The 57,114-nt window shown below is 65.2% G+C and carries 50 protein-coding genes and 1 pseudogene (2 of these 51 cut by a window edge); 25 read left to right on the top strand and 26 right to left on the bottom strand.

Features of this window, described 5'->3' with window-relative positions; translation table 11 throughout:
- The 10 genes from ABD050_RS16410 to ABD050_RS16365 form a co-directional block, all read right to left on the bottom strand.
- Nucleotides 1-401: the beginning of a LysR family transcriptional regulator gene (locus ABD050_RS16410; protein WP_343890565.1), read on the bottom strand. Its footprint begins 508 nt before the window's first position; the window shows 401 of its 909 coding nt (coding positions 1-401); it begins with the start codon at nt 399-401; its stop codon lies off the left edge, out of view.
- Nucleotides 402-455: 54 nt separating this feature from the next.
- Nucleotides 456-1,412 carry a ketopantoate reductase family protein gene (locus ABD050_RS16405; RefSeq protein ID WP_343890564.1) on the bottom strand — a complete coding sequence of 319 codons (957 nt, stop codon included), beginning with the start codon at nt 1,410-1,412 and terminating at the stop codon, nt 456-458.
- Complete coding sequence (locus tag ABD050_RS16400; protein WP_343890563.1) at nt 1,409-1,906, bottom strand: aromatic-ring-hydroxylating dioxygenase subunit beta; 498 nt, start codon at nt 1,904-1,906, stop codon at nt 1,409-1,411. Before ABD050_RS16400 ends, ABD050_RS16405 begins: the two co-directional genes overlap by 4 nt.
- Entirely contained in the window at nt 1,903-3,246 is a 1,344-nt protein-coding gene (locus ABD050_RS16395; RefSeq protein ID WP_343890562.1) for an aromatic ring-hydroxylating oxygenase subunit alpha, read from the bottom strand. Before ABD050_RS16395 ends, ABD050_RS16400 begins: the two co-directional genes overlap by 4 nt.
- Nucleotides 3,247-3,269: 23 nt before the next feature.
- The gene (mdlC, locus tag ABD050_RS16390) at nt 3,270-4,826 is read right to left on the bottom strand and encodes a benzoylformate decarboxylase (protein WP_343890560.1); all 1,557 of its coding nucleotides are present in this window, start codon (nt 4,824-4,826) and stop codon (nt 3,270-3,272) included.
- A gap of 568 nt (nt 4,827-5,394) precedes the next feature.
- The gene (locus ABD050_RS16385; protein WP_343890558.1) at nt 5,395-6,474 is read right to left on the bottom strand and encodes a CaiB/BaiF CoA transferase family protein; all 1,080 of its coding nucleotides are present in this window, start codon (nt 6,472-6,474) and stop codon (nt 5,395-5,397) included.
- Nucleotides 6,471-7,466, bottom strand: coding sequence for an NAD(P)H-dependent flavin oxidoreductase (locus tag ABD050_RS16380; RefSeq protein WP_343890556.1), 996 nt, complete (start codon nt 7,464-7,466; stop codon nt 6,471-6,473). The genes ABD050_RS16385 and ABD050_RS16380 overlap by 4 nt, the downstream gene beginning before the upstream one ends.
- A 39-nt stretch (nt 7,467-7,505) precedes the next feature.
- Nucleotides 7,506-8,666: an acetyl-CoA C-acetyltransferase gene (locus ABD050_RS16375; protein ID WP_343890554.1), complete on the bottom strand. Its 1,161-nt coding sequence runs from the start codon at nt 8,664-8,666 to the stop codon at nt 7,506-7,508.
- A 21-nt stretch (nt 8,667-8,687) separates the two neighbouring features.
- Nucleotides 8,688-9,449, bottom strand: coding sequence for an SDR family NAD(P)-dependent oxidoreductase (locus ABD050_RS16370; protein ID WP_343890552.1), 762 nt, complete (start codon nt 9,447-9,449; stop codon nt 8,688-8,690).
- Nucleotides 9,450-9,461: 12 nt separating this feature from the next.
- The gene (locus ABD050_RS16365) at nt 9,462-10,646 is read right to left on the bottom strand and encodes an acetyl-CoA C-acyltransferase (protein WP_343890550.1); all 1,185 of its coding nucleotides are present in this window, start codon (nt 10,644-10,646) and stop codon (nt 9,462-9,464) included.
- A 118-nt stretch (nt 10,647-10,764) separates the two neighbouring features.
- Here ABD050_RS16365 and ABD050_RS16360 point away from each other — a divergent pair, with 118 nt between their 5' ends.
- Both ABD050_RS16360 and ABD050_RS16355 read left to right on the top strand, forming a co-directional pair.
- A complete protein-coding gene (locus tag ABD050_RS16360) occupies nt 10,765-11,412 on the top strand; it encodes a TetR/AcrR family transcriptional regulator (RefSeq protein ID WP_343890548.1) in 648 nt (215 codons plus the stop codon).
- Between the two features lie 106 nt (nt 11,413-11,518).
- Nucleotides 11,519-13,123, top strand: coding sequence for an AMP-binding protein (locus ABD050_RS16355; protein ID WP_343890546.1), 1,605 nt, complete (start codon nt 11,519-11,521; stop codon nt 13,121-13,123).
- 12 nt (nt 13,124-13,135) lie between these two features.
- On the opposite strand, the gene ABD050_RS16350 is transcribed toward ABD050_RS16355, so the two are convergent.
- Nucleotides 13,136-14,050, bottom strand: a complete 915-nt coding sequence (locus ABD050_RS16350; protein WP_343890544.1) for an SDR family NAD(P)-dependent oxidoreductase — start codon at nt 14,048-14,050, stop codon at nt 13,136-13,138.
- A gap of 170 nt (nt 14,051-14,220) precedes the next feature.
- Between ABD050_RS16350 and ABD050_RS16345 the strand changes: the two genes are divergently transcribed.
- A complete protein-coding gene (locus ABD050_RS16345) occupies nt 14,221-15,003 on the top strand; it encodes an SDR family NAD(P)-dependent oxidoreductase (RefSeq protein ID WP_343890543.1) in 783 nt (260 codons plus the stop codon).
- 7 nt (nt 15,004-15,010) lie between these two features.
- Here the strand turns inward: ABD050_RS16345 and ABD050_RS16340 are convergent, their stop codons facing one another.
- On the bottom strand, nt 15,011-15,484 hold the full coding sequence (locus ABD050_RS16340) for a MarR family winged helix-turn-helix transcriptional regulator (protein ID WP_343890541.1): 474 nt from the start codon (nt 15,482-15,484) through the stop codon (nt 15,011-15,013).
- 80 nt (nt 15,485-15,564) lie between these two features.
- Here ABD050_RS16340 and ABD050_RS16335 point away from each other — a divergent pair, with 80 nt between their 5' ends.
- Nucleotides 15,565-16,641 (top strand): alpha/beta hydrolase fold domain-containing protein, encoded by a 1,077-nt coding sequence (locus tag ABD050_RS16335; RefSeq protein WP_343890540.1) that lies wholly within the window; start codon nt 15,565-15,567, stop codon nt 16,639-16,641.
- A 395-nt stretch (nt 16,642-17,036) separates the two neighbouring features.
- Here ABD050_RS16335 and ABD050_RS16330 read toward each other — a convergent pair whose 3' ends face one another.
- Nucleotides 17,037-18,497: a carboxylesterase/lipase family protein gene (locus ABD050_RS16330; RefSeq protein ID WP_343890539.1), complete on the bottom strand. Its 1,461-nt coding sequence runs from the start codon at nt 18,495-18,497 to the stop codon at nt 17,037-17,039.
- A 61-nt stretch (nt 18,498-18,558) separates the two neighbouring features.
- Nucleotides 18,559-19,083, bottom strand: a complete 525-nt coding sequence (locus ABD050_RS16325; protein WP_343890537.1) for a TetR/AcrR family transcriptional regulator — start codon at nt 19,081-19,083, stop codon at nt 18,559-18,561.
- A gap of 82 nt (nt 19,084-19,165) precedes the next feature.
- Here ABD050_RS16325 and ABD050_RS16320 point away from each other — a divergent pair, with 82 nt between their 5' ends.
- The 5 genes from ABD050_RS16320 to ABD050_RS16300 all read left to right on the top strand — a co-directional run bounded on the left by ABD050_RS16320 (nt 19,166) and on the right by ABD050_RS16300 (nt 23,922).
- The gene (locus tag ABD050_RS16320; protein ID WP_343890536.1) at nt 19,166-20,365 is read left to right on the top strand and encodes a cytochrome P450; all 1,200 of its coding nucleotides are present in this window, start codon (nt 19,166-19,168) and stop codon (nt 20,363-20,365) included.
- A 302-nt stretch (nt 20,366-20,667) separates the two neighbouring features.
- Nucleotides 20,668-21,414: an SDR family NAD(P)-dependent oxidoreductase gene (locus ABD050_RS16315; RefSeq protein ID WP_425542469.1), complete on the top strand. Its 747-nt coding sequence runs from the start codon at nt 20,668-20,670 to the stop codon at nt 21,412-21,414.
- Nucleotides 21,415-21,466: 52 nt separating this feature from the next.
- Nucleotides 21,467-22,063, top strand: a complete 597-nt coding sequence (locus ABD050_RS16310) for a TetR/AcrR family transcriptional regulator (RefSeq protein WP_343890534.1) — start codon at nt 21,467-21,469, stop codon at nt 22,061-22,063.
- Nucleotides 22,064-22,126: 63 nt separating this feature from the next.
- The gene (locus tag ABD050_RS16305) at nt 22,127-22,984 is read left to right on the top strand and encodes a TauD/TfdA dioxygenase family protein (RefSeq protein ID WP_343890533.1); all 858 of its coding nucleotides are present in this window, start codon (nt 22,127-22,129) and stop codon (nt 22,982-22,984) included.
- Between the two features lie 134 nt (nt 22,985-23,118).
- Nucleotides 23,119-23,922 (top strand): IclR family transcriptional regulator, encoded by an 804-nt coding sequence (locus tag ABD050_RS16300; protein ID WP_343890532.1) that lies wholly within the window; start codon nt 23,119-23,121, stop codon nt 23,920-23,922.
- A 3-nt stretch (nt 23,923-23,925) separates the two neighbouring features.
- On the opposite strand, the gene ABD050_RS16295 is transcribed toward ABD050_RS16300, so the two are convergent.
- The 5 genes from ABD050_RS16295 to ABD050_RS16275 are packed head-to-tail and all read right to left on the bottom strand — an operon-like array spanning nt 23,926 to nt 29,448.
- Nucleotides 23,926-25,293, bottom strand: coding sequence for an aromatic ring-hydroxylating oxygenase subunit alpha (locus tag ABD050_RS16295; RefSeq protein WP_343890531.1), 1,368 nt, complete (start codon nt 25,291-25,293; stop codon nt 23,926-23,928).
- A gap of 25 nt (nt 25,294-25,318) precedes the next feature.
- A complete protein-coding gene (locus tag ABD050_RS16290) occupies nt 25,319-26,086 on the bottom strand; it encodes an enoyl-CoA hydratase/isomerase family protein (protein WP_343890529.1) in 768 nt (255 codons plus the stop codon).
- Nucleotides 26,087-27,361 (bottom strand): acetyl-CoA hydrolase/transferase family protein, encoded by a 1,275-nt coding sequence (locus ABD050_RS16285; RefSeq protein WP_343890527.1) that lies wholly within the window; start codon nt 27,359-27,361, stop codon nt 26,087-26,089.
- Entirely contained in the window at nt 27,361-28,242 is an 882-nt protein-coding gene (locus tag ABD050_RS16280) for an HpcH/HpaI aldolase/citrate lyase family protein (protein WP_343890526.1), read from the bottom strand. Before ABD050_RS16280 ends, ABD050_RS16285 begins: the two co-directional genes overlap by 1 nt.
- A gap of 39 nt (nt 28,243-28,281) precedes the next feature.
- The gene (locus ABD050_RS16275; RefSeq protein ID WP_343890525.1) at nt 28,282-29,448 is read right to left on the bottom strand and encodes an acyl-CoA dehydrogenase family protein; all 1,167 of its coding nucleotides are present in this window, start codon (nt 29,446-29,448) and stop codon (nt 28,282-28,284) included.
- A 159-nt stretch (nt 29,449-29,607) separates the two neighbouring features.
- On the opposite strand from ABD050_RS16275, the gene ABD050_RS16270 reads away from it, so the two are divergent.
- From ABD050_RS16270 to ABD050_RS16260, 3 genes are all read left to right on the top strand, one after another.
- Complete coding sequence (locus ABD050_RS16270; RefSeq protein ID WP_343890524.1) at nt 29,608-30,777, top strand: CaiB/BaiF CoA transferase family protein; 1,170 nt, start codon at nt 29,608-29,610, stop codon at nt 30,775-30,777.
- A gap of 251 nt (nt 30,778-31,028) precedes the next feature.
- On the top strand, nt 31,029-32,441 hold the full coding sequence (locus ABD050_RS16265) for an aromatic ring-hydroxylating oxygenase subunit alpha (protein WP_425542477.1): 1,413 nt from the start codon (nt 31,029-31,031) through the stop codon (nt 32,439-32,441).
- A 63-nt stretch (nt 32,442-32,504) separates the two neighbouring features.
- Nucleotides 32,505-33,863: a methyl-accepting chemotaxis protein gene (locus tag ABD050_RS16260; protein ID WP_343890522.1), complete on the top strand. Its 1,359-nt coding sequence runs from the start codon at nt 32,505-32,507 to the stop codon at nt 33,861-33,863.
- A 21-nt stretch (nt 33,864-33,884) separates the two neighbouring features.
- Here the strand turns inward: ABD050_RS16260 and ABD050_RS16255 are convergent, their stop codons facing one another.
- Nucleotides 33,885-34,805, bottom strand: coding sequence for an acyl-CoA dehydrogenase family protein (locus tag ABD050_RS16255; protein WP_343890521.1), 921 nt, complete (start codon nt 34,803-34,805; stop codon nt 33,885-33,887).
- A complete protein-coding gene (locus tag ABD050_RS16250; protein WP_343890520.1) occupies nt 34,805-35,950 on the bottom strand; it encodes an acyl-CoA dehydrogenase family protein in 1,146 nt (381 codons plus the stop codon). The genes ABD050_RS16255 and ABD050_RS16250 overlap by 1 nt, the downstream gene beginning before the upstream one ends.
- Before the next feature lie 163 nt (nt 35,951-36,113).
- Between ABD050_RS16250 and ABD050_RS16245 the strand changes: the two genes are divergently transcribed.
- The 3 genes from ABD050_RS16245 (at nt 36,114) to ABD050_RS16235 (ending at nt 38,691) form a co-directional block, all read left to right on the top strand.
- Entirely contained in the window at nt 36,114-36,428 is a 315-nt protein-coding gene (locus ABD050_RS16245) for a Rieske (2Fe-2S) protein (RefSeq protein ID WP_343890519.1), read from the top strand.
- A gap of 98 nt (nt 36,429-36,526) precedes the next feature.
- The gene (locus tag ABD050_RS16240; RefSeq protein WP_343890518.1) at nt 36,527-37,720 is read left to right on the top strand and encodes an acyl-CoA dehydrogenase family protein; all 1,194 of its coding nucleotides are present in this window, start codon (nt 36,527-36,529) and stop codon (nt 37,718-37,720) included.
- Nucleotides 37,717-38,691 carry an acyl-CoA dehydrogenase family protein gene (locus ABD050_RS16235; RefSeq protein ID WP_343890517.1) on the top strand — a complete coding sequence of 325 codons (975 nt, stop codon included), beginning with the start codon at nt 37,717-37,719 and terminating at the stop codon, nt 38,689-38,691. The genes ABD050_RS16240 and ABD050_RS16235 overlap by 4 nt, the downstream gene beginning before the upstream one ends.
- A gap of 25 nt (nt 38,692-38,716) precedes the next feature.
- Here the strand turns inward: ABD050_RS16235 and ABD050_RS16230 are convergent, their stop codons facing one another.
- Entirely contained in the window at nt 38,717-39,688 is a 972-nt protein-coding gene (locus ABD050_RS16230; protein WP_425542476.1) for an alpha-ketoacid dehydrogenase subunit beta, read from the bottom strand.
- Nucleotides 39,689-39,702: 14 nt separating this feature from the next.
- Nucleotides 39,703-40,698: a thiamine pyrophosphate-dependent dehydrogenase E1 component subunit alpha gene (locus ABD050_RS16225; protein ID WP_343890515.1), complete on the bottom strand. Its 996-nt coding sequence runs from the start codon at nt 40,696-40,698 to the stop codon at nt 39,703-39,705.
- A gap of 198 nt (nt 40,699-40,896) precedes the next feature.
- Here ABD050_RS16225 and ABD050_RS16220 point away from each other — a divergent pair, with 198 nt between their 5' ends.
- Nucleotides 40,897-41,178: a hypothetical protein gene (locus ABD050_RS16220; RefSeq protein ID WP_343890514.1), complete on the top strand. Its 282-nt coding sequence runs from the start codon at nt 40,897-40,899 to the stop codon at nt 41,176-41,178.
- Nucleotides 41,179-41,229: 51 nt separating this feature from the next.
- Here the strand turns inward: ABD050_RS16220 and ABD050_RS16215 are convergent, their stop codons facing one another.
- Nucleotides 41,230-42,915, bottom strand: a complete 1,686-nt coding sequence (locus tag ABD050_RS16215; RefSeq protein WP_343890513.1) for an FAD-dependent oxidoreductase — start codon at nt 42,913-42,915, stop codon at nt 41,230-41,232.
- Between the two features lie 127 nt (nt 42,916-43,042).
- Here ABD050_RS16215 and ABD050_RS16210 point away from each other — a divergent pair, with 127 nt between their 5' ends.
- The 6 genes and pseudogenes from ABD050_RS16210 (at nt 43,043) to ABD050_RS16185 (ending at nt 54,519) form a co-directional block, all read left to right on the top strand.
- A complete protein-coding gene (locus ABD050_RS16210) occupies nt 43,043-43,843 on the top strand; it encodes an enoyl-CoA hydratase/isomerase family protein (protein WP_343890512.1) in 801 nt (266 codons plus the stop codon).
- A 342-nt stretch (nt 43,844-44,185) separates the two neighbouring features.
- Nucleotides 44,186-44,797: pseudogene (locus ABD050_RS16205) on the top strand (aldo/keto reductase); the annotation flags it as partial.
- Nucleotides 44,798-45,023: 226 nt separating this feature from the next.
- Nucleotides 45,024-47,234: a response regulator gene (locus ABD050_RS16200; protein WP_343890511.1), complete on the top strand. Its 2,211-nt coding sequence runs from the start codon at nt 45,024-45,026 to the stop codon at nt 47,232-47,234.
- Nucleotides 47,231-49,444, top strand: a complete 2,214-nt coding sequence (locus ABD050_RS16195) for a putative bifunctional diguanylate cyclase/phosphodiesterase (RefSeq protein WP_343890510.1) — start codon at nt 47,231-47,233, stop codon at nt 49,442-49,444. Before ABD050_RS16200 ends, ABD050_RS16195 begins: the two co-directional genes overlap by 4 nt.
- A 309-nt stretch (nt 49,445-49,753) precedes the next feature.
- Nucleotides 49,754-52,609 (top strand): alkaline phosphatase family protein, encoded by a 2,856-nt coding sequence (locus ABD050_RS16190; RefSeq protein WP_343890509.1) that lies wholly within the window; start codon nt 49,754-49,756, stop codon nt 52,607-52,609.
- A complete protein-coding gene (locus tag ABD050_RS16185) occupies nt 52,606-54,519 on the top strand; it encodes a tectonin domain-containing protein (RefSeq protein ID WP_343890508.1) in 1,914 nt (637 codons plus the stop codon). Before ABD050_RS16190 ends, ABD050_RS16185 begins: the two co-directional genes overlap by 4 nt.
- 97 nt (nt 54,520-54,616) lie before the next feature.
- On the opposite strand, the gene ABD050_RS16180 is transcribed toward ABD050_RS16185, so the two are convergent.
- Entirely contained in the window at nt 54,617-55,105 is a 489-nt protein-coding gene (locus ABD050_RS16180; protein WP_343890507.1) for an SRPBCC family protein, read from the bottom strand.
- Nucleotides 55,098-55,469: an ArsR/SmtB family transcription factor gene (locus ABD050_RS16175; protein ID WP_343890506.1), complete on the bottom strand. Its 372-nt coding sequence runs from the start codon at nt 55,467-55,469 to the stop codon at nt 55,098-55,100. Before ABD050_RS16175 ends, ABD050_RS16180 begins: the two co-directional genes overlap by 8 nt.
- Nucleotides 55,470-55,627: 158 nt before the next feature.
- Here ABD050_RS16175 and ABD050_RS16170 point away from each other — a divergent pair, with 158 nt between their 5' ends.
- The 3 genes in view from ABD050_RS16170 to ABD050_RS16160 are tightly spaced (at most 2 nt apart) and all read left to right on the top strand, a layout consistent with a single transcriptional unit that may run on beyond the window.
- On the top strand, nt 55,628-55,957 hold the full coding sequence (locus ABD050_RS16170; RefSeq protein WP_343890505.1) for an ArsR/SmtB family transcription factor: 330 nt from the start codon (nt 55,628-55,630) through the stop codon (nt 55,955-55,957).
- A complete protein-coding gene (locus ABD050_RS16165; protein WP_343890504.1) occupies nt 55,954-56,424 on the top strand; it encodes an SRPBCC family protein in 471 nt (156 codons plus the stop codon). Before ABD050_RS16170 ends, ABD050_RS16165 begins: the two co-directional genes overlap by 4 nt.
- A 2-nt stretch (nt 56,425-56,426) precedes the next feature.
- Nucleotides 56,427-57,114, top strand: the 5' portion of a protein-coding gene (locus ABD050_RS16160; RefSeq protein ID WP_343890503.1) for a DUF899 domain-containing protein. It continues 77 nt past the right edge of the window; 688 of the gene's 765 nt are visible here — the first part of the coding sequence; the start codon lies at nt 56,427-56,429; its stop codon lies beyond the right edge, outside the window.

Here is a 57,114-nt window from a genome sequence, read left to right as displayed (position 1 = left end):
AGCTCGCTGTCGGGCGCTTCGAAAAGATCGACAATGATCTCGGGCGCGTCGCGCAGCATCGCCGCGATCGCGCGCGGCACTACGCCCCTGCAGAGCGCGGCAACCGCGCCGAGCCGCAGCCTCCCGCGCTGCATCCCGTTGAGCGCGGCGACCGCCTGCTCGGCCTGTTCCATTTCGAAGACGAGCAGACGGGCGTGATCGATCAGCGCCTCGCCCGCCGCCGTGAGCGCCATGCCCTTGCTGTGTCGTTCGAACAGCGGGCTGCCGAGGCGAAGTTCCATTTCCTGGATGCGACGGCTCAGGGAAGGCTGAGTCATGTTCACCACATGCGCCGCACGGCCGAGGCTGCCGCAATCTACCACGGCAAGGAAAGCGCGCAGGTCGCGTCCGTCAAAGCTCATGCGCCCGCCTATGAGTTCTTCCCTGGCGCACCGCAAGCCGGCGTGCCGGGGCCGTCACGACGTCGGCCGTGCCTCGACGATGCGAACGAGATCGCTCAACGTGTCGCAGACCGGGGTGGGCACGCCGAGGCGCGCACCCTCGCGCGAGATGGCGCCGTTGATCGTCTCGATCTCGGTCGCCCGGCCCGCTTCGCGATCCTGCAGCATCGAGGCCTTGTGTCCGCGATGCTCGCGCAGCGCGGTATCGATGCTCGCCATGATCCCCGCGCGAACGATAGTGATTCCCTTCGCGGCGGCGACCGCGGCCGTCTCGCGCGCGACTGCCTCCGCAATGCGACGCCCGGGCGGATTGTCCATGCCCGAATTCGACACCTCGCACAGCATGGCGATGGCATTGAGCGCCGCGTTGAACGCGACCTTTTCCCACACCGCTGCGGCGATGTCGTCGGGGCGCGAAACCGAGAAACCAGCCCGCTCCAGCAGCGCGGCAACGCGTTCGGCGGGGGCTTGAGCACCAGGCGCCATCGGCCCGACGCAAAGGGAAGCAGCGCCATGCGTCGTCACCGCAGCTGGGCCCGCAAGATCGGCCGGGATCAGCGCAGTGCCTATCACCACCCGATCCGCGCCGAAAGCATCGGCGAGAAGCTCGGCATTCCCGATACCGTTTTGCAGCGTCAGCGCGACGGGGCGTCCGCCCTGCAGATGCGCGACTGACGCGATGGCCGAGGCGCTGTGCATGCCCTTGGTGAACAGGATGACGAGGTCGATCGGGGCGCTGACATCGGCCGCGAGCGACGCCGCCACCGGAACGGTTCGCGTCCCGCTGTCGTCGGTGAGCGTGATGCCCCGCTCGCCGATTGCGGCAAGCCGCGCGGGATCGACATCGATCACCACGACCTGCGCGCCGGTTTCGGCGATCCGTGCGGCGAACAGACTGCCCATTGCGCCCGCGCCTAGGATCGCGACCCTGCCGAAGCCGCGCGCGCCGCTGGATGCGAGGGACGCGGTCATATCGAATAGATGTCGAGCAAGGTCGGCACCACGTCGTTGAGCAGCCGGATCACCTTGCGCGAAATCCGCCAGCCCGACTCCCCGTGCACCAGCTCATGCTCGTATCGACCGAAAAAACCATGCGTACGCCCCGCACGGACATCAACCAGATTGACGATGAAGCAGCTCGAGATGCTGGCGGTTCCCGGCGCCCGCGCGGTCACCATCACGTTGCTGATAGCGTGCATCACCCTGAGCCGCACTTTCGAAGCGACCGACATGCCCGATCGGATTCGCCTGATCCGGTCCTCCAGGTTGCTGCGCCCATGATAATAGATCAGCGACAATTCGCTGTCGGGGTCGCTGGTCTGCTCGCTCTCGCTTTTCCACGCCGGCATCCAGAACACGGTATCGGGCGTGAACAGCTCGATCCACGCGTCATAGCTCCCCTCGTCGAGCAGCAGCGCCTCGCGGTACAGGAAGAGCTCGGCCTCGCGGTCAGTCAGCAGCGTCATGCCAGTCCATCCTGCATGCGGGTCGCCCAGGCGCGATAGTAACTGTGGAAGAGGCTTTCGTCGCAGGTCTGCGCCTGGCCGAGCACGCTGCGCTGGGGGTTGAGGCCGATCATCTCCGAATAGGCATTGCCGCCCTCGACCGAGGCGGTGAGGCCGCGGGCGTGGCCCTGCAGCCATGGCCGTTCCTGCCGTGCCATGCCCATCTGGCATTCCTCATAGACGACCGTGTCGTCGGGGGTCGCCATGCCCGTCGGATTGAAGAAATCCTCATATTGCCTGATCCGCGTTCGCCGCGCCTCGGCGCTCTCGCCACGCGGCGCGATGCACCAGGTCTGCATCTCGGTGAGGTTGTGCGCAATCGGCCGGATCACCCGCAACTGGCTCGAGGCATTCTCCGCGATCTGGAGGTTGGGGAAAATCGTCAGGTTGCGCATGTTGAACATCCAATTGCGCCGCGCCGTGCCGATCCGCTCGGCGATCTCGTCAGCCCGCTCATAGAGCGGCAGTGCCGGGGTCACCGCCATCAGGCCCCAGTTGAGGACGTGACCGTGCTCGAAGCTGAACGTGCCGCCGGTCGGCCCTTCGGCGTCTTCCTTCCAGAAATCGCTGCCGCCAAGCGTCGACTGGACGACATCGTTCTTCTGCTCGCGCGCCCGCGCTTCCAGGATTCGGATGTAGCTCGGGTGAGTCGAGGTGAAGTGATATTGATCCGAGCAATTCTCGAGCTGCATCTTCCAGTTCGCCGCGAAGGTGAAGCGGACCGCGCCCGGCACCAGCTCGACGCCTTCGGTGCTCTGGTCAGCCACCAGATCGAGCAGCTTGCGCGCCTCTCCCAGATAGTCTTCGAGGCTCGGAACATCGGGGTTGAGACTCGCGAACAGAAAGCCCCGATACTCGCCGAAGCGCGGGATGCGCGCGAGATCGTGATTCTCGCGATCGAAGCCCGCACCATAGCAGCCGCCGCTCCGCCACTTGATATTGCGGTTCGCACCCGAACTGTCGAAGCTCCAGCTATGGTACGGGCAGACGTGAAGCCGCGTATTGCCCGACAGCTGCTGCGCGACGCGCGCGCCCTTGTGAGGGCAGGCGTTGATCAGGCCGTTGAGCGCGCCATCCTCCGAACGGCTGACGATGATGGGCACGCGGCCGATGAAACCGGTAAAATAGTCATGCGGCTGAAGCGCCTGGCTTGCCATGCCGACGAACACCCAGCCGCCCTCGAAAATATATTGCTGCTCCAGCGCGAACACGTCCGGGTCGCTGAACAGCGCACGGTTGATGCGAAAGACGCCGTCAGCGGGACGATCGTCGATCAGCTCCGACAGGCGATATGCCGACATAGGCGTTTCCTCTCCCGCGTCGCTCAGGCGACGACGATTTCCACCAGCGTGGGCTTTTCGGCCGCAAAGGACCAGGTCAGCGCTGCGTCCAGTTCCTCCGGCGTTTCCGCGCGGCGCGCCGCCATCCCGTGCCCTGCGGCGAGCGCACAGAAATCGAGCCCGCCGAGATCGGTGCCCTCGACCTTGCCGAGCCCGAAATGGCGCCCGAACGATTCAAGGGCTTCATAGCGGCGATTGTTGATCACCAGCACGCTGAGCGGCAAGCTGAGCCGGCTGGCGGTAAACAGCGCCTGGATCGAGTACATCGCCGAGCCGTCGCCGATCAGGGCGATCACCCGTTCGTCCGGCCGGGCCATCGCGATCCCCACCGCCGCGGGCAGCGCATAGCCAAGCCCACCGCTCGCCGTGGTGTAGAAGCCGTCGGCGCGCACGATCGGCAGGAAATCATGCATCGCGTCGCGGCTCGACGGGGCCTCCTCGACGATGACCGATTCCGTCGGCCGAAGCGCCGCCACGCGATGCATCGCCAGGCGATCGGTGATCGCGTCCCCTTCCGGCCGCGCGAAAAGCGCTCGCGCCGGCGGTGCGGCGCGCGACGATGCGTGTACCCGTTCAGCGAGATAGTCGAGCGCGATCCGGCTGTTGGCCAGAATCGCGCTGCCCGAGGGCGCCCAGGACAGCACGGTAGGATTGTCGTCGACCAGCCACAGGTCCAGCGCGTCGGGGATGTGCGGCCCGGACGCTTCGGTGTGGTAGAGGTTGAGCGGGCCGCCGACGACCAGTGCCACATCATGCCCGGCCAGCGTTTCGACAATGTCCTTCCGGCTCGCACGCAGGAACCCGGCGAACAGCGGGTGGTCCTCGGGAAATGCGTTGCGGCAGGCAAAGGGCGCGACATGGACCGGCGCGCGAAGCGCCTCCGCGAGCCGTATCGCTGCGTCCCATGCGCCGTCGCGACCGACGCCCGCGCCCAGGATGATCACGGGCCGTTCGGCGCGGCCGAGCGCCTCGACGAGCTGTGCCAGGGCCCTCGGATCGCCGGGATTGGCCGTCGCGATCTGGCGCGGTTCAACCGCCTCGCCTTCACGGTCCCAATCGTCGACCGGCACGGAGACGAAGGTCGGCCCGAAAGGCGGAGTCATGGCGACATGATAGGCGCGCGCGATCGCCCTCGGCACATCGGCGGCACGCGCCGGCTCGCACGCCCATTTGACGAACGGGCGCGGAAATTCGGTAGGCCGATCGGCATGGAGAAAGGGCTCGAACGGCAGGATCGATCGCGCTTGCTGCCCGGCCGTCACCACCAGCGGCGTCTGGTTCTTGAAGGCAGTGAACAGATTGCCCATCGCGTGCCCGACCCCGGCCGAGCTGTGGAGGTTGACCAACGCCGCGTTGCGGCTGGCCTGGGCAAAGCCATCCGCCATGCCGACCACGGTCGCTTCCTGAAGGCCGAGTATATAGCTGAAATCCTCAGGAAAATCCCGGAACATCGGCAGCTCGGTCGATCCGGGATTGCCAAAGATATGCGTCATGCCCAGCCGGCGCAGCAAATCCAGTGTTACATCCCTGACTGTCGGCATCGAATTGCGTTCCTCTCCGGAAGAATCGCGCTTGGACCCGAGAGGCCTATGCAGTCTATTGCAAAATTCTGGTGAAGTCATTCGTATTAGCTATGACATCGCGTGGATAAGCCCTCGCGGAGCCCGCTGCCAAGCAGATCACGCTCCGTTCTCCCTTCGCCAGGGAAGCGAGAAAAGGAATAGCGGCGAGCGTCTCCACAGGGCTCCACGTCCCTCGATTCAATCGTTGCGACAATCATGGAAAGGTGCGGGTGGAAGAGCGCTGCATAGGCTCTCGCCTGCTCTTTGACATGACCGAAATCTGCCAATGACCGCTGTTATGGCGGCCCCTCCCGCTGTTCCCCGCTGTTCCGCCGCTGTTACCCGCGCCGCGCCGCTGTTCCTTCCCGTTGTTCCGTCGCTGTTTTCCCGCTGTTATTCGATAACAGCGGGATCACCGACAAAACATTGATAAAAAACGAGAAATTTGTCCGGAAAATCCAACATAACAGCGGCGAAAAAAGGTTTACCGGATATCAGCGGATAACAGCGGGAATTCTCAGCCGCTCCTGGACCCGGCGACCATCCGTCAGTCCCGATCGGACCGCCACCGCGCAAGCAGCGCGGCCGGTTCTTCGGTCGCCCGGATCCCGCCCGGAGTCCTCGAGAAGCGCGGCACCGGCGCGACCTGTTCCAGGCCCTCATGCTCGACATAGACGCCGCGCGCGCGCAGATGCGGATGCGCCGCCGCCTCGGTCAGCGGCACCACAGCCGCGACACAGCAATCAGTGCCCTCCAGCAGCGCCGTCCATTCGAGCGACGTGCGGCCTGCGAACACTTGTTCGAGGAGCCGGCAATCCTCCGGCCAGCTGGCCCGATGATGCTGGCGGGCGAGCAGGTCGCGCGGCGCACCGATCCGTTCGACGAGCTGCGCGTAGAAATGCGGCTCGATCGCGCCGACCGAAATTTCGAGGCCGTCGGCACAGATGTAGCAGCGATAAAAGGGCGCCGCGCCGCCCAGCATATTGGCGTCGCGCTCCATCGAGATGTGCCCGGCGGGCAGCAGGCCGGCGAACATGGTCATCAGCGATGATGTCCCGTCGACGATCGCGGCATCGATCACCTGGCCGCGGCCCGAGCTTGCCCGTTCGACCAGGGCAGCGGCGATGCCGAAGGCGAGCAACATCGATCCGCCGCCGAAATCCCCAACCAGGTTGAGCGGCGGCGTGGCCGGTTCGCCGGGCCGTCCGATCGCCGCCAGCGCGCCGGTCAGCGCGATATAGTTGATGTCGTGCCCCGCGGCCTTGGCGAGCGGTCCGGTCTGGCCCCAGCCAGTCATCCGGCCGTAGACAAGCCTGGGATTACGCTCAAGTGTGACCTCCGGGCCGAGGCCGAGCCGTTCCATGACGCCGGGGCGGTTCCCCTCGATCAGCACATCGGCCATGTCGATCGCTTCGAGCGCCTGCTCCCGCCCCTCGGGCGTGCGAATATCGAGGATCAGCGTCGCTCGGCCGCGGTCGACGATCGGGTTGGGCCAGCCATTGCCGCCAGGCCGATCGATGCGGAGCACCTCGGCGCCCAGATCGGCGAGCAGCATTGCGCAGTGCGGGCCGGGGCCGATGCCCGCGAACTCGACGACTCGGATGCCCGAGAGCGGCCCGCCGCTCATGCCGGCTGCAGGTCGCGCGCGACCATCCCCGCGAGCCGATCGCTGATCAGGCTTTCAGCCTCGGTCATGATCCGGTCGATCAGGTCGGCGCAGGTCGGCACGTCGTGGATCAGCCCCTGCACCTGCCCTGCCCAGATCAGCCCGGCATCGAGATCGCCGGTTTCGAGCGCAGTCCGGCCCAGCGCCCCGCCGACGAACGGGCGGACATCCTCGAAGGTCGCGCCGGGCTGCAGCGCGATCTCGACCACCTTGTCGGACACGCCGTTCCGCGCGACGCGCCCGGTGTTGCGGAACTGGCGGAAGATCAGGTTGGTGGCACGCTCGTCATTGTCGACCAGGAACTGCTTGATGCGGTCATGGATCGGCGCCTCGACAGTGGCGCAGAAGCGCGTGCCCATGTTGATCCCCTCGGCGCCGAGCGCCAGCGCGGCGACCAGGCCGCGGGCATCACCGATGCCGCCCGAGGCAAGCATCGGGATCTTCACCTTGTCGGCCGCCGCCGGGATGAGCACCAGACCCGGGATGTCGTCCTCGCCGGGATGGCCGGCGCATTCGAAGCCGTCGATCGAGATGACGTCGACCCCCATCCGCTCGGCCGACAGCGCGTGGCGAACCGCCGTGCATTTGTGGATGACGATGATGCCATGCGCCTTGAAATCCTCGACATGCTCGCCGGGATTATAACCCGCCGTCTCGACGATGCGGATGCCCGAATCGATGATCGCACGGCGATACTCGGCATAAGGCGGCGGCGACACCGAAGGCAGGATGGTGAGGTTCACCCCGAACGGCTTGTCGGTCATCGCTCGGCAGCGGTCGATCTCGCGGCGCAGGTCATCGGGGCTCGGCTGGGTCAGCGCGGTCAGAATGCCGAGCCCGCCGGCATTGGAGACAGCCGCCGCCAGCTCGGCGCGCCCGACCCACATCATCCCGCCCTGGACGATGGGGTGCTCGACCCCGGTCAATTCAGTGAATCGCGTGCGGATCGCCATATTCCCTCTCCCCTATGTATCCTGTCGCGATTGGGCCGGTCAGAGCCGTTCGACGATCGTCACATTGGCGATGCCGCCGCCTTCGCACATGGTCTGCAATCCGTAGCGCCCGCCCCGCGCCTTCAGCGCATGAAGCAGGGTCGACATCAGCTTGGTCCCCGAAGCGCCGAGCGGATGGCCGAGCGCGATCGCGCCGCCATTGACGTTGAGCTTCGCCGGATCCGCGCCCAGCGTCTTCAGCCACGCCATCGGCACCGAGGCGAACGCTTCGTTCACCTCGAACAGGTCGATATCCTCGAGCTTGATCCCCGCCCGCGCCAGCGCCTTGCGCGTCGCCGGGATCGGCTCCTCGAGCATGATGACGGGGTCGCCCGCCGTCACCGTCAGGCCCACGATCCGCGCGATCGGCGTGAGGTTGAACCGCTTCAGCGCAGCCTCGCTCACCACCATCGCACCCGAAGCACCGTCGCTGATCTGGCTGGCATTGGCGGCGGTGATCGTGCCGCCCTCGGCGATCGTCTTCACCTGGGCCATCGCCTCGAGGCTGCTGTCGGGGCGCACGCCCTCGTCCTGGGCGAAGACGCCCTCGAGCGTCTCGATCGGCACGATCTCCTCGGTGAAAGCACCGGCCTTGATCGCAGCCGCCGCCTTGCGATGGCTGCCGAGCGCATATTCGTCCATCATCTCGCGCGTGAAGCCATATTTGTCGGCGATCGCCTGCGCGCCGTAGAACTGGCTGAACTCAGCCACGCCATAACGGTTCTTGATCGAGCGTGGCCAAGGCCCCTCACCGATCCCGGCCTGGGCGTGAAGCGCGATGTTCGACCCCATCGGCACGCGCGTCATGCTCTCGGCGCCTGCCGCGATGACGATATCCTGAGTCCCCGACATCACTGCCTGCGCCGCGAAGTGAAGCGCCTGTTGCGACGATCCGCACTGGCGATCGATCGTCACCGCCGGCACGCTGTCCGGCAGCCGCGAGGCGAGGACGATGTTGCGGCCAAAGGCAAAGGCCTGCTCGCCCACCTGGCTGACACAACCGACGATCACATCCTCGATCGCGGCCGGGTCGACCCCGGTCCGGTCGACCAGCGCATTGAGCACTGCAGCCCCCAGATCGGCGGGATGGACCCCGGCCAGCGCGCCTTTGCGACGGCCACCGGCGGTGCGCAGCGATTCAACGATATAGGCTTCTGCCATAATGGAGCTCTTCCTTGAGGTTCAGCGCGGCGCCATGCGGATAGCACCATCAATGCGGATTACGTCGCCGTTGAGCATCGGATTGGCGATGATCGAGTCGACCAGTTGCGCATATTCCTCGGGCTTTCCGAGTCGGCTGGGATGCGGCACCTGATGGCCGAGCGACTCCTGCGCCGCCTCGGGCAGGCCCTTGAGCATCGGCGTCAGGAAGATGCCCGGCGCGATCGCCATCACCCGGATACGGTGCTGGGCAAGGTCGCGCGCGGCCGGCAAGGTCAGCCCGACGACACCGCCCTTGGACGAGGCATAAGCCGCCTGGCCGACCTGCCCGTCATAGGCGGCAACCGAGGCGGTGTTGACGATCACGCCGGCTTCCTCGCCCTCGATCTTGGCGGCGATCAGGCGCGCGGCGAACTTCGAGATCATGTTGAAGGTGCCGATCAGGTTCACCTCGACTGCCTTGCGGAACAGGCCGAGCGGATGCGGATCGCCATTCTTGTCGACGATGCGCATTGCCGTCGCGATACCCGCGCAATTGACGAGAATGCGCGCCACGCCATGCGCCGCCTCGGCCTTGGCGATCGCATCGGTCACGCTTGCATCGTCGGAGACATCGACCGGCAGAAACAGGCCCCCGATCTCCCGCGCGGTAGCCTCGCCGACTTCCGCATTGAGATCGAAGATCGCGACCTTCGCGCCCTTGCTCGCGAGCAAGCGTGCGGTCGCGCCGCCCAGCCCCGATGCGCCGCCGGTGACGATGGCGGCAACCCCGTTCATGTCCATTTATCCTGCCCCTTAAACCAGTTCGACCGCGATCGCAGTCGCTTCACCACCACCAATGCACAGGGCAGCCACGCCCCGCTTGCCGCCGCGCGCCTTCAGCGCGGCGATCAGGGTCGCAATGATCCGCGCGCCCGAAGCGCCGATCGGATGGCCGAGCGCGGTCGCGCCGCCATTCACATTGAGCTTGTCGCGCGGAATGCCGATCTCGCGCTGCGCGATCATCGCGACCGCGGCGAACGCCTCGTTCACCTCGAACAGGTCGACATCGTCAGCACTCCAGCCGGCCTTCTCGAGCACCTTGCGGATCGCCGGCACCGGCGCGGTCGTGAACTCGGCCGGCGCGTGCGCATGGGCGGCAGTCGCGACGATCACCGCAACCTGAGCCAGGCCCTGCGCCTCGGCGACCGAGCGGCGCGTGATCACCAGCGCGGCGGCGCCATCGGAGATCGAGGCGGACGTCGCGGCGGTGATGGTGCCGTCCTTGGCAAAGGCCGGCTTCAGCGTCGGGATCTTCTCCGGCTTCGCCTTGCCCGGCTGCTCGTCCTCCACGACGGTCACCTCGCCGCCGCGCGTCGCCATCGTCACCGGCACCACTTCCTCGAGAAACGCGCCGCCGCTGATCGCCGCATTGGCGCGCGACAGGCTCTCGATCGCGAAACTCTCCTGGTCGGCCCGGGTGAACTGGTAGACCCGGGCGCTGTCCTCGGCAAAGGCGCCCATCGGCTTGCCCTGGTCATAGGCATCCTCGAGTCCGTCGCGCATCATCGAATCGATCACGACGTCATGGCCGATCCGCGCGCCCGAGCGATGCTTGGGCAGCAGATAGGGCGCGTTGGTCATGCTCTCCATGCCGCCGGCGATCACGACATCGACCGTCCCGGCGGCAAGCGCCTCGGCGGCCATGATCGTCGCCTGCATGCCGGAGCCGCACATCTTGTTGACCGTGGTCGCCTCGACCGACATCGGCAGCCCCGCCTTCAGCGCCGCCTGGCGCGCCGGCGCCTGGCCGAGCCCGGCCGGCAGCACGCAGCCCATATAGATGCGGTCGATCGCCTCAGGCGAGACCTTCGCGCGTTCGACCGCGGCCTTCACCGCCACGGCGCCGAGATCGGTCGCGCTCGCGGCGCTGAGCGCGCCCTGGAAGCCGCCCATCGGGGTGCGGGCAAAGCTGGCGATGATGATCGGGTCGTCGGTCATGTCTAATCTCCTCGGCGTTCAGCGCCGTCGCGCGAGTCGCTCGACACCCATTTACCTACTGTCGGGAATAATGCTACTCACGAGTAGCTATAAATTATTCACTCGTGCCAAGGACAGCATGTCCGTCAATCCCGCCCCCCTCGAACCGGCCGCCTCGCCGTTCAGATCGACCCGCACGACGATCGCGGAGCGCGGGCAGAAGCGTGCCGCCCTGCTGCTCGCTGCGGTCCGCATGTTCAACGAGCGCGGCTTCCATGCGACCTCGCTCGAAGACGTGGCGACGAGCCTCGGCGTCACCAAACCGGTCATCTACCACCATCTCGGCAACAAGGATCAGGTGCTGCTCGAGTGCGTGACGATGGGCCTCGGCGAGCTCCAGGCGGCGGTCGAGGAAGCCCGCGCGGGGCCCGGCAACGGCCTCGACCGGCTGCGGGCCTTTCTGTGCCGCTACGCGGAAGTCATCATGGGCGAATTCGGCCGCTGCGTGATCCGCACCGGCGACGAGGTACTGTCGCCCGCGGCGCGCACCCGGTTCCGGGCATTGAAGCGCGAGATCGACGACGCCTTGCGCGGCATGATCGAGGAGGCGGTCAAGGATGGATCGGCGCGCGCCATCGATGTGCGGGTGACGGCCAATGCCTTTGCCGGCGCCCTCAACTGGCCGGCACGCTGGTACCGCCCCGACGGCGTTCTGGCGCCGGCCGACATGGCCGCCGCGCTGGTCGATATCCTCATCGCAGGCGTTGAGAACAGGGCCGGCCAGTGACGGCGCCTTCGCCCCGGCGATGCTTCGGTCGGAGCGGTGCCAATGGCAGCATGATCGGATAGCTGCTCAAGACTGCCAGAATACAGAACAGGAGGGCCGGGGGAGGATGACTGAAGACCAGGCGACCCGGGTCACCACCGCCGGATGGCGTATCCGCTGGGACGCCGACCGTGCGCGCGTTGCCTATGACTCGGGCTGGTGGCGACGGGAAACCTGCGCCGACGCGCTTCACCGCGCCGCCAAGCAAGACCCTGCGCGCATCCTCCTCATCGATGGTGCCGTGCGCCTTTCGGCAGGCGCGCTCAACGCCCGCGCCGAGCGGCTGGCAAGCGCGCTGCTGCGCCGCTTCGCGCCGGGCAGCGTCGTCTCCTTCATGCTGCCCAACTGGCACGAGGCAGCCGAGATCTATCTCGCGACGATGCTTGCCGGGATGGTCGCGCATCCCGTGCTGCCCTCGCTCCGGGAGCATGACCTGCGCTTCATGCTGGCCGATATCGGCAGCAGGATCATCTTCGTCCCCGCTGAGTTTCGAGGATACGACTATGGGGCGATGATGTCCCGCGTCGCGGCCGAGCTCGAGCGCTGCCCGGACATCGTCGTGGTCCGCGGCGATGCCGGCCCGCACATCGCTTATGCGACGCTGGCGGCCGAAGGCGGCACGACGCCCCTGCCCGCGCTCGACCCCGACGACGTCCGCATGGTGATGTACACCAGCGGCACGACCGGCCGGCCCAAGGGCGTGCTCCACACCCACAATTCCCTCAACGCCCTGATCCGCCAGATCGGCTGCCACTGGCTGGTCGAACCCGGCGACCGCTTCCTGGTGCCCTCACCGATCAGCCATATCGGTGGCTCGATCTACGCGTTCGAGATGCCGCTGCTGCTCGGCTCGACCGCCGTGCTGATGGAGAAATGGGATCCCGACGCCGCGATCGGTATCATGCTCGCCGAGCGCTGCACGCATATGGCCGGCGCGACCCCTTTCCTTCAGCATCTGCTCGCGGCCGCGCGCGCGGCGGACACGCGCCTGCCCGATCTCAAGCTGTTCATCTGCGGCGGCGCGTCGGTGCCGCCCACGCTCGTCCGCGAGGCATCGGCCTATCTCGACAAGGCGGTCGTCTCCCGCGTCTATGGCTCGACCGAGGTGCCGGTGACCACGATCGGGGTAATCGACCGCGACGATATCGACCATGCGGCCGAGACCGACGGCCGGCCCGGCATCGCGACCGTGAAGATCGCCGCCGACGGCGAAATCCGCGCGCGGGGGCCGCAGATGCTGGTCGGCTATGTCCACCCCGAAGACGAAGCCAGCGCGTTCGACGAGGAGGGTTTCTACCGCACCGGCGACCAGGGGAAATGGGTCGATGACGGCTATCTCGTCGTCACCGGGCGCATCAAGGACCTCATCATCCGCAACGGCGAGAACATCTCGCCCAAGGAGATCGAGGATCTGCTCGTCGCGCATCCCGGCATCGCCGAGATCGCGATCGTCGGCATCCCCGACGCCCGGACCGGCGAGCGCGCGGTCGCCGTGGTGGTGCCGCGCGGCGATGCCGCGCCCGACGTCGCGGGCCTGGGTGCCTTTCTCGCAACGCACGGCGTGGCGCGCTTCAAATATCCGGAACAGGTCGCGCTTTGGGAAAAGCTGCCGAAGAACGATGCCGGCAAGGTGCTGAAACAGGCGATCCGCGCGTCCCTGACCGCCGTGTAGCGCGTGGCCTGTTCAGCCGCCCCGCCGCGCCATCTCAAAGCTCTTGATGAGATGCTCGCGGTGACCCGCAGGCACCGGCGCGAAGGTCCATTGCTTCGAGGTATCGCGGATCGCGTCCATCTCCGCACCGACTGACTCGATCGTCCAGGAGGGGTGGTAGACCCCTTCAGTCTCAGTGACGAACGCCTTCGCCACGCGCCCGGCGACGGAGATGAGCATCTCGCCACTGATCGAGCACTCTTCATGCGCCAGCCAGCCCACCACGGGCGAGACGAGCCCAGGATCCATCGGCGGATATTGCGAAGTATCGAGCCCCTCAGCCATGCGCGTGACAGCGGCAGGGATGATGATGTTGGACTTGATACCCTTTTCCGCCCCTTCGATCGCCGCGACGTTGGAAAGGCCGATCATCCCGGCCTTCGACACGCCATAGTTCACGCAGCGCGCATTCCCATAGATGCCGCCGATCGACGAGGTCAGCACGATCCGTCCATAGCCGCCCGCGATCATCGCCGGGAAGGCGGCGCGAACGACATGGAAGGCGCCCATCAGATGGACGTCGAGCACTGCCTCGAAATCCTCCTGCGGTATTTCGTCGAGCGCGCCGTAGCGGACATTGCCGGCATTATGGATCAGGATGTCGATCCGGCCGTAACGATCGAGCGCGGTCCGGATGATCGCCTGGCCGCCCTCGGGCGTCGCGACTGAATCCGTGCAGGCAACTGCCTCGCCGCCCGCAGCCTCGATTTCGCGTACCACGTCATGGGCAGGCCCCGCATCGCTGGCGTCGCCGACGATGCTGCTGCCATTGTCGTTGACGACGACCTTCGCGCCCCGCGATGCGAGGAGCAGCGCATATTCCCGCCCAAGCCCCCGGCCGGCGCCGGTAATGACGGCAACGCGTCCGTCGAAATTCAAATCAGTCATGGATCATCCTCAGCCTATGCCGGCGACCCTATACGCGGCGGGATGGCACCAGAAGCGCGATCCGCCCGGCGAGGCCAGACATCGCCAGGGCGACATTGACCCGCGCGGGTTAGCCGCCCGCCGGGATCGGAGATATGAGCGGCACCGAGCAGAAGTGAAGGAAAGAGCCGATGCAGGTTGCGATCATCACCGGAGCGGGAAGCGGCATCGGCCTGGCCACCGCGAAGATGCTGCATGGTGCGGGCATGGCGATCGTCGGGGTCGGCCGCGACCAGGCGAAGCTCGACACGCTGGCAGCGGCGCTAGACGATCCCGAACGGTTCGCCGCCCTGTCAGTCGACGTGACCGAAGACGACGCGCCGCGGCGAATCGTCGCGCTCGCCCTGGAGCGGTTCGGGCGGATCGATTTCCTGATCAACAATGCCGGCGCCGGCAGCCCCAGGCCACTTCACGAAACCGACGATGCGACGCTCGACGGCTTTCTCGACCTGATGCTGCGCGCGCCTTTCCGCCTCTGCCGGGAAGCGATCGTCCATATGGGTGACGGGTGCGGCATCGTGAACGTCACCTCCACCTACGCGATGATCGGCGGTCGCCGCGGCGGCGCCTATTCGGCCGCGAAAGGCGGCCTCACTGCGCTGACCCAGCACATCGCCTGCGACTATGGACCCCAGGGAATTCGCGCCAATTGCGTGGCGCCCGGCGTGACCATGACCGACATGGTCCGCCACCGCTTCGAGGACGAGACCTTCAAGCGAGTCAATGTCGAGACGACCCCATTCCCGCGTCTCGGCGAGGTCGAGGACATCGCCAGCACCATCGCCTTCCTGTGCTCGCCCGGGGCGGGATTCATCAACGGCCAGACGATCGTCGTCGATGGCGGCTGGACGACGACCAAATATATGTCTCCGCGGGCGCTGACCTCGAAATGGATTGATCCCGATCCGGCGTGAGGCGGACCTACTCGGTCTCGCGCCCGCCGGGACGGCACGCGTCCATGCAGATCAGGCGAAGCAACTCGATCATCTCAGCCCTTCTCTCCGCCGGCACGCGGCGGGTGATGCGAGCTTCATTCCGCGCAAACGCCCGCGACACTTTCTCGCACAGCACACGGCCCTCATCGGACAGCGAAAGCGCAATCGCACGCCCCTTGCCGGCCACCCGATCGAGCGCCCCCGCCTGCCACAATTTATGAACCAGCGGCTGGAGATTGGCCGGCTGAGCCCGCATCGCCCGCCCGATATCGCTTTGCGTCACGCCCTCATTCGCGCCGATGAACAGCAGCAACGACGCCTCGCCCGGATTGAGCCCCAGCGTGGCAAGTTCCTCGGCCAGCGCCATCATCACCGCGACCGAAGCGCGGCGGAGCTGGAAGCCAAGCATCGCCCCAAGCGGATCCGATATCGAAAGGTCAGGCGGCTCGGGCGGGGTCATCATCGCGGCCTAGTCCCCTTGCGCCAGGTCCTCAAGTCGGTATGTTATGGTTCATAATATACGGATCCAGGAGAGAGCAGATGCGCAACCAGATCATGCGGTTCCTATGCCTCGCCGCGGCAGCGTCGGCGGCCCCGGCCCTTGCCCAGCAGGTGCCGGCCGCCGATGGTTCGATCGAAGCCGATGGCACTGTCGTCGTTCCCTCCTTCCGCCTGCCCCCCTCGATCTATCTCAGCGACGAAGCCCGAAAGGCGCTGCCCCGGACCCCAACCGATCAGGAGGCACCCATGCGGGCCCTGAAGCCGGAACAGATCGGTCCGATCCGCACCCAGATGGGCAAGATCCTGGCGTCGCGGCTCAACCCGCTGAAGGAGAAATTCGGGGTCACCACGCGCGAAGCCGAAATCGCCGGCGTGCCCGCGGTCTATGCCACACCGGCCGGCGGCGTGCCCAAGGCCAATAGCGGCAAGATCCTGCTCAACCTGCCGGGCGGCGGCTTCGTGATGGGTGTCGCCAGCGGCACTGGCATGCTCGAATCGATCCCGCTGGCGGGTCTCGCCAAGGTGGAGATCGTCAGCATCACCTATCGGCAGGGCCCGGAAACCATCTATCCGGCCGCGACAGAGGATGTCGTCAAGGTTTACCGTGAGCTCCTCAAGACCCACAAGCCGGCCGATATCGGCATCTTCGGATGTTCGGCCGGCGGCCTGCTGACTGCAGAAGCAATGGCTGCATTCGTCAAGGAAAAGCTCCCGCTTCCCGCCGCGATCGGCATCTTCTGTGCGTCGGCTGACGGCCGCTGGGGAGGCGACAGCCGTTCCTTCTCCAGGCCCTTCCAGGCCTTGCCGGCGCGCGAAGGCGGCCCGGCCTATTTCAAGGGCATCGACCTGTCCGACCCGATGGTCTCGCCGATCCTTTCGCCGCAGACACTCAGGCGCTTCCCACCGACGCTGATCATCACGGCGACCCGGGCCATGGAAATGAGCGCGGCGGTCAGCACGCATGCCGCGCTCGTCAAGGCTGGGGTGACGGCTGACCTGCACGTCTGGGACGGCCTCGGCCACGCTTTCTTCTACGATACCTCGCTCCCTGAATCGCGCGAGGCGTTCGACGTGATGACGAATTTCTTCGGCAAATATCTGAAACTCGGGAAATAGGAGGTCAGCCCGTCTTGTGCGGCGCGCCGTCCCGCGTTTGATCGGAACCCTGATTCAACAGCATCATGTCCCGGGATATCAGGACCGCAGACGGGATATGTGTAGAAGCCCGACGCCGCTTTTTCTCATCGTCGGACCGTCGAAGGATTTCGGTTCACTGCCGATGGCGTCACGCGCCCGCCATTCCCTGTTATTTCCCTGTTATTTCCCTGTTCGGTGCCGATCCGGGTGACCAAGCCTCAGTCAAGCTATTGCTATTGCGTCATAATGTTCATGACAGCCCGAACCGAAAAAATTCAGTTCCCTGTTATTCACCGCATAACAGGGAAGCCATCCGGGGCTCCAGTCGGCGATATCAGCGTCGCCTTGAAAGCCTTTGCGCCGCGACTCGCCCGTCAGCCCGATGCCGGCGTAACGTCCCGCCCGTCCCAGGCGGCGAAGCGATCGGCATCGGGATCGGCCTCGACCCGGTCGTCGAGCCCGAAGATCATCACCTGCCGTTCCTCCGGCAGGTACGCGGGCCAGCCTGCCCCCACTCTCCCGTGCCGCACGAAATGCGCATAATGTTTGACCATACGCCCGCCGAGCGCGGCGCGCTTGCCGCGCATCGCGCCGCCCCGCGCCAGCGCAGCGCGGAAGCTCGGCATCGGCCAGGTCACCGTCAGGTCGAGGCCGTGGGTGGCGCCGGCAATCGGGTGGCCATAGTCGAACCGGTAAAACCAGGTCGGGCTGTGCCGCGCGTGCCGCTCGGCGAAGTTGCGGGTCGGCATGGCGAAGGCAAGGTCGCTCGCCAGCGCACGGCGACCCAGCTTGGTTCGGGGATAGGCGGCGAGGACGCGCGCGGCATGTTCAGCGCCGAGCTGGTCGTTCAACAAGCGCTCGAGGTCGGGCCATTTCGTCGGCAGAATGTCGCCCGGCATAAGCTCGAACAGCCTGATCTCCTCCCGCGTCGATCCGGCGAGCAGCGGCACCGGTGGCGTCTGCTGCGCTCCCGCCCCGGCCATCGAGTCCGGCAGCAGATCATCATCGAACCAGGGCGCAGCGGCGATGCCATTGGGGTTCTCGGCGTCGACCTTGCCTTGCGCGGTGAACAGCGCGATCAAGTCCATCGTCCGCAGCGTCTCGAGATCGCCCTGATTGATCCCAAGCAACTCGGCATAGCGCCGCCCGATCGCCCTGCTCTTTTCGCGGCTATGGATGAGGCTGACCGCACCGCTCTGCATGATCGCGCCGTGGAAGAGCGGCCAGGCGCGTTTGCACAGCATCAGCAGCGAGACCGACATCGATCCCGCGGATTGACCGCCGACCGTCACCCGCGCCGGATCGCCACCGAACGAAGCGATATTGTCGCGCACCCATTCGAGCGCAGCGATCTGATCGCGCAGCCCGAGGTTCGACGGGATGTCGGGAAGCCCAAGCGCTTCGCCGAAATTCACGAAGCCGAGCACGCCGACCCGGTAATTGATCGTGACGACGATCACATCGCCGGCGCGCGCCATCCAGGAGCCGTCATAGGGATTGCCGCTGCCCGCGACGAAGGCGCCGCCATGGATCCAGACATAGACCGGCTTGCGCCCGACATCCGCGCCACCTTCGGGCACGTAGATATTGAGGGACAGACAATCCTCGCCGAAATCGGGCGCCGCGACCCGCGCCCGTTTCGGGTTGCTGCCGTACATTTGCGGGCATTGCGGGCCATGCACCGTCGCATCGCGCACGCCAGGCCACGGCGCGGCCGCGACGGGGGCTGAGAAGCGCCCGGCCTGAGCATAGGGAATACCGAGCCAGCGCGACACGCCTTCCCGGTTGGCACCACTGACCGTGCCCGCCGCGATGCTGATTGTCAGGCTGTCCATCGGCTTCTCCCCCGGCCCTGTTACAGCCCTCGGTCCAGCCCGTTGCAAGCAGCAAGCATTTTCACTCCACAGCCATCGCCGGGGCGACGACGAGCCGATCGAGAATCCCCGCCATTCGCTCGATACTGATCTCGGTGCCGCGTTGCAGCCACCAGGCCAGGATGTCCACGGTCGCGTTGACCGCGAAGAAGACGCGCAGTTCATCGGGGAGCCAGCCGCCGACTCCGCCTTCGCGCTCTGCGATTACCTTCACCTGCCGGATGAACTCCTGCCTGAACATGGCGGCCGCCCCACCGGTCAGCAGCGCCGACCATAAGGCGCGCCGTTCGGCGACATAGTCGAACAGGGCGACACAGGATTGACCGCTGTCGGCCGAGAGCAGCACCGACCAGGCGCGATCGACCAGTTCGGCAACCTCACCGGCCATGAGATCATCGAGCAAGGCCTCTTTCGACGCATAATGCCGGAAAAAGGTTGCGTAGCCGATCTCGGCCTCCTGAGCGATTTCCCGGATCGTCACCTGATCGAACGGGCGAGTCTCGATCAGCCGCAACAAGGTGGCCAGAAGGGTGGCACGGGTACGCACTTGTCGCGCATCATTCGGTGTTGACTGAGCCGCCATCATCGAATTATGATACACTGTAGATCATAAATAGGAAACATAAGTCATGGCCTCCGGTCCGGGACAATATGGCTCTGCCGACTTCCTCCAGGATCGCGACGACCGCAAGACCGCGGCGATCGCGGCGGCGCGTGCCAAGCCCGAAAAGGGCAGCACCCCGGTTACCGATTTCAAGGGCGCCCGCGAGATTCTGCGCAGCCCGACCATGACCCAGGCGGGCGGCGGCGCTGAATATTTCGATGTCAGCGATCTGGAGCGCACGCCGGTCTTCTTCCTCGACGGGCCCGTCCATCGCAAGAAGCGCGCCGCGATTGCGCGCTACTTCACGCCCAAGGCGATCACCACCCGCTACGCCACGATCATGGAGCAGGTGATCGGCGACCAGATGGCGGCGTTGCGGAAGACCGGTAGCGGACGGCTCGATCTGATGAGCTTCGATCTGGCGGTGGCAGTCGCCGCCGATATCGTCGGGCTCACCGTCACTGATCGCAAGCGTATGGCGAAGCGTCTAGCCGCCTCGCTTTCGGCGGCTTTCTATCAGGAGAATTTCTTCGGCAGATTGCTGACGTCGGCCAGAAAGATACTCTATTCGCTGGATTTCTTCTACAATGATGTGAAGCCGGCGATCCGCGACCGCACTGCCAATCCCCAGGACGACGTCCTGTCGCACCTCATCAAGGGCGGCTATTCCCCCAAGGCGATCCTGATGGAGTGCATGACCTACGCCGCTGCCGGCATGGTCACGACGCGCGAGTTCATCGTCATGGCTGCCTGGCACCTGTTCGACAATGCGGCGTTGCGCGAGCGCTTCGTGAGCGGCAGCGACGACGACCAGGTCGCGATCCTGCAGGAGATTCTGAGGCTCGAGCCGATCGCCGCCTTTCTGTATCGTCGCGCCGGGGCCGAGGACCGACCGGGTACTGGAGAGGCAGCACCGGGTGGCGGCGTGTTCGCACTGTGCCTGCGTGAGGCGAATGTCGACGAAGAAGTGGTCGGCGCCTGCCCCCACGCCCTCGATCCCGATCGCGCGGCCCGGATGAAGGCGAACGGTTCCTTTCTGAGCTTCGGCGACGGGGCGCATCATTGCCCCGGCTGGCAGGTTGCGCTCCACGAGTCGCGGATGTTCCTCGATGCCTTGTTGCGTGTGCCGGGCATAAGGCTGCAGCGTGTGCCCGATGTGGGATGGTCGAGCATGTTGCAGAGCTATGAACTGCGCAACGCCGTCGTGGCCTGCGACACGGCCTGAAACCTTCCGAGGCCCGAAAGCTTCGCCGCGGCGATGTCGCGAGCGGCTCGCTTGACCGGCCAAATCAACGATGCTGTTGATATCCGCGGACCGGCAAGCGCGCCGGCCGCCGAGAGGATGTGGCAGTGCCCCCCGACATCATCGACCCGACGCCGCGTATCGGTACCGAGATGAAGGCCGACGCAGCGACTCTCGCAATCCGCTCAGGCAATGCCGGGTGACGCATCCCATGACGATCGAGGCGCCTGTTCATGGAACGCGCGGCACCGCATCCCCATATTGTTCACGAAAAGGTCGACCCTATGTCTCTGCAAGGTAAAACAGCCGTCGTGACCGGCGCCGGATCCGGCATCGGCCGGGCGATCGCCGTGCGGCTTGCGCGCGACAATGCCGCCATCGCCGTCTGGGACCTGAATGGCGACGGCGCCGCGGAGACAGCGAGACAGATCACCGATGCCGGCGGCAAGGCGATCGGCATGGTCGTCGATTGCGCCGACGAAACGGCAATCAAGGCCGCGGCTGCAAAGGTCCGCGCCGAGTTCGGCCCAATCACGATCCTCGTCAACAATGCCGGCATGGCCCCATTCACGCCCTATATGGAGATTTCAAACGAGCTCTGGGACAAGACGATCGCGGTCAACCTCAAGGGGCCGCATCTGTGCACCCGCGAAATGATCCCGGACATGCTCGCGGCCGGCTGGGGGCGGATCATCAACATCACCTCCTCGTCGACTCAGTCGGGCTCGTTCGGCCAGGCGCACTATGTCGCCTCGAAGGGTGGGCTGCTCGGCCTCACCAAGGCGCTGGCCCTCGAATATGCGCCGACCGGGATTACCGTGAACATGGTCCCGCCGGGCTTCATCGACACTCCCATGCTGCGCGCCGCACCGATCGATGCCGAGGCCTTCGCCAAGACGTTGCCGATGAAGCGGATCGGCCAGCCCGAGGACATCGCCGCCGCCTGCGCCTTCCTGGCCTCGGAAGAAGCCGGCTATATGACCGGCCAGACGATCAGCATGAATGGCGGCCGCTATATGGGTTCGGCCTGACCTCAGCATTTCCGGCTTGGCGAGCGGGCGTTGCCGAGGGCATAGCGCGTTCATGGTCGAGAAACGCCGCATTGGCGCGGAAAGCTCTGAGACACGCGCGCGGATCGTCGAGGCCACCGAGCAGGTAATCCGCGACGAGGGCTATGCCGCGGCAAGTTCGAGGCGGGTGGCGCAGCGCGCCGGGCTCAAGCCTTCGCTGGTCCATTATTACTTCCCGACCACCGACGACATGCTGCTTGCCGTGTTCAAGCGCGGAGCGGCGCAGAGCGACGCGATGATCGACGAGGCGCTGGCAAGCGACGACCCGGTCCGCGCCCTTTGGCGTTTCTTCGCCGATACCAGCCGCACCGCGCTGGCAATGGAGTTCATGGCGCTGGCGATCCATCGCGACGGCATCCGCGCCGAAATCGCGAAGCATAGCGAAGCCATGCGTGCGCGGCAGACCCAGCTGTTCGAACAGCTCCTCGGCGAGCGCCTCGCCGATATCGGTGCGCCGGCCGGACTGAGCGTCGTGCTCGCCGGGATCGGCCGCGCGCTGGTGATGGAGAACAGCCTCGGCATCAGCGCAGGCCATGCGGAGACCCGTGCGCTGGTCGAAACCTGGCTCGATCGCTTGCTCCCGCCAAAGGCCGCCGACAGCAAATCTTGACGTCGACACACATCTGTGCTGAACACCTGTTCAACACACGCTTTGAGTCGATGGAGAGTTGTCATGGCCACCGCATTGTCGCCAGCCAGAACCCGCCTGGTCCAGGAAGAGATCAAGCCGGTGATCGGCACCCGGATCCTCAACACCAAGGAGGAGCTGCTGGCGGGCGACCTCGGGCCCGAGATTCGCGAGTTGCTCGAGCAGCGCGGCGTGCTCGTGTTCCCGAGGATCAACTTCAACGACGAAGAGCAGATCGCCTTCACCAAGACGCTCGGCACCTTCGCGCCGGAGCTGCAGGACGGCACTGACCACAAGATCCACAAGATCACGCTCGACGTGAAGGAGAACCCGCAAAGCGCCGAATATCTCAAGGGCTCGCTCTACTGGCACATCGACGGCACGATGAACGACACGCCGATCCTCGCGTCGTTGCTGTCGTGCAAGGTCCCCGCGACCTGGGGCGGCAACACCGGCTTCTGCAATACCTATGCCGCCTATGAAGCGCTGACCGACGAGCAGAAGGCCGAATATGAAACCATGCGCGTCGTCCATTCGGTCTGGGCCACGGTTTTTTACTATGAACCCGAGCCAAGCCTCGCCAAGCTCAAGGGCATGCAACGGATCGGCGAGAATGAATTGCCGCTCGTCTGGAATCACCGATCGGGGCGCAAATCCCTCGTGCTCGGCTGCACCGCGCACCGCGTCGTCGGCGTTGAGCCGATGAAGAGCGCCGAGGTGCTCGTTGGCCTGCGCGAATGGGCGACGGGAGAGCAGTTCAGCTACAGCCACGAATGGAGCGTCGGCGACCTGGTCATCTGGGACAATACAGGCACGATGCACCGCGCCGAAAAATATGATCCGGCCTGCAACCGCATGATGCACCGCACCAAGCTGCAGGGCGAAGAGCCTTTCGAGGAATAGGCGACCCGCGATCGAACCTGACAGGCCCGGTGCCGCGACGTCGGGGCCGGGCCTTTGCTTGTCCGGCGCCGACTTGTTGACTAAGGCCTTTGCATCGCGACCAAGGCCATCCAGGCCGCGCACCGGGCGAGGCCATGCCAGACGTTTCGACTGACGACCGCCGTTCCCAGTCTCCGCAATCAGTCACGCGGGTGATCCGCATCCTCGAAGCTTTGTGCGACAGCCCCGATGCGATCAGCCTCGCCGATCTGAGCCGGTTGCTCGGCTCCCCCAAGAGCAGCGTCGCCTCGCTGCTGCGCGGGCTGGCCGAAGCGGGCTTCGTCACGCCGAATGAAGGAACATGGCGGCTCGGCCCCGGCGCCTTCGGGCTCGGCAGTGCGCTCACCGCCGCGCGGCGCCGGCTGCAATCCTCCGACCTGATCCGCGAGGGGATGCACCGGCTTGCCGAGCGCTCGGGCGAAACCGCCCTGTTCGCGGTCGCCGACAGCGACGGCGAGACGCTGACCTATGTGGACGTCGTCGAAAGCCGCAGTACCGTGCGCTTCGCGGTGGCGGCCGGCGACCGGCGCCCGCTCTACTGCACGGCCGGCGGCCGCGCGCTGCTGGCCGCGCTGCCGGAGGTTGAACTCGCCTCCTATCTCGCCCGCGTGAAGCTGACGAGGCTGACCGCCGGGACCGAGATCACCAAGCGCGGCCTTGTGGCGGCAATCGAGGCTGTACGGGCGACTGGGGTCGCGCAGACGATCGATCAGGCGGCGGACGGCGTGACGGGAACGGCGGCAGCGATCCGCGATGCCTCCGGCGCGGTCATCGGCGCACTCGTCGTCGCGGCGCCCAGCGCGCGTCTTCAGAACAGCCGCAAGGCGCTTGTCGATCTGGTCCGCGCCGAAGCCGAAGCGACGTCGCGCAGTCTCGGCTATCGCCCGCCCGCGCCTTGAACCTTACTCGACTGGCTTAGGCGCCCCGGTGTTCATATAAGCGGCCAGGTTGCGATGCAGATTGGCGATGCTGCGCTCCCGGTAAGGATTGGGCAGCGTGCCGCGGAAGCCGAGATTCTTCATCCCCTGCTGCACCGCCGCCATGTTCGAAAAATCCTGCGGCAGCACACTGCCCCAGCGCGGATCCTCGGCCGGGATATATTCCCACTCGGTCTCCGGCGCTTCGCCTTCGGGGTAGAGTTCGTAGACCGCTGCCTCGAAGATGCACTTGTCCGGATCGTCGCCATAAGGGCGCGCGCCGTAGCAGAGCGAGTTGTTGACTGCGTGGCCGATCTGGAAATTGGGGAAGATCTGCCAGGCAGTGCCGCTCTCGCCGACGTGCTTGGGATCGACCACCGGCCAGAATACGCCCCGCGCCTCGTCATCGCGCCGCGCTGACGTCAGCCAATGCTGCAGTACCTCGCCCGCCGGCGTTCCCGCCGGCAGCTCGTCGACCAGCCGCCGCGCTGCATTCACGAGCGTCAGCGTCGTGTTGGTATTGACCTGCTCCCAGGTATAGACCTGCATCTCGGCAGTCGAGACGCGCGGATCGTCGCCCGAGCCGAGCCGCAGCTTGGCCTTGTTCTCGTCCATCCCCTTGGGCGCGTCATAGCCGATATTGCTGTGCTTGCCCTGAGCCCGCGCCCAGCCATGGAATTCGCCGAAATCGTTGAACTCGGGGTGCGTGGTCTGGACGTGGTAGATTTCGGCAAATGCCTCCAGCGCGACCTTCCAGTTGCAGTCGAAAATGATCCATTTCCGCCACCGGCAACGCATATTCTGCAACTCGAACGGATCGAGCATCGTGGCCATCGGCTCGAGGTAATCGCGGAGCGGCTCGCACTCCGGATCGAGGTTGATCCACACCCAGCCGCCCCAGAGATCGACATTGACCTTGCCAAGCCGCGCCCGCTCCTCGGTTGCCGCGCCCTTCCAGTCCTCGGCGCCGGGAATATAGGTGCAGCGCCCGGCAGTATCATAGGTCCAGCCATGGAAGCCGCAGACGAAGTTGGTCGTCTTGCCGCGCGCGTTGTGCGCGCCCGGCGGGGTATCGACCAGCCGCCGCCCGCGATGGCTGCACACGTTGAAGAACGCGTTGACGCTGTCAGGCCCGGTGCGGACGATGATCACTGAATCGTCGAGGATCTCATAGGCCATGTAATTCCCGATCTCGGGAATATCCTCGAGCCGGCCGGCCTGCTGCCAGGTCTTGCGCCACAATCTGTCGCGCTCCGCCAGGGCATAGTCCTTCGAGACATAGGCCTCGACCGGGATCGTCACCGCCTCGGTCAGGTCGATCTCGACTGGGGTGACCTTGCTCATCTCGTTCATCACAGCCTCGCTTCTCAGTGACGGCTCAACGCCCTTTCCACTCCGGAAGACGCTTCTCCGCGAACGCCCTTGGCCCTTCCTGCGCATCCTCGCTCCGATACATATGGTCGGAAGCGTGTCGGGCAGCCTGCAGGGCAGCTGATCGCCCCATCTCCGTGGACAGCATCACCGTGTCGCGGCCAGCCTGCACCGATAACGGTGCACCGTCCAGAATTTCGGCCGCCAATTCCATCGCGCAGGCGATGAGATTCTCGGGCTCGGCCAGCCGGTTCACCAGGCCGATCTCATAAGCGCGTTGCGCGGTGATCGGCTTCCCCGTCAGGATGATCTCCATCATGATCCGCTGCGGGATCATGTGGATCAGCGGCGCAGCCCAGGGCGAGCCGCGCCCGACCTTGACCTCGGTGATCGCGAAGCGCGCGCTCGTGCTCGCGACGCACAGATCACAGGCCTGGGCAATCATCCAACCGCCGGCAAAGGCGACGCCATTGACCGCTGCGATGGTCGGCTTGGTCAGCTCGATACTGTCGCCCGGCACCGGGAACATATCGCGCGGCGGCACCTGGAGCCCGCGATCGACCATCTCCTTGAGATCGCCGCCGGCACAGAAGGCCTTGTCTCCGGATCCGGTCAGGATCGCGACGCGCAGCGCCGGATCGCGCTCGAACCGCTCCCAGGCAGCGAACAGGCCCTCGCGGATTTCGAGCGTCAACGCATTGCGCGTCTCGGGGCGGTTCAGCGTGATCAGCGCGATACCGTCGTCACGCACGTCGAACCGGACTGCATCGCTCATCTAGAAGCCTCTTTGCCGGATGATATGGGCGGCCCGATCAAGCTCCTCGCGGAAATCGGGATGCGCGATGGCGATCAGCCGGCGCGTGCGCTCGGCCAGCGCCTGCCCCTTCAGTTCAGCAGCGCCGAACTCGGTGACGATCACGTCGACCTCGGTACGCGCCGTCGTCACCGGGCCGGAAAGCCCGGCCACGATCCGGCTGAGCGCTCCCCCCTTCGCCGTGGCGGGGAGCGCGATGATCGAACGACCGCCGGGCGAACGGGCACCGGCACGGACAAAATCGACCTGACCGCCCGTGCCGCCAAGATAAGCCCCGCCGGTCTGCTCGGCGTTGACCTGTCCGGTCAGATCAACCTCGATCGCCGAGTTGATCGTAACCAGCTTGGTCAACTGAGCGAGAACGGCGGCGTTGTGCGTATAGTCCGAACTGCACAGGCGCATCGCGCGGTTGGCATGGGCGAAATCATAGAGACGCTGCGAGCCGATCAGCGCACCGGTGATCGAGACGCCGGCATCGATCGGCTTCAACGCATTGGTGATCACCCCGGCCTCGACCAGATCGACCAGCCCATCGCCGATCATCCCCGAATGCACGCCGAGGTCGCGGCGATCATGCAGCAGCCGAAGCACCGCGTCGGGAACCGCGCCGACCCCAACCTGAAGCACCGACCCGTCCCCGACATAGCCGGCGATGGCCAGCGCGATCGCCTCGTCGGTCGCGCCGATCCTGGCCGGCGCGACCGCGACGGGCGGGCGCGAGGCGTGGACGGCGCAATCGATGCGCGCGCCGGGCAGCGCCGCATCGCCGCAGGTGAATGGCACGCGGTCGTTGACCTCGGCGATCACCACCCGCGCCTTGGCGACCATCGCCTGCACAAAGTCGCCGATCAGGCCGAAGCTGTGATTGCCGTCAGCATCGGCCGGACTGACCTGAACAAAGGCGACATCACAGCCGATGATGCCCGCCTCGATCATCGATCCGATCTGGCTGACATGGCACGGGATGATGCCGAGCTTGTGCACCGCCGTCAGGCTGCGCAGTGCGCCGATCGCGCCCATGCTGGTAAGCGCGATCCTGTCGGCGGCGGTTTCGTCGAGAAGGCCTGAAAAGCTGGTCGCGGCGAAGGCAGACAGTCCGCCGATCGATTCGGCCTGAGCGATCAGTGCTTCGATGAGCGTGGTCGGTTCACCGCATGCCTGACCCCAGACGATATGGTCGCCCCGCCGCACGAACTCGGCGAGATCGAGCCTAGCCGGATCAGCGATGACCATCATTACCCGCCCGAAAGCCCGAGCAGCGCGCGGGCCCGCGCCAGATGCGGGCGATCGAGCATAGCGCCCTTGTAGCCGATCGTGCCCGCGCCCGGATTGGCGGCGAACAGGTCGACGATCTCCTGCGCCGCGGCGAGTTCGTCGACGCCCGGCGTGAAGGCTGCGTTGATGACCTCGACCTGCGCCGGATGGATCGCCAGCATGCCGCGATAGCCGTCGCGCCGCACCTGCTCGGCCCGCGCGCGCAGGCCTTCGAGGTCGCGAAAGTCTCCCTGGATTGTCTCGATTGCGGCAACGCCCGCTGTCGCCGCACCGATCAGGCAGAAGCTGCGCGCCATCTGATAGGTGAAGCCATAGCTCCCGTCAGCATCGCGGTTCTCGCTGGCGCCGAGCGAATCCGCCAGATCCTCGGCACCCCAGGTCATCGCGATCAACCGCGGCGCGCCGGCATAGTCGCCGGTGGTGTACATCGCTTCGGCGGTTTCGGTGACGAGCGCGATGACCTTTGTGGCCCCCTGCTCGATCCCGGCGACCGCCTCGAAAGCTGAAAGATAATGGTCGAGCAGCTCGACATCGCCGCGTCCTCGCGCCTTGGGCAACATGATTCCGCCGGGCTTCCCGGGCATCACCGCCGCGAGGTCGGTGAGCGCGTAAGGGCCGTCGAGCGGGTTGATCCGCACCCATAGCCGCTCATGCCCGCCGGACTGCGCCTCGAGAAACGCACGCACCATCGTACGCGCGAGCGGCTTCTCCCCGATCGCGACCGCGTCCTCGAGATCGAAGATGGCGATATCAGCCGGGCTCCCGGCCGCCTTTTCCATCTTCCGCTCGCTGTCGCCCGGCGCGAACAGCCATGACCGCATCTTCAAACCGCCCTCAGGCATCGATCTTCCTCTCCATTCAGCACCCCCGCCGCCACCCGGCTAATAGGATTTGGGCAGTTCAAGAACCTTCTCGGCGAGAAAGTTCAGGATCATGTGCGGGCTCACCGGTGCGATGCGCGGGATCAGGCTTTCGCGCAGATAGCGTTCGACATGATATTCCTGCGCATAGCCCATGCCGCCAAGCGTCAACATCGCCGTGTGGCAGGCTTCGAACGCGAATTCGCCGGCGAGATATTTGGCGGCATTGGCCTCGACGCCGCAATCCTCGCCGCGGTCGAACACGGTGGCCGCCTTCATCACCATCAGATTGGCTGCCTCCAGCTGCGCCCAGCATTTCGCGAGCGGATGCTGGATGCCCTGATTCTGGCCGATCGGTCGGTCGAACACGATCCGCTCGCGGGCATAGCGCGCCGCGACCCGGATCGCAGCGCGGCCGAGCCCGACCGCTTCTCCGGCGAGCAGCACGCGCTCCGGGTTCAGTCCGTGGAGGATGATCTTGAAGCCCTCGCCCTCGGCGCCGATCCGGTCTTCCTCCGGAATCCACAGATCCTCGATGAACAGCATGTTCGAATCGACTGCGTGGCGTCCCATCTTGTGGATCAGCCTCGTCTCGATCTTCGCTCGATCGAAATCAGTGTAGAACAGCGAAAGCCCGTCGGTCTTGCGCTTGATCTGGTCGAGCGGTGTGGTCCGCGCGAGGAGCAGCATCTTGTTCGCAACCTGCGCGGTCGAGATCCAGATCTTCTCGCCATTGACCAGATAGCCGCCCTCGCGACGCTCGGCGCGTGTCTTGAGCTGGGTCGTGTTGAGCCCGACATTCGGCTCGGTCACCGCGAAACAGGCCTTGTCGGTGCCCCTAACGATGCCGGGAATCGCGCGCTGGCGCTGTCCTTCAGTCCCGAACAGGATGATCGGCTGAAGCCCGAAGATGTTGATGTGAACGCTCGACGCGCCGCTCATGCCCGCGCCGGACTCGGCAATCGCCTGCATCATGATCGTGGCTTCCGTAATGCCGAGTCCTGACCCGCCATAGGCAGTCGGCATCGCAATCCCGAGCCAGCCCGCGTCAGCGAGCGAGCGGTAGAAATCCTCGGGGAAAACACCCTCCCGATCGCGTTCGAGCCAATAGTCGTCGGGATATTGGGTGCAATGTTTCAGGATCGCGTCGCGCACATCCTGCTGATCCTGGGTAAACGAGAAATCCACGGCTGTGCGCCTCGCCTGCGGTCGATCCAAGCCAGCGCGGTAGCAGCGACGCCGGCAGCGCACAACCGAGCTGTACGCATATCGGTCCAGCGAACGAAAATGCGAATGGCATCTTTTCGCCATCTGCTCTAATCGCGAGGCATGAGCGAGGAGAGGATAATGGTGCGTCCGGCAGGTTCAGGTCCGCTTTCAGGCGTGCGGGTGGTGGATCTCACCAGCATGGTGATGGGCCCCTATGCGACCCAGATCATGGCCGACATGGGCGCCGACGTGATCAAGATCGAGGCGCCCGCCGGCGATAACACCCGCTATATATCGGTCGGTCCAGCGCCCGGCATGGCCGGCGTGTTCGTCAATGTGAATCGCGGCAAGCGCAGCGTCGTGCTCGATCTGCAGAGCGACGGCGGCAAGGCAAGCCTCCGCCAGTTGATCGAAAGCGCCGACATCTTCATCCATGCGATGCGGGCCAAGGCGATCGCGAAGCTCGGGTTCGACTATGAAGCCGTCGCCGCGATCAACCCGTCGATCGTCTACACCAATTGCTACGGCTATAGCCGCCACGGCCCCGACCGCGACCAGCCGGCCTATGACGATACGATCCAGGCCGAATGCGGGTTGACCGCCGTCCAGCAGATGCTGACCGGCGAGGCCAATTATGTCGGCACGATCGTCGCCGACAAGGTGGCCGGGTTGACCGCGCTCTACGCGACGATGATGGCCTTGTATCATCGCGCGCGCACCGGCGAGGGGCAGGAAGTCGAAGTCGGGATGTTCGAGACGATGGCCTCCTTCATGCTGGTCGAGCACGCCAATGGCGCGATGTTCGATCCGCCGCTGGGGCCGGCCTGCTATCCCCGTGCCGTCGCGCCCAACCGCAAGCCTTATCGTACGAAAGACGGCCATGTTTCGGCGTTGATTTACAACGACAAGCATTGGGCTCTGTTCGTTGAGGCGGTGAAGCCGGCCTGGGCGAACAGCGAACTCGCCACACTGGCGCAGCGCGCCGGGCAGATCGATCGGGTATATGGCCTGCTCGCCGAAACCTTCCTTGAGCGCACGACCGGAGAATGGCTCGATTTGCTCAGGGCATTGGGCATTCCGGCCGCACCGCTGCGCACGCCCGACGAGCTGTTCCACAATCCTCATCTGGAAGCGGCCGGCTTTTTCGAGACGGTCGAATCTCCGTACGGCGACATCCGGTTTCCGGGGATTCCGACCTGGTTTTCCCGGACGCCCGGCAAGGTTGCGGGTCCGGCGCCGTCGCTCGGCGAGGATACGGCGGATGTGCTGAGCGAACTCGGCCTGGATCAATCCGGCATGGGAGCCTGAGGTCTTTTTGGCGACTCAAACTAACCTCGTCACCCCGGACTTATTCCGGGGCCCACTGCGCAGCACTTCAACACGCCGATAGCGTTTGCGGTACGGTAGATGCCGGAACAAGTCCGGCATGACGGAAAAACGCGAGTCCGGATTGGCGCCAACATCGACTGAGCGATGCTTCGCCATCGCGCATGCGATGGCTCTTGCACGCCTTTTCCCTTCCTATACGCCTGCCGCATTGACCGGAAAATTGAGAGGTTATTGTGGCTGATGCAGATCCCGCGATTGCGTCGCGTGGCCAGATCCCTTTCGAGGTAACCAACCCCGAGCGCATCCCCACCAAGCGCTATTATGACGAGGAATTCTATCGTCTCGAAACCGAGCGTCTGTGGCCGCATGTCTGGCAGATGGCCTGCCGGCTCGAGCAGATTCCCAATGTCGGCGACTGGGTCGAATATTCGAACCTCGATCGCTCGGTCATCGTCGTGCGCACCAGGAATGGGGTGAAAGCCTACCACAATGCCTGCCGTCATCGCGGCGTGCCCTTTGCTGATGAAGGCGGCCACGGCAATTGCAAGACCACCGGCTTCATCTGCCCGTTCCATGGCTGGCGCTGGAACATGGATGGCGAAAACACCTTCGTTTACGGTCGCCACATGTTCAGCGAGGATCAGCTGGACAAGGCCGATCTGGCGCTGAAGTCGTGCCGAGTCGACCTATGGGGCGGTTGCGCATTCATCAATTTCGACAATGACGCCCCCTCGTTCCGCGAGTGCATCGGGCCGGTCGCCGACCGGATCGAAGCGCATGGCATGAGCGATCTGCGCGCCGAATGGTGGTACGCGACGGTGCTCCCGGCCAATTGGAAGATCGCGATGGAAGCCTTCATGGAAGGCTATCACGTGATGCGCACCCATCCGCAGCTGCAACAGGCAGCGCCGATGCTCTACAACAGCATGTACGGCATGGATACCGGTGGGATCGGCGTGCCGATCAACCCCAATCTCGACATCCCCGGCAACATCAAGGCGCAGATCAAGCATCTCGGGCTGCTGAGCGAGGGCATGTCGGGAATGGTCCACGCCAAGGAATTCGAGATCGCGCAGCAGCTCACAGACTGCGAGCTTCCCGACGATCCACAACAGGCAATCATGATGTGGTTCGGAATCCTGAACCATCAGATCGGCGAGCAGCTTAGGGCGCGCGGGGAGAATGTGCCTGACCTCAACGCAGTGGCGGTCTCCGACCCGATCAACGCGGTCGAGTTCATCTTCCCGCACTATTTCCTGCTGCCGATGTTCAGCTCGATGTCGAGCTATCGCATTCGGCCGCTCGGTCCCGAGAGCTGCCTGTTCGAGTTGTGGTCGCTCACCCATTATCCGAAGGGAGAGGAGCCGGAGCCGCCGATGGAGCCGACCATGCTCCCCTATAACAGCGATCAATTCCCGGCGATCCCCCGCCAGGATTACGCAAATATTCCGATCCAGCAGAAGGGCGTCCACGCCGAGGGCTTCGATTTCATGCGCCTCTCGAAGGACATTGAGGGCCTGATCAGCAATTATAACCGGGTCATCGACGGCTATCTGAAAGGGGCGCCGGCCGAAAAGCTTGCGGCTGCGACGCAGAAGCTGGGCGGCAATTTCGACGGGAAGATTCTCGACCTCGGTTTGTAAGGGTTACTTTCTTTTCACTCATTACTTGCGAAGATAGAAGAAAGATCCTCGGGGGGAGATGTCATGGCTGATGCGTCGTCTGCGCTCGTGGTCGGTATGCCGAAAGACGAGGTGGAACTCCGCCTCAAGGCCTATGATCGCGGCGGCGCCTTCTCTCAGAGGTTGATGGAGCTCTGGCAGCATGCCGGGCCGATCATCCTCGAATGCATGCGCGATTTCATCCAGTCGGTGCCGCTGCGGATGGATCCGAACCAGCCGATGCCGGAAACGGCGCAGCGCGAGAGAATGATGGCCGAGGCGCTCGATCATGCCAGGCGCAAGTTCAGCACTGCCCTCTCGCCGCAATGGATCGACGCGATCTGCCAGCGCGCGAGCATGACATCCGAGCGCGGCGTTTCGGTTCCGATGATCGTGGCCGGTTCGACCGAGATAGCGCAGCGCGTTTCCAGCCAGATCAAGGAAACCCTCGATCTTCCCGAGGAAGATATCTGGCGGATGTGCAACACAGTGCACGAGGCATCGACCTATGAGATCGAAGTCCTGCTCTGGCAGATCGGCGAACTCAGGCGCCAGGAAGCGGCGCGGGATCGCACCAACCGCGCCGAGAATTTTCACCAGCTTGTCTCGATCTCCGTGGAAGGTGCGCTGACCAACGCACGGATGCTGGCGGAGGAAACAGCCCGCACGATCCAGGGCTCTCAAGTCATGCTCAGCGATGTCGCTCAGGTTGCGAGCGCTGCCCACCAGTCCGCCAATGCGATGGGAGACGCCGCCAAGATCGCCGCGAGTCTCAGCGACGAAATCGATATGGTCGCCGCGCGGATGGCGGGCGTGCTGCAAATCGAGGAGCGTGCCAGCGCCGATGCCGAGTCCGCGCGTGCCGCCGCTGACGACCTCTCTCAGGAAATCGGCGCGATCACTTCAGTGCTCGAGCTGATCCGCGACATTGCCGGCCAGACCAATCTCCTCGCGCTCAACGCAACGATCGAGGCAGCGCGAGCTGGCGATGCCGGGCGCGGTTTTGCGGTCGTCGCGCAGGAAGTGAAGTCGCTTGCGGGCCAGACTGCACGCGCCACCGATCAGATCGCCGCGCGGATCGCAGCGATCCACAACGCCAATGTAAACTCGGCCGACAAGAGCGAGGACGGGCGGGCCACCATGCTTGAAGCGCGCAATGCGCTGCACGAAATGATGGATACGATGCGGTCTCAAGTCGATCGGGTCACCTCGATCGCCGCAGCGATCGACGAGACGGCGACGGCAGCCGTCAGCATGAGCGACCTCGCGAGCCAGGTGAACGATCGCACGCATAATGTGACGAACAACCTCTCGCGGCTCAGCGAGATCTTCACCCAGGTCGCCTCGGACCTCGATCGCCTCAAGACGAGCACTGACGAGTTCATCGACATCATCGGCGCCTGACCGGAGACCGTCTGCGCCCGACTATCCCCAGATTGCGGTCGCCGCCGCGATCCCCTGCACCCCACGCCCGCCGAGCTCGCCGATTAACGCCTTGAGCCGATACGTCCACAAATGCAGCGGATGTTCCAACGTCATGCCCATGGCACCGAGGAACTGATGGAAATCATAAACCACCGATCGCGCTGATTGCTGCGCGTGCAACGCAGCCAGCGCGGCGTCGCCCGGATCAAGCGTGGCGGCCGCCTTGAGCGCAAGCCAATAGACGCCGTTTGCCCGTACCTGCGCCTCGGCAAGCCGATGGCGGACTGCCTGGAAGGTCGCGATCGGGCGGCCGAATTGCTGGCGATCGGTAACGTAGGTGGCGGTGCTGTCGAGCGCAGCGGCAAGCAACCCGGCCGCCTCGGCTGCCAGCGCAATGCGCCAGCGAGTCATCACATCCCCCCGCGACACATCGAGTGCGGTGCCGCCTGCCGCCTCCGGATCGACGAGGAGCGTCGCGACCGGATAGCCGTAGAGTGACGTCTCTTCGATACGAACCTGATCGGCGGCCACGACGAACCAGGAGACATCCGCCTCGCCGACCGCCACAACCGCCGCGCCAGGCCGCAGGAAGCGCACCGGGCGTTTGCCTTTTCCGGCCTCCACCACACATAGCGGGCGCGGGACATGGTCGCCGAGCAGCGGGCGGATCAGCGCGCTCGCCGCGGCCTCGACGGCGAAGGGCAGCCGCGCGAGCCGCTCGACGATGATCGCGGCAGACACGGTGCCGAGATCGGGATCGAACGCGATGTCGAGGAAGCCGCCCTCGACCAGTTCTCGATCAAGCGCGTCGCTGGTCAGCGCGAAGCTGATGTCGTGCGTCGGCGGCGCGGCATAAGGCTTGGCGAGCGCATCGACCGCATCGAGGATCGCCGTTTGATCGGCGGTGAGCGACAAATCCATCAGCGCGGCTCCCGCGGCAGCTTGAGCACGTCAGTGGCGATGATGTTGAGCTGGATTTCAGCCGCGCCTGCCGCGATGCCGGCGACGATCCCGCGCTGGTGGTGCATCTTCAGATAGGGATGCGCATCACAGAGTGACTCGGGCAGATATTCGACGATGAACTCAGCCACCTGGCGCTCGGCCATTACTGTCGCGAAGCGCGCCGAGGAGGATTCGGCACCGATGGGCTCGCCCCGTGCCCGCCGGCTGACGATCGCGTAGCTGGCGAGGCGAGCCGCCTCGCAAAGCGCCGCCGCATTCGCCGCCTCCAGCCGCACCGCTTCGCTCGAAAACTCGCCCCCATCCTTCAGGATCGCGACAGCACGATCGAGCGCTGCGCGCGCGAGATGGTAGCGGGGGATGCCGAGCCGCTCATTGGTCAGCGAGAAGCCGATGATATCCCACGCCTGTCCCTCCTCGCCCAGCCGCGCCGACACGGGGACAACGACGTCATCGAAGAACACTTCGTGGATGTCGCCCTCGCCGATGATCGAGGGAATCTGGCGAACGGTGATACCGGGCGTATCCATCGGGACAAGCAGGATGCTGATCCCGCGCTTGCGATCGTCTCCGGTGCGGCAGAGGAGGAAACAGGTTTCGGCGAGACCGGCATAGCTCGTCCAGATCTTCTGGCCAGTCACGCGGTAGACGTCGCCATCGGGCATCGCGCGGGTGCGCAGCGAGGCGAGATCGGAGCCGGAGCCGGGTTCGGAAAAGCCCTGGCACCAGATCGCATTACCAGCGGCAATCGCGGGCAGATAGCGCGTCTGCTGTTCCGCCGAGCCGTAGCGGATCAGGGTCGGGCCGATCCAGTTGACGTTCATATACTGCGCGCCGCGTGGCTCGCCCGCTGACCACATCTCCTCAGCCAGGATGAGCTGGTGCCATGCATCGAGCCCCTGCCCGCCGATCTCAGACGGCCAGTGCGGGGTCAGCAATCCGTCTTGCGCCAATTGACCGCAGAAGCGCCGCGAGAATTCGGTCAGCTCGGCGGAGCCGGGCCCGTGGCCAGCGACATCTTCCCAATTGGCCGGAAGATTCTTCGCCAGGAAATCCTGCAGGCGCTGCCTGAACGCAGCTTCTTCCTCGGTCCAGTCGAAGGTCATGCGGAGGTCGGTCCGAAATGGGATGCTGTCGGCTGCGGGTTAGTCCAGTCTCCGCCTCGGGAACAGGGCGCGCGCAAGACACCGCCCCCATGATATCCAGCTATTGTGCACCGCCGCGCCCTTTCGCAAAGCATGCCGGAACCAGAGGAGGCGAGACAGCGACATGCCCGGGCAGAACTTCATTGCCGTCGCACCACTAACCGAGGTTCCGCAGGGCAGCGTCAAGCGGGTCGAGATCGGTGGCCGCTCTATCCTGCTCTGCCATACCCGGGACGGCATCTTCGCGGTCGAGAATCGCTGCTCGCACGCCGAACAGCCGCTCGAATGCGGCCGCGTGAAGAATGGCTGGATCTCCTGTCCCGCGCACGGGGCGCGCTTCGATCTTGAAACCGGAGAACCGCTGGGCGGTCCCGCGGAGCTGCCGATCGAGACCTTCGCTGTCCGTATCGCCGGGGAAATGATCGAGCTGGCAGCGTGATGGCGACGCATCGCCTTGCCGATATCTGCGAACGCGCCTTGCGATGGGCACGCCGGGACAGGCACGAGGCGCTGGACGCATTCTAAGGAACAACAGGCTTGACCGAGGCACTCGAAACGCTGCGCCAGGGAGTGCGCACCTGGCTCGAGGCGAACGCGCCCCGGGGCTGGCGCGAGGCGTGCACCGATCACCAGTCGTTCCTGGACACGCAACGCAGCTGGTTCGCGAAGCTGGTCGAGGGCGGCTATGCCGTGCCGCACTGGCCGGCCGAATGGCCGGGCGGCGGCCGCAGCCTCGCCGAGCAGAAGGTGATCTACGAGGAGTTCGCCCGGGCCGATACGCCGCGCCTCCTGCTCTCGTTCATGTCGACCTATCACGCCGCCTGCACCCTGTTCGAATGGGGCAGCGCGGCGCAGCAACAGCATTATATCCCCCGCATCCTCGAGGGCGAGATCTGGTGCCAGGGCTTCTCCGAGCCCAATGCCGGTTCCGATCTGGCGGCGCTCAACACGCGGGCCGAGCGGCGCGGTGATGTCTATGTCGTCAACGGCCAGAAGCTCTGGTCGACCATGGGCCAGTTCGCCGACAAATGCCTGTTGCTCGTGCGCACCAGCAGCGAAGGCGCGAAGCAGGCGGGGCTGACCTACCTGCTGCTCGACCTGAAGGCCAAGGGCGTGACCGTGCGGCCGATCCACCAGATCCATGGCGACGAGGAGTTCGCCGAGCTGTTTCTCGACGATGTCGAGATCCCCGTCGGTGACCGGCTCGGCGCGGAAGGCCAGGGCTGGGCCGTCGCGCAATCGACCTTGTCCTCCGAGCGCGGCCTCACCCTGCTCGAGCTCGGCGCGCGCCTGCGGGGCAGCCTGTGGCGGATCGTCGGCCTGATCCGCGGGACAGGCCGCGCCGAGGACCCCGGTGTGCTGCGCGACGTCGGCAGGTTGGCGACGAAGATCGACGCGGCCGTTGCGATCGCAGACCAGTTCATCGCGGCCCGCATCGCCGGCGAGGAGCAGGTCGGCGATGCCTCGCTCGTCAAGCTGACCTATTCGCGGACGCTGCGGGAGTTCACGCTGCTCGGCCTCAGGCTGGGCGGGATGGAGGCGCAATATCATGCGCCGATCACCTTTGGCGGCGGGATGGAGACCGGCAACTGGATGGCCGACTTCATGAACAGCTATGCATGGACGATCGCGGGCGGCAGCGACGAGGTTCAGCGCAACATCATCGCCGAGCGGCTGCTCGGCATGCCGCGGGAGCCCAAGGGCTGGACCTCGGCGGGGGCGGCGGCATGAGCATGACCCGAGCCGAGCTGCAGGACGCGGCGCGCCAGGCGTTCGGCGATCGCAGCCGCGACGCCGAGACGACCTGGCAGCTGATCGGCGAGATGGGCTGGCTGATGATGACCGTGCCCGAGGCGCTCGGCGGCCTCGGTCTTGGCACAGAAGCGGCCGCGGTGATCCACAACGAGCTCGGCCGCGCGCTCGTGCCCGGCCCGGCGATCGCGCAGATGCTGGTAATCGAGGCGCTGTGCGCGACCGGCGGGCGGGCGGGGCGCGACGTGCTGCTCGCCGAGGCGATGGCCGGCCGGGTGATGACGACCTCGCTTGCGGGCCGGGGCAATGCGAACCTCACCTGCATCCCCGATGCCGACCGGGCCAGCCATCTGCTGCTGGTCGATAGCGGCCGCGTTTCGCTCGTACTGCTCGACGGTGCGATCCTTACGGCCCGGGAGACATGGGACAAGACACGCCGGCTGTTCGACGTCGCGCTCGATGGACCTGAAGCTTTGGTGATCGCCGAAGGCGACGCGGCCGCCGCGTTGTCCGAGCGGCTCGAAGCCCAGCTCCTCCTCGCGCTGGCGGGGGATTCGCTTGGCGGGGCTGACGCGATCCTCTCCATCACCATCGACTATCTCAAGATGCGCCGCCAGTTCGACCGGCCGCTCGCGATGTTCCAGGCGCTCAAGCACCGGGTCGCCGACATGAAGACCCGGCTTGCGGCCGCCGAGGCCTTGTACTGGGTCCGGGCAGGTGTTGAATCAGTGCCGCTGGCCGAGATCGGCGCGCTCAAGGCGCTTGCCACCGGCGTCTACCGCACCATCGCCGAAGAGGCGGTACAGCTCCATGGCGGCATCGGCCTGACCATTGAGCATGAGTGCCATTTGTTCCTCAAGCGCGCGCTGCTCAATTGCGCGCTGGGCGGCGATGCCGATCGGCATGAGGAACGGGCCGGTCGGCATTTCCTCGCCACCACCCCCGGTTGACGCCGGACCGACCCACCCCACGCCGTCACCCCATCAGCGCCTTGACCGTCTCCACCACCTTCTCGGGCGAGACGAGGAACGCATCCTCGAGCGGCTTGGAGAAGGGGACCGGCGAATAGGGTGCGCCGAGCCGGCGGACCGGGGCCTTCAGCTGGCCGAACAGCTCCTCATTGATGGTCGCCGCGATCTCGGCGCCGGGGCCGAAGCTGCGCATCGCCTCGTGCGCGATCACGACCCGGCCGGTCTTGGCGGCTGAGGCGAGCACTGCCTGCTTGTCCCAGGGCGAGATGGTGCGCAGATCGACCAGCTCGACCGAGATGCCGGCCTCGGCGAGCGCGGGAAGCGCCGCCTGGCAGCGCACCGCCTGGGACGACCAGGTGACGATGGTGACGTCAGTCCCCTCCTGCGCGATCCGCGCCTTGCCGAGCGGGATCGGGCCCTGATCGACCGCGACCTCGGCGGGAATGAACAGCGAGCCAGCTGACTCGATGAAGATGCACGGATCCGGATCCTGGATGCAGGACAGGAGCAGGCCCTTGTAATCGGCCGGGTTCGACGGCGCGACGACCTTGAGGCCCGCCGAATGCGCGAACCAGCCCTCGAGATGATCGGCATGCTGCCCCGCCGTCTGCCAGCCCGCGCCGGTCAGGGTGCGGATGGTGATCGGCACCTGGCTCTGCCCGCCGGACATGAAGCGGAGCTTGGCGGCATGGTTGAAGATCATGTCCATCGCGACGGTGGTGAAGTTCATCAGCATGATCTCGGCGACCGGCTTGTAGCCGCCGAGCGCTGCGCCGATCGCGGCCCCAATGATCGCCTGTTCGGAGATCGGCGTCGTCCGCACCCGCAGATCGCCGAACTTGGTCGAGAGGCCAGCCGTCGCGCCGGTCACGCCGCCGCCTTCGCGATCACCTATATCCTCGCCGAGGACGAGCACCTTGGGGTCCTGCTCCATTGCTTCCATCAACGCCGCATTGACGGCCTGGAGCGAATTCATCTTCACGGTCGCGGTCACGCTGCGATCTCCTCGGCAAACACATCACGGCGCAGTTCGTCGGTCGACGGGAAGGCGCTGGCCAGCCCGAACTCCTGCGCGTCGGCCACTTCGGCCTCGATATCGGCCTGCAGCGCGGCGAGCTGCTCCTCGGTGGCATGGCCCTCGGCGATCAGCCGCGCGCGGAACTTGGGCAGCGGATCGTCGGCCATCGCCGCCGCTTTCTCTTCCTTGGTCATGTATTTGTCGTCGTCGCCGAAGACGTGACCGAGGAACCGGAAGGTCTTGCACTCGAGCAGTGTCGGCCCCTCCCCGGCGCGGGCACGCTCGATCGCGACCTGCGCGGCTGCGAACATCGCCCAGGGATCATTGCCGTCGACGGTGAAGCCCGGCATCCCGTAACCGGCGGCGCGCTTGGCGATGAAGTCGACCGAAGTGCCGTTTTCGTAGCGGGTATGCTCGGCGAAACCGTTATTCTGGCAGACGAACAACACGGGCAACTTCCACAGCGAGGCGAGGTTCAGCGACTCATGAAAGGCGCCGATATTGGAGGCGCCGTCGCCGAAATAGGCGATCGTCACCTGCTTGCTGCCGTCGAGCAAAGCTGCCCAGCCAAGGCCGTTGGCGATCGGCATCGAGGAGCCGACGATCCCGGTCGTCACCATCACGCCGGTCTCGGGATGGGTCAGGTGCATCGGCCCGCCCTTGCCCTTGCAGGTGCCGTCGACGCGGCCGGCGATCTCGGCCCAGAGCGGGCGAAGCGGCATGTCTTTCGCGACCATATCGTGGATGCCGCGATAGATGGTGCAGATCTTGTCGTCGTCGGTGAGCAGCGACGAAAGGGTCGACGGGATCACCTCCTGCCCGCGCGCCGAATAATAGGGCATCTGAAGGCGGCCGAGGCGGATCGTCTTGCGGATGGCGTCGTCATTGCGCTCGATCCGGATCATGCGCCGGTAGATATCGACCAGCTGTTCCGGGCTTGGCACCGGCGCATTGCTTAGCTCTGCCATGGGTTCCTCGATGTGGTTGGATGCCCGCGCGTTCTCGGGCGGGGGCCAGATGAGGTCAATCTCGCCCCAGCGATATTTGGCCCTTGCGGGGCGTGGCGGGGCGATCGCATGCAACAATCGGCGGCGCTGGCGCATAGATGGATCAGGCTCGCCGATCGGCGGGCACGGATACGATCTCGGACGGGAGTGACAATCAGCATGGCAGACAACCAGCCTGTCGAAGACGCGGCGAAGCGCGTCCTGGCGCTCGAGGAAGAACTCGAGAGCGCGGGTGCGGCGCTGACCGCGGGCCAAGAGCTGCAGCTGGCGCGCGAGGCGCTGCGGCAATGGGTCGAGACGGTGGTCGGCGTCGTGTCGTCGCCCGGGGTGGGGCGGGTGACGCTGATCCACGCCAACGGGAACCAGTCGAAGATCGCCTCGCCCGAACTGCCCTATCTGCTCTCGCGCCCGGCGACATTCGAGAAGGAGCCTGAGTCTTGAGGGGAGTCAAATGCTCTCCCAAAGGAGAGGAGTTATGGGTGCCGATCGCCCTCACATCCGGTTCCCCAGCCCAGCCGCATGGGTGGCGGCGATGTAGCCGAAGGTCATCGACGGGCCGATGCTCGCGCCCGCGCCGGGATAGACATTGCCCATCACCGACGCGGTCGAGACGCCCGTCGCATAGAGCCCCTCGATCGGCGTGCCATCGCCCTTCAACACCCGGCCGGCTGCGTCGGTCACCACGCCGCCATAGGTGCTGACGTCGCCGGGGATGACGGGGACGGCGTAGAAGGGCGCCTTCTCGATCTTCCCCAGCGCCTTGTTGGGGCCGTGATACGGGTCGCCAAGCCAGGAATCATAGGCGCTCTCGCCGCGATGAAAATCCTGGTCGACACCCGCAGCGACAAAGCCGTTCCAGCGCTCCACCGTGGCCGCCAGTGTCGCCGCATCGACGCCGATGCTCGCCGCGAGCGCCTCGATATTATCGGCCTTGTGCAGATAGCCCTGCTCGATCCAGCCCTTCGGTATCTTCTTGTCGATCCATTTGTCCGCGACCTTGTAATGGGCGACATACTGAGAATCGAGGATCGCCCAGCTCGGCACCGCCGGAACGCTCGCGTTGCGCTTCAGCATCGTCTCGCAATAAAGCTCGTACGACCCGCCTTCGTTCATGTAGCGCACGCCTGACTGGTCGACGAGGATCGCATGCGGCTTGCCGGTCAGGCTCTGCCCGGGCGGCATGACGTACATTTTTTCCCAGCCCGGCGCCGGCGTCGACTGATAGCCGACCATCTGGTCCATCTGCGCCAGCACGCCGCCGGCGCGCTCAAGCTCGACCAGCATCTCGCCCGTGTCGCCTTCGGGCGTCTGCGACCATTCAGCCTTTGTGCCTGGCATATATTTGTCGCGCATCGCCTGGTTCTGCGCAAAGCCCCCGGCATTCACGAGAACGCCCAGCCGGCCGCCGATGCGCATCGTCTTCCCGTCCCGCGCAGCGACCACGCCGGTCACCCTGCCGTCCTCGACGATCAATTCGGAAGCCGGGCTGTCGGTCCGGAACTCGACCCCGGCGGCGAGCGACGCCTTCAGCATCCGCCCCTGGAGCGCGGCGCCTGCGGTCACATAATGCTTCCCGATCAGCTTGGTGCCGATCGTGCGCAGCACGATGCGCATCGTGAGCTTCTTCAACGCCGGGTCGCGCCGGACATAAGCGAGCTTCATCGCGTCGCCCAGCCGCACCGGAAACTCAGCAAAGCCCTTGCGCAGCTTCTTCGTCCAGGGCCCCAGCTCCTTCTTGTTGAACGGCACCGCAACGACCGTCCGGCTGGTTTTGCACCCGCCCGGCAACGAGTCGTAATAATCCGGCCAGAAGTCAGGCCCGCGCTCCAGCGCGACGCCCTGTTCGACCAGGAAATCGATCAGCTTCGGCGCTTCGTTGACATAGGCAAGCCGCTTCTCCCGGCTGGTGCCGGGCGCCGCGCCGCCATCGGTCGCCACTACCGCATCGAGATAGGTGATCGCTGCCTCTGCGCTGTCGGTTTCGCCCGCCTCATGCATGAAGCGATTGTTCGGCACCCACATCACCCCGCCCGACTTGGCCGTGGTGCCGCCGACAAAGGGTTCCTTTTCCAGCACGACAACCGACTTGCCCGCGCGGCGCATGACCAGGGCGGACGCCATCGAGCCAGCCCCGCTGCCGACGACCACCCAGTCGAAAATCTCGTCAAATGCGGCCATGCGCGCCTCTCCTCTTATGCGGCGAATAAGAGCGTCGCCCGGGTGCGGGAACAAGTGGGCATCGCCCCCGCGGCGTTCTCATATCGCCCGGGCGTGTTATGCGGGCGCATCCAGGAGACCCTCGCCGATGATGCCCGACCTGCCCGCTTTCGATACCATCCTGCTCGCGCGCCGCGGCCGCCTGCTCACGCTGACGCTCAACCGCCCCGACGCGCTCAACGCGGTCAACCTCGCGCTGCACGACGAGCTGCCCGAAGCGCTTGCCTTTGCGACGCAGGACAGCGGCTCCGACGTGATCCTGCTGACCGGCGCCGGCCGCGCCTTTTCCGCCGGGGGCGATCTCGACCATATGGAACATAATGCCGCCAACCCGCATCTCTTCGACCACGAGGCGCGGCAGGCGAAGCGGATCCTCACCGCGCTGCTCGACGTGGAGAAGCCTGTGGTATGCCGGATGAACGGGCACGCAGTCGGGCTCGGCGCGACGATCGCCCTGCTGTGCGACATCATCATCGCGGCCGACACGGCGAAGATCGGCGACCCGCATGTCGGCATCGGGCTGGTCGCGGGCGATGGCGGCGCCGTGGTCTGGGCCGAGCGCATCGGGCTTGCGCGGGCCAAGGAATATCTGCTGACCGGCGAGCTGCTGACCGCGGCCAAGGCCGCCGAGATCGGCCTGATCAACCACGCAGTGCCCGCCGACCAGCTCGACGCGACGGTCGATGGCCTGTGCCAGCGCCTGCTCGACGGCGCGCCGAACGCGATCCGCTGGACCAAGCTGCTGACCAATATGGAACTCAAGCGGATTGCCGGGGCGGTGCTGGAGGCGGGGATCGCCTATGAGTCGCTCAGCGTGCGGAGCGGGGATCATCGCGAGGGGCTCGCCGCGTTGCGCGAGAAGCGGAAAGCGGTTTTTACCGGGCGGTGAGGTGACCGGACGGGCGAGTCGCGTCCAACAGAAATGCGAAAAGCTGGCTGTTCCTGGCTGTTTTATCAGCCAGCTATTTTTTTGCCGGCCGCCAATTGGGCGCGAACTCTGGATTCCCGCAGTGTTTTCAATGAAGTACGAGGGGCTGGCTGTTATCGAATAACAGCCAGCTAACAGCCAGGTATCAGCCAGCATAACAGCCAGGTTTTTCGGCGGAACAGCCAGGAACAGCCAGCACGAAACGTCCAACATTTTTCCGTCCTGAGGGAGGCGATGGGTGCGCTCCGGGGAGGAGTCGGCCCGGCCGGACGTTGACGCGGTCTGGGACGGATTTGAATCGAGGTTGATGGCGATCTGCCGATGGAGGATGTCGCGGGTGCCGTGAAGGAGCTTATCGCGGCGGGGAAGGTGCGGCATTTCGGCTTGTCGGAGGCAGGCGCCGCCTCGATCAGGCGCGCCCATGCGGTGCAGCCGGTGACCGCCATCCAGAGCGAATATTCGCTGTGGACCCGCGACCCCGAACCCGAGGTGCTGCCGCTCTGCGAGGAGCTCGGTATCGGTTTCGTGCCGTGGAGTCCGCTGGGCGCCGGCTACCTCACCGGCAAGATCGATGCGACGACGCCGATCGACAGCGGCGATTTCCGCGCTGCATCGCCCCGTTTCACCGAGGAAGCCCGCAAGGCCAACCAGGGGCTCGTCAGTCTCCTCACGCGGATCGCCGATGCCAAGAGTGCGACCCCGGCCCAGATCGCGCTCGCCTGGCTGCTGGCGCGCAAGCCTTTCATCGTCCCGATCTTCGGCACGCGCAGGCTTGATCGAGTGGAGGAAAATCTGGGTGCCGCGGAGGTCGCCCTGTCGGACGGGGACCTCGCCGAAATCGAAACCGCGATCGGCCAAATCGACATTCAGGGCGCTCGCCTGCCCGAGGCTGTCCTCAAATATTCCTATCTTTGAACGGGCGCGTGGCGATGGTCGGACCTCATCTCATGCTGCACCTTATGGGCGCACGGGCCTGCAAACCTTTCCATAACTAAATGATGCCACCGTGAGGGTTTAAGCTTCGCCGCCCCTGGCGAGGCCGGCATGTGGCCTGCCACAGCCCAGTCGAGGACGGACCCTGTTGCGTATCGCCGGTCAAAACTCGGCCTCCATCGTTCCCGGTCGGGGCGCGGCGGTTCAGATGGAGGATGCACCGGCACATCAGCCGCCGGGCAAATGGTTCCGCGGTACCACCTTCAAGGTGGAGGCAGCGATCTTCCTGCTCCTCGTCGCGACGTTCGCGGCGATGCTGGGCCAGAATGCCATTATCCGACAGAGGCTGACGCTCGCCCCGGAGGCCGGCACCTTCGCGCCCTATGCCTATAGCGACCACGACAACGCCGGCGCGTCGAGCATTTCGCTCAATCCCGCTATATTGTCCTGGACGTGTACATTGCGGTCCGGCTTTGCCTATCCCTATTGCGGCTACGGGATGTTGTTCGACCCCGCCGACAATACCAAGGGCCGCGTCTTTTCAAACTACGAAACCATCACCTTGCGGCTCATCTATCACGGCCCGCCCGGACATCTGAAGCTGCTCCTGAAGAACTTCGATCCGAAATACAGCCGGGCGGGGGCGGGTGACAGCACCAAACCCAATGTCGCCGAGTTCGCCGTCGTCGATGGCGAAAACGAAATCCACCTCACGCGGGACCAGTTCGCGGTCGACCAATGGTGGGCAACCAGCCATCATCTGTCACCGGAGCAGGCGAAACCCGAATTCGGCAATGTGATCGCGGTCGACATCTTGTCCGGCAGCGGGGCGACGCTCGGCACATTCAGCGTAGCGGTGCAGAGCATCGTCTTCGAGGGCGTCTATTTGTCGTCGGCCCAATGGTATCTGGTGATCATCAGCGTCTGGCTCGTGCTGACCGCGATCTTCCTGGTGTATCGCATGTTTCGGGTCAGGCGCGGCTATGAAGATCGTCAACAGCGCCAGGTGGCCGAAAGTCGCGAACTCGTCGCTGCCCGCACCGAGGCCGAAGCGGCGAGCGCGGCCAAATCGCAATTCCTTGCCAATATGAGCCACGAGCTTCGGACGCCGCTCAACGCAATTCTCGGCTATGCGCAGTTGCTGAGGAGCGACGGCCTGACGGACCGGCAATTATCGGCCGTGCAGACGATCAACCAGAGCGGCGAGCATCTGCTGGCACTGATCACTGACCTCCTCGATCTCTCCAAGGTCGAGGCCGGCCGGCTCGAACTGCTGCCTGCCCCGTTCGATCTCCGCGCCACGGTCGACAATGTCGCCCAGATGATCCGACTGCGCGCCGAGGAAAAGGACCTGCGCTTCATCGTCGAGATCAGCGACGATGTGCCGCGCCATCTGGTGGGCGACCGCAAGCGGATCCGGCAAGTGCTGATCAACCTGCTGGGGAACGCTACCAAGTTCACCACCGCCGGCGAGGTGCGGTTGACCGTCTCGACGGTATCCTGGGAGGGGGGCAATGTGCGCCTGCGCTTCGATGTGCTGGACACTGGCCCAGGGATCCGAAGCGATCAGCTCAACCTCATCTTTCAACCCTTCGAGCAGGTCGGCAGTGCCAGGGATCGCATCGGCGGCACCGGATTGGGCCTGAGCATCACGCGCCAGATCGTCGAGGTGATGGAGGGCCAGATCGACGTGATGAGCACGGTCGGCAAGGGCAGCCGCTTCCGCGTGGAAGCGAGCTTTCCGCTCGCCGCGGTCGAACTGCCGGCGCCCGGGGCAGCTTCAGGCAAACCCGCGGGCGGCGCCGGCTGCGAGGTGCTGGTCGTCGACGATGTTGCGGCCAATCGAACCTTGCTGCGCGATGTCCTGGAAAACCGCGGATACAGGGTCCGCGAAGCCGCGGACGGCCTGGAGGCAGTCGAGCTCGCCGAAGCGGCAGCGCCCGACCTGATTCTGATGGACCTCAAAATGCCGGTGCTCGACGGATTGGAAGCAATGCGGCGCCTGCAACACCGGCAGACACTGCGGATGATCCCGATCATTGCCATCTCAGCCAATCCGACTGCGGAGATGGAAGCGGAAGTGCGCGCGGCCGGAGCCGAAGGGCTGCTGGCCAAACCGATCGACCTGACACAGCTGCATCGCTGCATCGAGGATCTCCTGGTCCGTCGGCAGGAGGACGGGATCGCAGACGGCCGACAGCCCATGACCATTCCGCCCGCGGACCAAATGATACGGCTCCTGACCCTTGCGCGTACCGGCAACATGCGTGCCGTCCGGACGGAGGCCTCGACGATCCTCAATCTCGACCCGCAATATCGCCCGTTTGCCCTGCGCCTGGAGGCGCTGGCTGCCGCTTATCAATCCCCTGCCGTGCTGCGGCTTATCGAGCAGCATATCGAAGCCGGAGAAGCCGCATGACGAGAATGCGGGCGGCCGATCTGCACGCAAAGATCCTGATCGTCGACGACAACCCGGTCAATCTGGGATTCGTCGTCGAGAATCTTGAAAGCGAGGGATATGAGGTGCTTGTGGCGCTCGGCGGCCTCGAGGCGCTGGAGCGTGCTGCCTTTGCCAGGCCGGATCTGATCCTTCTCGACGTCATGATGCCGGTCATGAACGGGCTCGAAACCTGTCAGCGCCTCAAACAGCAGGACGATACCCGCGATATCCCGATCATCTTCATGACTGCGTTGGACGACGTTGCGGACAAGATCGCCGCTTTTGCGGCCGGCGGCGTGGATTACATCAGCAAGCCGTTCCAAAACGAGGAGTTGCTGGCGCGCGTGCGGACCCATCTGGCGCTCCGCGCGGCGCAGCTCGACATGATCGACCAGAAGCGCGACCTGGAGGCCGAAATTGCCGCCCGGTTCGCCGCGGAGAACTCGCTTCGCGAGTCCGAACTGCATCATCGCCGCCTCTTCGAAGAAGCCGGCGACGGCATTCTGGTTATCGACTGCGAGACGGAGACGATAACCGACCTGAATGCCCAGTGCGGCGAGATGCTGGGGCTGCCGCCGGACGAGGTGCGCGGACTGGCGCTGAATGATCTCCCGGCCTTGCGCAACGCGGCGCCCGGCCAGACGATCGCCCAGGCCCTGCGGAACGAAGGGCAGATGAAATGGGACGACTGGTCATGGGAGCGCCCGGACGGCTCGACGATGAGCGTCGAGGTGATCGGACGCACCTATCGCGCAGGCGACCGCCTTCTCGCCCAATGCACCTTTCGGGACATTTGCGCGCGCAAGGAAGCAGAGGCCCGCGTCCGCTACATGGCGTCGCACGACGCACTGACCGGACTCCCCAACCGAACGTTGCTGCTCGATCGCCTCAACGTCGCGATCGGTGAGGCGCGTCGCGAGAACAGCCAGATAGGCCTGTTGCTGCTGGACCTCGATCATTTCAAGCATGTCAATGACAGCCTCGGCCATTTCATTGGGGACGAGCTTCTCGAGCAGGTGTCGAAGCGTCTCCGGACCGTGCTCGGCGAACAGGATACGGCAGCGCGCCTGGGCGGGGATGAGTTTGTGCTGGCGGTGCCCGGCCTGTCCGGCGCAGCAGACGCGGAAGCCCTGGCGGAGCGCGTCCTGCACGTGCTCGCGCCACCTTATGTGATCCAGGGGCGGACACTTCACGCCGGGGCGACGATCGGGATCAGCCTCTATCCGAGCGACGGCGACAATCCTGCCGCGTTGCTGCAGGCCGCCGACGCAGCAATGTATCAGGCGAAGAAGAAGCGCCGGGGCACATATCGGCTGTTCAGCCGCGATCTGAGCATCGCCGCCAAACGGTGGCATGCCTTGTCGAACGATATGCATGGCGCCTGCGAGCGCGGCGAATTCGTCATTCACTACCAGCCCCAGATGTCTCTCGAGACCGGCACCATAAGCGGGCTGGAAGCCCTGCTGCGCTGGCAGCATCCCACCGAGGGCCTGATCGCGCCGGGCCTGTTCATCCCCCTGCTCGAGGAACATGGGCGGATGGTCGAAGTCGGGCAATGGGTGCTCCGCACCGCCTGCGCCCAGAACGCGGCATGGCAGGCGCAAGGCTTGCCGCCGGTCCGCGTCGCCGTGAATCTGTCCGGCCAGCAATTCTATGTCGGCGACATCGTCCGCACCGTTCGGCAGGCCCTTGGCGATTCCGGGCTGTCGCCCGAATGGCTTGAACTGGAGCTGACGGAATCCCTGACCCTGGACGACACCGAAACGACGCTGCGGATCATGCACGAACTAAAGGCGCTTGGTGTCGAACTTTCGCTGGACGACTTTGGCACCGGTTGGTCTTCCCTTGCCTATCTCAAGCGGTTTCCACTCGACCGTATCAAGATCGACCGATCCTTCGTGCGCGATCTCCTGAACGACTCCGGCACGGCGGTGATTGTTCAAGGCATTCTCGATCTGGCGCGCCGGCTCGATATCGACTGCATTGCCGAGGGCGTCGAAACGATGGAGCAGTTCGAACATCTTCGGCACAGCGGCTGCCCGGCCATGCAGGGTTTTCTCTTCAGCCAGGCCGTCGCTGCAAACGAAGTGTCCGCCCTTCTGAAAGTCGGGGCCGCACGCGCGGAGGGCGTTCGCGCCGATCTTGGCCCTTCCCAGGCTTCTGGAACCCGGGGGAGATCCGAGCCCTGATACCCCGACAGGCCCATAATTCGGGCGTTTTGCGGAAGAAGCCATATCCGATCGCCGACAACCGCGGGGCATCTCGCAGGCATCGGGGCTAACAGGCGACCAAGCAGATGGCGTCGTAAAAAGACGACACAGGATGCGACGGACCGTTATCCGCTCAAGATTACCCGCCAGCCGCCCCGGCTGGCTTTGCCCCCGGTTAGGCGTACCCTGATCAGCAGAGTCGCCCGAAGCGAAGCGAACAGCGCACGAACCCCGTGCCGCATGGCGCCGTACCCAAGACATATGCAACGTCTTTGACGGAGAGCCCCTATGAGCTGGACCGGTGTCGACTGGACCGCGGAATATCCGCGTTTTCCTGTGGATCTGAATGGCGACGGACGCGCCGATATCGTGGGGTGCGGGCTGACCGGCACCTGGGTGTCGCGCAATGACGGGCATGGCAATTTCGCACCGCCCGAGCTCGCCTTCAACGATCTCGGCTATAATCAGTCCTGGCGAGTCGGAAAGCATGTGCGGACCACCGGCAATTTCGCCAAGGCGCCGCTCACCGTCAGCGCCAATCCGGGCACCACGCTCTCCCGGGCCGAGGCGAGCAGGAGCGCGGCCACCGGGGCGGCCGTCGCCCGGTCCCGGATCATCCTCGGCGGCGGCATCCACCTTCCCGAGCGGATCGTGCCGGGCCTGATGGGCTTCGGCGATCACGGCACCTGGGCGGCGCTGAGCCAGGGCGGCAGCGCCTTCGGGCCGGTCACCTTCGTTCAGAATAATTTCAGCGTCGAGCAGGGCTGGCAGGTCGGGCTGCACCCCCGCATCCTCGCCGACCTGAACGGCGACGGCCTGTCGGATATCGTCGGCTTCGGCAATGACGGCGTCTGGACGTCGCTCTGCCTCGGCGGAAGCGGGGGGGCACCCTCCTTTGCGCCGAGCAAGTTCGTGCTGGCGAATTTCGGGGTCAATCAGGGCTGGCAGGGCGCGAAGCATGTCCGCGCGCTGGCCGATCTCACCGGCGACCGCCATGCCGACATCATCGGCTTCGGCGACGCAGGCGTGTGGGCCAGCCTGGGGACGGGCGACGGCGGCTTTGCCGAGGCGAAGTTCGTGCTCGCCAATCTCGGCTATAATCAGGGCTGGCGGGTCGACCGGCACCCGCGCTTCGCTGCAGATCTCACCGGCGATGGCCGCAGCGACATTGTCGGCTTCGGGGATGCCGGGGTCTGGACCAGCCGCGGCAATGGCGACGGCACCGTCACCGACGCACAGTTCGTGCTGGCGAATCTCGGCTATAACCAGGGCTGGCGGATCGAGCAGCATCCGCGCTTCGTCACCGACCTCAACGGCGACGGGCGGGCCGACCTGATCGGCTTCGGCAATGACGGCGTGTGGGTGGCGCTCGGCGACGGCAATGGCGGCTTTGGCGAGGCGCGGTTCGTGCTGGCCGGGTTCGGCTTCAACCAGGGTTGGCGTATCGATCTCCACCCGCGCTTTCTCGCCGACATCACCGGCGACGGACGGCCCGACATTGTCGGCTTTGGCGATGACGGGGTGTGGACCGCGCTCAACAATGGCGACGGGACTTTTGGCGAGGCGCATTTCATGCTCGCCGATTTCGGGGCGAAATCAGGCCGGACCGGAATCAAGCATGTCTTTGTCTGCATGATGGAGAACCGGTCCTATGATCATTTCCTCGGCCTTGCGGCCATCAACGGGGCGGATGCGCACTCGGGCGCGCCGACCAGCGCGAATGGCCTGAAGGGCGGGGAAACCCAGAGCTACGAAGCAAAGTCCTTCCCGGCCAACGGCAATGCGACTGACCGGATCACGCCCGGACCGCCGCATAATTTCAACGATTTCATGGTCGCGCTATGCGGCGCTGATCACGACAATTTCAATCCGAACGGCGGCGCCTATCCGCCGGTGAACGGATCGGGATATGCCGCCGCGTACGGCATCGTCACGGACCAGGACAGCGCAGGCGAAGTGATGAAATGCTTCCCGCCGAAGAATCTTCAGGTTCTCAACGCGCTCGCCCAGGAGTTCGTGGTGTGCGACAACTGGTTCGGCTCGATGCCCGGCCCGACCGAGCCGAACCGCATGTTCGTCCATGCCGCCGAGTGCGACACCTGGGACGATTCACCCAGCCCCGGCGACCAGGCCGAAGCCGAGATCCTCGGCGAGGATATCAGCTTCGATCATGGCACGATCTTCGATCGCCTGCGCAAGGCGAATGTCAGCTTCCGCATCTATGCCGGCGACGATTTCCCCAATGTCGCCATCCTGCACGGCATCAGCGTCTATACCGACATCGACGATTATGAGGATTTCAGCGACGACCTGCATGACGGCTATGACGCGGCCTATACCTTCATCGAGCCCAATTATGATGTGGTGAGCCCGTTCAGCGAGGATTTCTACAACGGCAATTCGCAGCATCCGCGCGGCGGAGTCGCGGCGGGCGAGGACTTCATCAAGTCAGTCTATGAAACGATCCGAAACTCGCCGGTGTGGAACAGCAGCCTCTTGGTGATCACCTGGGACGAGGCCGGCGGCTTTTACGATCACGTCCTGCCGCCGCGCGCCACGCCGACCGGCAAGCGCGGGAAGAAGCACGGCTTCATGTTCGACCAGCTTGGCACGCGCGTTCCCGCCATCGTCATTTCGCCGCTCATTCCCCGCAAGCTGATCGAACACCGCGTCCTCGAGCATTCAGTGATTCCGGCGACGGTCGAGCAGCTCTTCAACCTCGATCCGCTGACTGACCGGGACGCCAATCTGGTCGGGCTGCAGAGCCTCGCGACCTTGAAGGCGCCGCGCACCGACACGCCGGCGCGGCTGCCGAATTCAGTCACGGTGCCGGATGCCAGCGCGCGGACGGTGCCGGGAGCACCGACCAGCAAGCCGCCCGGCACCTTGCTGAGCGCGATCTCCGACGAGAATTTCCTCCCGTCGCTGCAGAGCGCTGCAATCCAGCACATGGCGGCGGCGCCCGACCAGCATGCCCAGATCCGTGCCCGCGTGGCGGCGATCCGCACGATCGACGAGTATCGGACCTATATGATGGAGGTATCCGCCATTGTGAAACAGAGACGCGCGGCGGTGCGGGCTGCCCGGCAGGTGCGCCACCCGGTGATCGTTCGCGATCATCGTCATCCGGAACTGGTGAAGTGACGGCCGGGGCCAAGCCTGCCGGGCGGTTCCGGCGCAGGGTCGCGATCTGTGTCGCGGCGCTGGTTTCGACCAGCCTGGCGGCGACGCCCGCCAATGCCCAGTTCGATATTCTCCTGACCTTCGTCAGCAAAGGCTATGACGCCTATAAATTGATCCAGAACAAGCCAAGCGACCTCTCGGTGCTGCAGGCGCTGATCACGCAATCCAAGGCGCAGATCATCGCCGAGATAGATGGCATCACCGCTGCAACGATCGCCTCCTGCGCGCAAACTGCGGTCGATACATTCCAGATCATCGATCAGCTCTCGCCGGACAACCAGCAGGCCTTCGCCATCTCAGCCGACCAATGCGTCAATGATGCCCAGGCGCAGATCGCCGCCGCTGGCCCCGCTACGGACAAGAGAGCCGTCGACAAGATGGGCTTTGCGCTCAACCTCGTCGGGCCGATCGCGCTGGCAGCGAAAGTGCATGTGGGGTTGCCGACCGATACGCTGAGGCTGCACATCCTGCAGGCGAACCAGCAACTCATCAGCAAGCTCGCGCCGACCTGCGATGTCTCGATCGACAACCCGGATGACCTGCCGACGTTCAGCGGAACGGTTACCGGACACGGCGCCTGCTACAATTTCACCGTGCCGACGCCGGCGCGGGTCGAGGTGGGCGAGCGGGGCGGCGTCTTTTACCTCCCCCATGGGCCGGGCAGGGCGTTTCTGTACTGGCCGCTGCTCGGCAAGGCCTATCCGGACGACGACTTATTGTGGTGGCGCGGACATACCGCGTTCTTTGCCCGGGGGGTCGATTTCTCCATCGCTGCCGCCGAGGCGATGCAGGGCACAAGCTGGCAGATCGCCCATGTGGCGCTTGACCGGCTCGAGCCGGATTCGGGGCCGGTTGCCTCGCCGGTAGCGATGACGATGTATGCCAACATCATCTACAAGCCGATGGATGCGTTTCTGGCGGGTGGCAGCAGCTCCTATCAGGGAACGCTGAACCCGGTTCCGAGCGGCCCCAATCCTTCCTTTTCGGGATGGAAAGGAGAGGACGGCGCCTTTGTCTCGATGGCAGCGGGCGCCAATGCCGATGGCCGCGTCGAGACGTTCGGCATCAGCAGGATCGGCGGCATTTATCATCGCTGGGAGCTCTCGCCGGGCGACGGCAGCCGTTGGTCGGGAATGGCGCAGATGGACGGCCAGCTGAACTCGATTGCCGTTGCCCGCAATCACAACGGGACGCTGCAGGTCTTCGGTACCAACCAGTTCGGGAACATCTTCACGCGCAACCAGGTGCTGGGCGGCGATCAGGAAGCGTCAGTACAGCGCAACCCTCCGCTGCCGGCGACCGATACCTGGACGCCCTGGAAGCAGCTGGATGGTGCGCTGGCTCAGGTCGCGGCGGTGACCGGCACCGACGGGCTCATCCACCTGCTCGGCGTCAACAGCGCCGGCCAGCTGTTCCATCGCCAGCAAAATACCCGCGATGCCACTGACCCGACCGCGAGCGGCGCCTGGTCGGGCTGGACGCAGATCGACGTTCCGGCACCGATGCGGGCGATCGCGGCGACGCTCGACCTTGGCGGGCGGGTCAACATCTTCTGCCTGACCAGGGACGACCGGATCTTCCAGCGGGTCAAGCTTGGCTCGGGCAACCTGTACACCGGCTGGGCGCAGATTCCGGGATCGCTGCACAATATTGCCGCGATGAAGCAGGGCGGAGGAGCCGGCATGCTCGTGCTGATGGGCATCGCGGCCGACGGGCGCATGTACCGGGCCACCTCCTACGGCCTGCTCACCGGTGCGCCGGGCAGCAACATGCCCGGCCCGTGGAACGCCTGGGCCTCGCTGCCGAGCCCGCTGCGGCGCCTGCCGCCAATCAATCCCGTCGTGCTCCACCCGGTGCTCGTTCAGCCCTGAGCGCGCTGCCCGCCGAGCGCGCCGGGGAGGAGCGGGCGGCGGGACAGGATGACAGCGACAGCGCCATGATCGTGGGTCGACGCCGGCTGAAACGCAATCAGCCTGGACCATCAAGCTCGGCGGCAAGCTTTTCCAGAAGCTGGCGGCAACCCTCCTCGCGTCCCCGGGCTGAATCAGAGCCGTCGAGCATCGCGACCTGCTCGGTATAAGTGAGGTGCGTGCCAGTGCCCGACGGCGTCAGCTCGATGGTCGTGAGCGAGGCCGAGAACGGGTTGGACCCGACCCCCATCCGGTAGGCGAAGACGATACGCTGATCGGGAACGATATCCTGGAACTCGGCATCGAGCCGGATCTCGGGGCCGCCGGCAAAGCTGAACCTGGAGAGCTCGCGTCCGCCGATCCGGAAATCGAAGGTGAATTCGTGGATCTCGCACCCTTCGTCCTCGACGCGCCACCGGCGAACCATCTCCTTGTCGGCAAATGCCCGAAAAACGCGCGACGGCGATTGCGGATAATCGCGCTCGACCTGGAAAGTCGAATGAAGCGCCGCCCTGGCGTCCGCATCGGCTGTGGCAATGTCACTCATTGGCGATTTCTCCTTTGTTGATCAGTGAAATGGGCCGGTCTTCGTCTTCAGCGGCGAGCAGCTGACCGAGGCGATCGAGGCGACGCTCGACGAGCGATCGGCGCTCCGCGACCCAGTCGGTCAGCCTGCTCAAGCCCGCGGCGTCGACGCTGCATGTCCGTACGCGGCCAATCTTCCGGGTCCTGATCAGGCCGCTATTCTCCAGGATGGTGAGGTGCTGGCCAATGGCGGTCAGCGACATGGAAAAGGGCTTGGCGAGGTCGCTCACGCTGGCGGGGCCGCGACTGAGGCGTTCGAAAATCGCGACGCGCGTGCTGTCGGCAAGGGCCTTGAAGCAGCTATCGATGGGTTGATAGTCAAGCATATCCTTGACTATCAACCCATGACGCCAATTGTCAAGCAAATACTTGAGTATTGGTATCATCCCCGGCGGGCCGTGCGGTCGGCCTTGACCCACGGTGTCGCACGAATGAAAACGAATTAGTATTGACTAATAGATTAGTGCCTACTAATTGATTCTACATGCCTGAAGCCGCCACCATCGACACCGTCATGCGCACGCTCGCCGACCCGACTCGCCGCGCGGTGTTCGAGCGGATCGTCAGATCCGACGAGATCACGGTAAGCGAGCTGACCCGGGGCAGCCTCGTGACCCAGGGCGCGATTTCCCAGCACCTGAAATCGCTGAAGCGGGCCGGGCTGGTCGCCGAGCGGCCGGAGGGGCGCAACGTCTATTACCGCGCCAAGCCAGAGGGGCTGGCGCCGCTGGTCGACTGGATGAGCCATTATGGCGTGTTCTGGCGCGACCGCTTTGCTGACCTCAGAAGCCTGCTCAAGGAGATCGACCCATGAACCATGCAGCGACGATGACGGACGCCCGAGAGATTGTCGTTGACGAGGTGTTTCCCCACACCCCGGAGACGGTGTGGAAGACGCTGACCACGCCCGAATTGATGGGCCGCTGGCTCAGCATGACGCCGTCGGGTTTCGAGCCGGTGGCCGGCAGCCGTTTCACCTATCGGACGACGCCGGCGGGCGAATGGGACGGCACGATCCAGTGCGAAGTGCTCGAAGTGATCCCGAACGCGCGCTTCGTCTATCGCTGGACAGGCGGGCATGAGAGCAATGTCGGCTATGGCGCGCCGCTCGACACCATCGTGACCTTCACGCTGGAGAAGAACGACGGCGGCACGCGGCTGCGCGTCGTTCATTCGGGCTTTGTCCTGCCCCGGAACGAGCTGGCCTATCGGAACATGGGCGGCGGCTGGATGAAAGTCGTCTCGCGCATCGGCGAGATCAGCGGGGAGCAGGAGGAATAGCCATGGAACAGGAACTGCCGAGGAACCATCCGCCGGTCGTGTCGCCGCAGCTCTGGCAGGCGGCATGGGCCGAGATGCTCGTGAAGGAAAAGGCCCATGCCCGGGCGCGTGACGCGCTTGCCGCCGAACGCCGGCGGATGCCGTGGATGGCTGTCGAGAAGGCCTATCTATTCGAGGGCCCGGACGGCCAGATGAGCCTGATCGACCTGTTCGAAGGCCGGCGGCAGTTGATCGTCTATCGCGCCTTTTTCGAGCCCGGCGTGTTCGGCTGGCCCGACCATGCCTGTCGCGGCTGCTCCCTGGGGGCCGACCAGGTCTCGCATCTCGCCCATCTCAATGCTCGCGACACCACGCTCGCTTATGCCTCGCGCGCACCCCAGGCCGATATCGCCCGGCTGAAGGCGCGGATGGGCTGGGAAATGCCCTGGTACACCATCACCGACAGCTTCGACGCCGACTTCGGCGTGGACGAGTGGCACGGCCATAATGTCTTCATCCGCGACGGCGATCGGGTGTTTCGGACCTATCTCATCAACAGCCGCGGCGACGAGGCGATGGGGAGCGTGTGGAGCTATCTCGACGCGACTCCGCTCGGGCGCCAGGAAGCATGGGAGGATTCGCCCGCGGGCTATCCCCGGACCCCACCCTATAAATGGTGGAACTGGCACGACAATTACGCCGCTGAAGCCG

It is taken from the genome of Sphingomonas oligophenolica, assembly GCF_039522915.1.
In the GTDB taxonomy this organism is placed as follows: Bacteria; Pseudomonadota; Alphaproteobacteria; order Sphingomonadales; family Sphingomonadaceae; genus Sphingomonas; species Sphingomonas oligophenolica.
The sequence above is the reverse complement of the archived record's forward strand: the minus strand, read 5'-3'. Positions and strand labels throughout refer to the sequence as shown.

Bases quoted from the DNA above. Each gene is read 5' to 3' on its own strand.
- ABD050_RS16215 (WP_343890513.1), bottom strand. From the start codon at position 42,915: ATGGCCGCATTTGACGAGATTTTCGACTGGGTGGTCGTCGGCAGCGGG.
- ABD050_RS16305 (WP_343890533.1), top strand. From the start codon at position 22,127: ATGGCCACCGCATTGTCGCCAGCCAGAACCCGCCTGGTCCAGGAAGAG.
- ABD050_RS16335 (WP_343890540.1), top strand. From the start codon at position 15,565: ATGCGCAACCAGATCATGCGGTTCCTATGCCTCGCCGCGGCAGCGTCG.
- ABD050_RS16255 (WP_343890521.1), bottom strand. From the start codon at position 34,805: ATGGATTTGTCGCTCACCGCCGATCAAACGGCGATCCTCGATGCGGTC.
- ABD050_RS16165 (WP_343890504.1), top strand. From the start codon at position 55,954: ATGAACCATGCAGCGACGATGACGGACGCCCGAGAGATTGTCGTTGAC.
- ABD050_RS16235 (WP_343890517.1), top strand. From the start codon at position 37,717: ATGAGCATGACCCGAGCCGAGCTGCAGGACGCGGCGCGCCAGGCGTTC.
- ABD050_RS16355 (WP_343890546.1), top strand. From the start codon at position 11,519: ATGACTGAAGACCAGGCGACCCGGGTCACCACCGCCGGATGGCGTATC.
- ABD050_RS16285 (WP_343890527.1), bottom strand. From the start codon at position 27,361: ATGATGGTCATCGCTGATCCGGCTAGGCTCGATCTCGCCGAGTTCGTG.
- ABD050_RS16210 (WP_343890512.1), top strand. From the start codon at position 43,043: ATGATGCCCGACCTGCCCGCTTTCGATACCATCCTGCTCGCGCGCCGC.
- ABD050_RS16280 (WP_343890526.1), bottom strand. From the start codon at position 28,242: ATGCCTGAGGGCGGTTTGAAGATGCGGTCATGGCTGTTCGCGCCGGGC.
- ABD050_RS16225 (WP_343890515.1), bottom strand. From the start codon at position 40,698: ATGGCAGAGCTAAGCAATGCGCCGGTGCCAAGCCCGGAACAGCTGGTC.
- ABD050_RS16200 (WP_343890511.1), top strand. From the start codon at position 45,024: ATGGAGGATGCACCGGCACATCAGCCGCCGGGCAAATGGTTCCGCGGT.
- ABD050_RS16245 (WP_343890519.1), top strand. From the start codon at position 36,114: ATGCCCGGGCAGAACTTCATTGCCGTCGCACCACTAACCGAGGTTCCG.
- ABD050_RS16320 (WP_343890536.1), top strand. From the start codon at position 19,166: ATGGCCTCCGGTCCGGGACAATATGGCTCTGCCGACTTCCTCCAGGAT.
- ABD050_RS16195 (WP_343890510.1), top strand. From the start codon at position 47,231: ATGACGAGAATGCGGGCGGCCGATCTGCACGCAAAGATCCTGATCGTC.
- ABD050_RS16370 (WP_343890552.1), bottom strand. From the start codon at position 9,449: ATGGACATGAACGGGGTTGCCGCCATCGTCACCGGCGGCGCATCGGGG.
- ABD050_RS16375 (WP_343890554.1), bottom strand. From the start codon at position 8,666: ATGGCAGAAGCCTATATCGTTGAATCGCTGCGCACCGCCGGTGGCCGT.
- ABD050_RS16310 (WP_343890534.1), top strand. From the start codon at position 21,467: ATGGTCGAGAAACGCCGCATTGGCGCGGAAAGCTCTGAGACACGCGCG.
- ABD050_RS16350 (WP_343890544.1), bottom strand. From the start codon at position 14,050: ATGACTGATTTGAATTTCGACGGACGCGTTGCCGTCATTACCGGCGCC.
- ABD050_RS16295 (WP_343890531.1), bottom strand. From the start codon at position 25,293: ATGAACGAGATGAGCAAGGTCACCCCAGTCGAGATCGACCTGACCGAG.
- ABD050_RS16380 (WP_343890556.1), bottom strand. From the start codon at position 7,466: ATGGCGATCCGCACGCGATTCACTGAATTGACCGGGGTCGAGCACCCC.
- ABD050_RS16175 (WP_343890506.1), bottom strand. From the start codon at position 55,469: ATGCTTGACTATCAACCCATCGATAGCTGCTTCAAGGCCCTTGCCGAC.
- mdlC (WP_343890560.1), bottom strand. From the start codon at position 4,826: ATGCCGACAGTCAGGGATGTAACACTGGATTTGCTGCGCCGGCTGGGC.
- ABD050_RS16400 (WP_343890563.1), bottom strand. From the start codon at position 1,906: ATGACGCTGCTGACTGACCGCGAGGCCGAGCTCTTCCTGTACCGCGAG.
- ABD050_RS16345 (WP_343890543.1), top strand. From the start codon at position 14,221: ATGCAGGTTGCGATCATCACCGGAGCGGGAAGCGGCATCGGCCTGGCC.
- ABD050_RS16220 (WP_343890514.1), top strand. From the start codon at position 40,897: ATGGCAGACAACCAGCCTGTCGAAGACGCGGCGAAGCGCGTCCTGGCG.
- ABD050_RS16170 (WP_343890505.1), top strand. From the start codon at position 55,628: ATGCCTGAAGCCGCCACCATCGACACCGTCATGCGCACGCTCGCCGAC.
- ABD050_RS16365 (WP_343890550.1), bottom strand. From the start codon at position 10,646: ATGACCGACGACCCGATCATCATCGCCAGCTTTGCCCGCACCCCGATG.
- ABD050_RS16180 (WP_343890507.1), bottom strand. From the start codon at position 55,105: ATGAGTGACATTGCCACAGCCGATGCGGACGCCAGGGCGGCGCTTCAT.
- ABD050_RS16290 (WP_343890529.1), bottom strand. From the start codon at position 26,086: ATGAGCGATGCAGTCCGGTTCGACGTGCGTGACGACGGTATCGCGCTG.
- ABD050_RS16405 (WP_343890564.1), bottom strand. From the start codon at position 1,412: ATGACCGCGTCCCTCGCATCCAGCGGCGCGCGCGGCTTCGGCAGGGTC.
- ABD050_RS16230 (WP_425542476.1), bottom strand. From the start codon at position 39,688: ATGAATTCGCTCCAGGCCGTCAATGCGGCGTTGATGGAAGCAATGGAG.
- ABD050_RS16260 (WP_343890522.1), top strand. From the start codon at position 32,505: ATGGCTGATGCGTCGTCTGCGCTCGTGGTCGGTATGCCGAAAGACGAG.
- ABD050_RS16330 (WP_343890539.1), bottom strand. From the start codon at position 18,497: ATGGACAGCCTGACAATCAGCATCGCGGCGGGCACGGTCAGTGGTGCC.
- ABD050_RS16395 (WP_343890562.1), bottom strand. From the start codon at position 3,246: ATGTCGGCATATCGCCTGTCGGAGCTGATCGACGATCGTCCCGCTGAC.
- ABD050_RS16360 (WP_343890548.1), top strand. From the start codon at position 10,765: ATGTCCGTCAATCCCGCCCCCCTCGAACCGGCCGCCTCGCCGTTCAGA.
- ABD050_RS16340 (WP_343890541.1), bottom strand. From the start codon at position 15,484: ATGACCCCGCCCGAGCCGCCTGACCTTTCGATATCGGATCCGCTTGGG.
- ABD050_RS16385 (WP_343890558.1), bottom strand. From the start codon at position 6,474: ATGAGCGGCGGGCCGCTCTCGGGCATCCGAGTCGTCGAGTTCGCGGGC.
- ABD050_RS16190 (WP_343890509.1), top strand. From the start codon at position 49,754: ATGAGCTGGACCGGTGTCGACTGGACCGCGGAATATCCGCGTTTTCCT.
- ABD050_RS16270 (WP_343890524.1), top strand. From the start codon at position 29,608: ATGGTGCGTCCGGCAGGTTCAGGTCCGCTTTCAGGCGTGCGGGTGGTG.
- ABD050_RS16300 (WP_343890532.1), top strand. From the start codon at position 23,119: ATGCCAGACGTTTCGACTGACGACCGCCGTTCCCAGTCTCCGCAATCA.
- ABD050_RS16250 (WP_343890520.1), bottom strand. From the start codon at position 35,950: ATGACCTTCGACTGGACCGAGGAAGAAGCTGCGTTCAGGCAGCGCCTG.
- ABD050_RS16315 (WP_425542469.1), top strand. From the start codon at position 20,668: ATGTCTCTGCAAGGTAAAACAGCCGTCGTGACCGGCGCCGGATCCGGC.